The sequence below is a fragment of the Citrobacter europaeus genome (assembly GCA_020099315.1).
In the GTDB taxonomy this organism is placed as follows: domain Bacteria; phylum Pseudomonadota; class Gammaproteobacteria; order Enterobacterales; family Enterobacteriaceae; genus Citrobacter; species Citrobacter europaeus.
Genome location: CP083650.1, coordinates 519044 through 576714, shown reverse-complemented (window position 1 = coordinate 576714; position 57671 = coordinate 519044). Strand labels below are relative to the sequence as shown.

The window sequence follows — 57671 nt, the reverse complement described above, 5'->3', positions numbered from 1 at the left end:
ATGTATTGCGCTTGTCCCAGGGCGATCTTATCGTAGTCGGAATACTGCAACGCCATCTCATCGCCGCCCAAATGGGAGAAAACGTAATCACGCCCATATTCCCACGCACTGGTGGTGTTAAAGATGTTGGCGAGCTTGTTCACCAGCGTCGATTTGCCGCTCGACTCCCCGCCGAGGATCGCCACAGTACGTACGAAAAACGGCTTCACTTCGGTCGGTATATACTCCCAGTAGCGAAACGGGTTCTCACGAATTTGCCCGCCACTGATGCTCATAAACGTTCGCTTGGGATCCACCAGCACGGTTTCGATCCCCAGATGTTCCAGATACTGCGGGGCATCTGATTCTTCAGAAGTGTAGATCCAGTTTGGCTGGATCCCTTTCTCCTGCATAAACGTTTTGATCCCGTTGCTCCACACGTCCCAACCGTGCGGATACGGCTCCATGCCCTCTTCGTTGAAGGCATGAATACGGATATTTTTCTGATACTTAAAGGTTTGCAGCAGCCAGCGCAGGCGATCGGGTACCGTAGGCTGTTGCGACATGGCGCTGTCTTCAAACAGGCTGCGATCGCGCGTGTCGTCATAGCCCATGATGATATGCAGTTCATCAACCTGACTACATGCACGCTGGATAAGATAGATATGACCGGTGTGCAGCGGATAAAACTTACCGAATACCACACCAATATTTTTCTGCTGGCGTGGAAACTCCAGCCCAAGAAAGCGGTGCAATGCCTCCAGCTTTTGCGCACTGGGGCTTTTGATTTTGGCATTCAGCAGTTGGCTTAGGTATCCCTTGGTCATGCCACTGGCATCCGCCACCTGTTGCAGGGTACAGCCTTTTTGCTTTATGGCGGTTTTGAGATAGTCGAACGATGACACAAGAGCCTCCTGCTGGAAAAATCGCGTAACACTGCCTGATGGCGCTTCGCTTATCAGGCCTACAACATCAATCCGTAGGCCGGATAAGACGCATTGCGTCGCCATCCGGCAAATTATACAACATCACTGCATACAGAGGATTATAAGTCGTCAAACACGCTTAACGCATCCGCAAGCTTTTTAACGCCAAAGACCTGCATCCCTTCCGGTACTTTTTTCGGCACGTTGGCGGCGGGAACTATCGCCCGACGAAAGCCGTGCTTTGCCGCTTCCGAAATACGCTCCTGGCCGCTGGGTACCGGACGGATTTCGCCTGCCAGTCCTACTTCGCCAAAGACCACTAAGTCCTGCGGCAACGGCCTGTCGCGCAGGCTGGAAACCATTGCCAGCAGCAGCGCCAGGTCGGCGCTGGTTTCGGTGACTTTTACGCCGCCGACCACGTTGACGAACACGTCCTGATCCGCCATCTGCAAGCCGCCGTGACGATGCAGCACCGCCAGCAGAATCGCCAGGCGGTTCTGTTCCAGACCGACCGCCACGCGACGTGGGTTCGCCATCATTGAGTGATCGACCAATGCCTGAATCTCTACCAGCAGCGGACGCGTGCCTTCCCAGACCACCATCACTGAACTGCCGGAGGTGACTTCATCGCCACGGCTTAAGAAGATAGCGGAAGGGTTACTGACTTCACGCAACCCCTGTTCCGTCATGGCGAAGACGCCCAGCTCATTCACCGCGCCAAAGCGGTTTTTATGGCTACGCAGTGTACGGAAGCGGGAATCGGCATCACCGTCGAGCAGCACCGAGCAGTCGATACAGTGCTCCAGCACCTTCGGCCCGGCCAGCGATCCGTCTTTGGTGACATGACCAACCATCACAATCGCCACGCCGCGCGTTTTGGCAAAACGCGTCAGGTAGGCCGCCGTTTCGCGCACCTGCGCCACGCTGCCCGGCGAAGACTGAATATCCGCCATGTGCATCACCTGAATGGAGTCGATCACCATCAGTTTCGGTTGTTCTTCTTCGGCAATCAGGCAAATTTGTTCGATACTGGTTTCTGACAGCATGTTCAAATTCGCCGTCGGCAGGCCAAGCCGGTGCGCGCGCATCGCTACCTGTTGCAGCGACTCTTCGCCGGTGACGTACAGGGTTTTCATCTGCTCAGCAAGCTTGCACAGCGTTTGCAGCAGCAGCGTTGATTTCCCCGCGCCGGGGTTACCGCCAATCAGAATGGCGCTGCCGGGTACCACCCCGCCGCCCAGCACGCGGTCAAACTCTTTAAATCCGGTGGAAAAACGCGGCAGTTCCTCAAGGCTGATGTCAGACAGCTTCTGCACTTTTGCGACGCCCGCATTCCCGGCATAGCCACTGAGCCGCTCGTTACGCGCCACCGTCGGCGACGCGGCAAGGCGTACCTCGGTAATGGTGTTCCAGGCCTGGCAGGCGCTGCATTGCCCCTGCCAGCGCGGGTAATCGGCCCCGCATTCATTACAAACAAAGGCGCGTTTTGGAGCTTTTGCCACGTTTTACCTCGTTATTTCTGGTTCATGCTGCCGGAGAGAATGCAGAACACGCCCATCAGGTCAGCATGACGGATAGTAATTTCCGTCTTTTCATTCACTTTCGGTTTGGCATGATACGCAATACCCAATCCGGCCGTTTTGATCATCGGCAGGTCGTTGGCGCCGTCGCCGATCGCTACCGTCTGCGCGATCGGGATCTCATACTCCTGCGCCAGTCGGGTCAATGTATTGGCTTTGTACTGCGCATCGACGATATCACCGATCACATTGCCGGTGAATTTACCGTCCATGATCTCCAGCTCGTTTGCCACAGCCGCCGTCAGACGCAGTTTGTTACGCAGATAATCGGCAAAGAAGGTAAAGCCGCCGGAGGCGATTGCCACTTTCCAGCCGAGCGTTTCCAGTTTTAACACCAGTTGAGTCAGGCCAGGCATCAGCGGAAGTGTTTCGCGCACCTGGTGCAAAATATTGGCATCAGCGCCCTTCAGCGTCGCCACGCGGCTGCGCAGGCTGGCGGTAAAGTCCAGTTCGCCACGCATCGCGCGTTCGGTGACTTCGGCAACCATTTCGCCGGTTCCGGCCAGTTTAGCAATTTCATCAATACACTCGATCTGGATTGCCGTCGAGTCCATGTCCATCACCAGTAAACCCGGCGTGCGCAGATGTGGAATTTTACCCAGCGGTGCAACATCCAGTCTGGCGTCATGCGCCAGTTTTGCCGCGCGTGGCGTTAATGAGCCCGCCAGACGAATCACCTGATAATCTTCAACGCACCACGCCGCCACGATCACCATCGCTGCGCCCAGTTTACTCTGGTATTGCGTTAACCGTTGCTTATCCAGCCCACGACCGTACAGCAGCCAGCCACTACGGCCCGCGTGGTAATCCAGCGGCATCACTTCATCACCGCTTAAAGAGAGGGGCAGACCTGGCCACAGAGAGACATCTTCAGGTAGATCGCACCAGGTAATGTTAGGCATTAAAGCTCCTGTAAAATCGTTCGGGTCGGAATCATCAGGGGAAAATAACGCATGAGGCTACCCTGTAACCAGCGCTTCTGGCAACATTAAGTCTCAAATTTTCAGCAGGTGGAATATGGCTCGCACAAAACTGAAATTCCGACTTCATCGTGCAGTGATTGTATTGTCCTGCCTTGCGCTGCTCGTCGCTCTGATGCAGGGGGCTTCCTGGTTTAGTCAAAGCCACCAGCAGCAGCGTAATCCTCAGCTCGAAGAGCTGGCGCGCACGCTGGCTCGCCAGGTCGCGTTAAACGTCGCCCCATTGATGCGTACCGAAACGCCGGATGAAAAGCGCATTAAGGCGGTGCTCACGCAACTGACGGAGAGTAGCCGTATTCTGGACGCTGGCGTGTACGACGAACAGGGAGACCTGATTACGCGCACCGGTGAGAGCGTCAATGTTCGTGACCGGCTGGCGCTCGACGGCAAAAAAGCCGGGGGATATTTTAACCAGCAGATTGTCGAACCCATCCAGGGGAAAAATGGTCCGCTGGGCTATCTACGCCTGACGCTGGATACCCACACGCTCGCGACCGAAGCCAAGCAGGTGGATAACACCACCAACATCTTACGCCTGATGCTGCTTCTGTCGCTGGCAATCGGCGTGGTGCTGACCCGTACCTTATTGCAAGGTAAGCGTACCCGCTGGCAGCAATCCCCTTTCCTGCTGACCGCCAACAAACCGGTGCAGGAAGAAGAAAACGAGAAAAAAGAGTAAAAACAGTAAAATAAAGGGAAATCAACCATGACCACATTACGCCTGCTTATCTCAGACTCTTACGATCCGTGGTTTAACCTCGCGGTCGAAGAGTGCATTTTTCGCCAGATGCCCGCCACGCAGCGCGTCTTGTTCTTATGGCGTAACGCCGATACGGTGGTGATTGGCCGGGCGCAAAACCCGTGGAAAGAGTGTAATACCCGGCGTATGGAGGAAGACAACGTGCGGCTCGCCCGTCGCAGTAGCGGCGGCGGCGCGGTATTCCATGACTTAGGCAATACTTGCTTTACCTTTATGGCCGGTAAGCCAGAGTACGACAAAACCATCTCCACCGCGATTGTCCTTAATGCTCTGAACGCGCTGGGCGTAGAGGCCGACGCCTCCGGGCGTAACGATCTGGTGGTCAAAACGCCGGACGGCGATCGCAAGGTTTCCGGCTCTGCTTATCGGGAAACGAAAGATCGCGGATTCCACCACGGCACGCTGCTGTTGAACGCGGATTTAAGCCGCCTGGCAAACTATCTCAATCCCGATAAAAAGAAACTTGCCGCCAAAGGCATCACCTCGGTTCGCTCGCGGGTGGCGAATTTAACGGAGCTGTTGCCGGGCATTACCCATCAACAGGTCTGTCAGGCCATTACGGAAGCCTTTTTTACCCACTACGGCGAACGTGTCGAAGCGGAAATTATCTCGCCGGATAAAACGCCGGATCTGCCGAACTTTGCCGACACCTTTGCCCGCCAGAGCAGTTGGGAGTGGAATTTTGGTCAGGCACCTGCATTCTCGCACCTGCTTGACGAGCGTTTCACCTGGGGCGGCGTCGAGCTACATTTCGACGTCGAAAAAGGTCATATCACCCGTACGCAGGTGTTTACCGACAGCCTCAATCCCGCGCCGTTAGAAGCGCTGGCGGGTCGTCTGCAAGGATGCTTGTACCGTGCTGATATGCTGCAACAGGAGTGCGAGGCGCTGCTGGTTGATTTCCCGGAGCAAGAAAAAGAGTTACGCGAGCTGTCGGCATGGATTGCCGGAGCGGTGCGTTAAGCACTGGCCTGAAAATGCCGGATGGCGGCGACGCCTTATCCGGCCTACGAGAAGAATGGTAAGCCCGGTCAGCTCAGAGCCACCGGGCAAACAACGCTTACTCTTTATCGCCCAGCAGAACGGATTCCAGTGCGATTTTGATCATGTCGTTGAAGGTCGTCTGACGTTCAGCCGCAGTGGTTTGCTCGTGAGTACGGATATGGTCGGATACGGTGCAGATGGTCAGAGCTTTCGCACCAAACTCAGCCGCGACGCCGTAGATACCCGCCGCTTCCATTTCCACACCCAGCACGCCGTATTTTTCCATCACGTCGAACATTTCGCCGTCCGGAGAGTAGAACAGGTCAGCGGAGAACAGGTTGCCCACGCGCGCGTCTACGCCCAGCGCTTTTGCCGCATCAACCGCGTTACGCACCATGTCGAAATCAGCAATAGCGGCGAAGTCATGATCTTTAAAACGGATACGGTTAACTTTGGAGTCGGTGCAGGCACCCATACCGATAACCACGTCACGCAGTTTAACGTCCATACGCACAGCGCCGCAGGAACCTACGCGAATGATTTTCTTCACGCCGAAATCGGTGATCAACTCTTTGGTGTAGATGGAGCAGGACGGGATACCCATACCGTGACCCATTACGGAGATCTTACGGCCTTTATAAGTACCGGTGAAACCTAACATGCCGCGCACGTTATTCACTTCACGAACATCTTCGAGGAAAGTTTCAGCAATATGCTTTGCACGCAGCGGGTCGCCCGGCATCAATACGACGTCAGCGAAATCACCCATTTCTGCATTAATATGTGGAGTTGCCATTTTTTATCCTTATTTCGTTGTTATTGCCTGATGGCGACTACGCCTTATCAGGCCTACAAAACGTATCCAAATACCCTAAGGATTTCGCGTTGTAGGAAGGCGACGAATTCGTGTATCCCCGGGAGCATAGATTCACTATGTGACCGGGGTGAGCGAATGAAGTCAACGCATCTACAGCGCGAAAGACAACGGGTATTACAGCATGTTTTTACCGTAGTCCATCGGCGACGTACCAAAGTAGCTCGCCAGCGTCTGACCGATATCCGCGAAGGTTTCACGGTGACCTAAAGAGCCAGGTTTAACTTTCGGGCCGTAGACCAGTACCGGAATGTGCTCACGGGTGTGGTCAGTGCCGGTCCAGCTCGGGTCGCAGCCGTGGTCGGCGGTCAGGATCAGAATGTCATCTTCACCTACCAGCTCCATCAGCTCTGGCAGACGGCGGTCAAACAGTTCCAGACCCGCTGCGTAACCGGCGATATCGCGACGATGTCCCCATGAAGAGTCGAAATCAACGAAGTTGGTGAAGACGATGGTCTTATCACCGGCTTCTTTCATCTCTTTGATGGTGGCGTCGAACAGCGCGTCCAGACCGGTGGCTTTCACTTTTTTAGTGATGCCGCAGTTAGCGTAGATATCCGCGATTTTACCGACGGAAACCACGTGACCGTCTTTCTCGTCGACCAGTTTCTGCAGCACGGTCGGTGCTGGCGGCTCAACGGCCAGATCGTGACGGTTACCGGTACGCTGGAAGTTACCGGCTTTATCACCGATAAACGGACGTGCGATAACACGACCGATGTTGTAACCACCTTCGGTCAGTTCCTCACGGGCGATTTCGCACAGCTCGTAGAGTTTATCCAGGCCAAAAGTCTCTTCGTGGCAGGCAATCTGGAACACGGAGTCAGCGGAGGTATAGAAAATCGGCTTGCCGGTTTTCATATGCTCTTCACCCAGTTGATCCAAAATCACGGTACCGGAAGAGTGGCAGTTGCCGAGGTAGCCCGGCAAGTTGGCACGTTTTACCAGCTTATCCAGCAGTTCCTGCGGAAAGCTGTTTTCATGATCGGAGAAATAACCCCAGTCAAACAGAACCGGAACACCAGCGATTTCCCAGTGACCAGACGGTGTATCTTTCCCGGAAGAGAGTTCATGCGCCCATGCATAGGCGCCAATGACTTCCGCGTTACCGTCCATGCCAGCAGCAATTTTACCGGTAGAACCTTCGTGAGCTTTCACCAGGCCCAGACGGGTCAGGTTAGGCAGAGTCAGTGGGCCTTTGCGACCATTGTCAGCTTCACCTTTCGCACAGGCTTCTGCAATGTGTCCCATAGTGTCTGAGCCTACGTCGCCAAAGCGATCCGCATCTTCAGTCGCACCAATACCAAAGGAGTCCAGCACCATAATAAATGCACGTTTCATATTAATCTCCGTACCTTTTGCGCCGCAAAAAAGCGATCAGATCAGTATACAGTTATTCGGTTATACGACGATAGACTGTCGGTGTAATTTCTGGCGCTTTATCGTCAAGGCTGATTGCCGCTTTGACCGCTTTCGCCGCTTCCTGCCAGCTGGCTTCATCTTTCGCGTGGATCACCGCCAGCGGACGCTGTCCATCTACGCTGTCGCCCAAACGCGCCATGTCGCTAAAGCCAACGCTGTAATCAATGGTGTCCGAAGCCTGACGACGACCGCCGCCCATGGAAACGACCGCCATACCCAGCGCACGGGTATCCATCGCGCTGACAAAGCCTTCGGTATCAGCATATACCGCTTTGCTGAGCATTGCCGTCGGCAGGTACTTCGCATAATTTTCGACGAAATCGGTCGGTCCTTTCTGCGCCGCAACCATGCGACCAAAAATCTCTGCCGCTTTACCGTTATCCAACACCGCCTGCAATTTCGCACGGGCTTCGGCGTCATCTTTCGCCAGTTTGCCGGAGATCAGCATTTCCACGCACAGCGCCATGGTGACGTCTAACAGACGTGGATTGCGGTATTCACCGGTCAGGAACTGCACCGCTTCGCGGACTTCTACCGCGTTACCAGCGCTCGAGGCCAGTACCTGGTTCATATCGGTTAACAGCGCGGTGGTACGTACACCCGCCCCGTTCGCCACGCCGACAATCGCTTCGGCAAGGGCTTCAGAAAGCTCGTAGGTCGGCATAAAGGCGCCGCTGCCTACTTTCACATCCATCACCAACGCATCCAGCCCTTCCGCCAGCTTTTTCGCCAGGATGGAGCCGGTAATCAGCGGGATGGAATCCACGGTCGCGGTAATATCGCGGGTGGCATAAAAACGTTTATCCGCCGGTGCGAGCGAGCTGGTTTGCCCAATAATCGCCACACCAACGTCTTTAATAATTTCACGGAAACGCGCGTCGTCCGGGAAGATATCAAACCCAGGAATCGCTTCCAGTTTATCGAGCGTACCGCCGGTGTGCCCCAGGCCACGCCCGGAGATCATCGGAATATAGCCGCCACAGGCAGCAACCATCGGGCCTAACATCAGTGACGTTACGTCACCCACGCCGCCGGTAGAGTGTTTATCCACAATCGGGCCGTTCAGCTGCAGGCTTTTCCAGTCCAGCACGGTTCCTGAATCACGCATTGCCATGGTCAGCGAAACTCGCTCAGGCATTGTCATATCGTGGAAGAAAATGGTCATCGCCAGGGCGGCGATTTGTCCTTCAGAGATGGTGTTGTCGCGAATACCATTGATAAAGAAACGAATTTCTTCATCGCTCAGCGCATGACCATCACGTTTTTTACGAATAATTTCTTGTGCGAGAAACACGGTAACCCCCGATTAATCAGGTTAAATGCTGCGGAAAACCCACTGCAATGAATGATTACTCTTAATAATCCAAGCCGTTGTAGGCCTGGTAAGCAACGCGCACCCGGCAGTCGTACTGATGCCGGATGGCGGCTGCGCCTTATCCGGCCTACGATGGGCAATTCAAACTTAGTAGCTGCTTGCGCTCTTACCGTCGCCATGACCCAGCGCTTTCAACAGGCTCGCCAGCAGGCTGGATGCGCCAAAACGATAGTGACGAGAATCAGCCCAGTCAGCGCCAAACAGTTCGTCGGCAATCGCCAGGAACTGCTGTGCATCTTCTGCAGTACGCACGCCGCCAGCCGGTTTGAAACCTACGGTTTTAGAAACACCCATGTCGCGGATCACTTCCATCATGATGCGAGCGCTTTCAGGGGTCGCATTGACCGGCACTTTACCGGTAGAGGTTTTGATGAAATCAGCACCGGCTTTGATGGAGATTTCAGACGCTTTGCGAATCAGGGCTTCTTCTTTCAGTTCACCGGTTTCGATGATCACTTTCAGCAGCACGTTTGCCGCCGCGCACGCGTCTTTACAGGCTTTAACCAGATCAAAACCAACCTGCTCGTTACCCGCGATCAGCGCACGGTACGGGAACACCACGTCAACTTCATCTGCACCGTAGGCAATCGCCGCGCGGGTTTCAGCCAGCGCAATCTCGATGTCGTCATTACCGTGCGGGAAGTTGGTGACGGTGGCAATACGGATGTCCGGCGTGCCCTGCTCTTTCAGAGTCTTACGCGCAACAGGAATGAAACGTGGATAGATGCAAATTGCTGCCGTGTTGCCAACCGGGGTCTTCGCCTGATGACACAGCGCGATCACTTTTTCATTGGTGTCGTCATCATTCAGGGTGGTCAGGTCCATCAGTTTCAGTGCACGCAGGCTGCTTGCTGTTAAATCGGTCATAACATTCTCCAACGGCATCGCCGTATAAAATTTCACCTTGCGAGTTTGTTAGTATTCTAACATCCGCTCGCTATTACACTTCGATATACATCACAGTTAATGAAAACCACATACAGATTTGCATTACTCTAATGAGATCTACTTCAAATAAATAACCTTTCCTGAGGGGATGCGGTGGCATCAGGCGCATCCGGATCAAAGGTTGTGGTGGCGTTGCTTTCTACAATGGCGTTACACCTTCGGGATAAAAAGGAATCAACGATGCCCACTTCAAGCGAACTCGCGCTGCAACAGCGTTGCCAACAAATCGTGACCAGTCCGGTGCTCAGCCCTGAGCAGAAACGCCATTTTCTGGCGCTGGAGGCTGAAAACGCGCTGCCTTATCCGCAACTGCCTGCTGAGGCACGCCAGGCGCTGGATGACGGGGTGATCTGCGATATGTACGAAGGTCACGCCCCCTTCAAACCGCGCTATGTCTTACCCGACTACGCGCGTTTTCTGGCCAACGGTTCATCGTGGCTGGAGCTGGAAGGCGCCAGCAATCTTGATGATGCGTTGTCCTTGCTCACCATCCTGTACCACCACGTTCCGTCAGTGACCTCAATGCCGGTCTATCTCGGTCAGCTCGACGCCCTGCTGCAACCATATGTTAGAATTCTAACACAAGAAGAGATCGATATTCGAATAAAACGTTTCTGGCGTTATCTCGACAGAACCCTGCCAGACGCGTTTATGCATGCCAACATCGGCCCCGCCGATACGCCAGTCACCCGAGCAATTTTACGCGCAGATGCAGAGCTAAAGCAGGTTTCACCTAATCTGACATTTATTTATGATCCGCAAATTACCCCTGACGATCTGCTGCTCAACGTGGCGCAAAATATCTGCGAGTGCAGTAAGCCGCACATTTCCAACGGCCCTGAAAATGATAAAATTTTCACAAAAGGTCAGTATGGCGTCGTCAGCTGTTACAACTCGTTGCCGCTCGCCGGAGGCGGAAGCACGCTGGTCAGGCTTAATCTGAAAGCCATTGCAGAGCGCAGTACCTCTGTGGATGACTTCTTTACGCGCACCCTACCGCACTATTGCCAACAGCAAATCGCCATCATTGATTCACGATGTGAATTCCTTTATGAAAAATCACATTTCTTTGAGAATAGCTTCCTCGTGCAGGAAGGGTTGATTGATCCCGAACGTTTTGTGCCTATGTTCGGCATGTATGGCCTGGCGGAGGCGGTGAACCTGCTGTGCGATAAGGCGGGGGAGAACGCGCGCTACGGCAAAGATGCGTTCGCCAATCAGCTCGGCTATCGTATCAGCGCCCAACTGGCGGAGTTTGTCGAAAGCACCCCGGTGAAATATGGCTGGAATCAGCGTGCGATGCTGCATGCACAGTCAGGGATCAGTTCTGACATCGGCACCACGCCGGGCGCGCGTCTGCCCTACGGCGATGAGCCGGACCCGATCACCCATCTGCAAACCGTCGCGCCGCATCACGCGTTTTATCACGCCGGGATCAGCGACATTCTCACGCTGGATGAAACCATCAAACGTAATCCTCAGGCGCTGGTGCAACTGTGCCTCGGGGCGTTTAAAGCCGGAATGCGCGAGTTTACCGCCAACGTGAGCGGCAACGATCTGGTCCGCGTCACCGGCTATATGGTCCGCCTGTCGGATCTGGAAAAATATCGTGCCGCAGGTTCACGCACCAACACCACCTGGCTTGGCGAAGAAGCCGCGCGCAATACGCGCATTCTGGAACGACAACCTCGCGTGATTAGCCATGAACAGCAGATGCGCTTCAGTAAGTAAACTGATCCCTTTCTCCTGCGTCGACGGGCCGGGCAGTCGCCTGGCTCTGTTTCTGCAAGGATGTAATCTGCGCTGTAAAAATTGCCACAACCCGTGGACGATGGGGCGCTGCAACGACTGCGGGGAGTGTGTACTGCATTGCCCGCATGAAGCGCTGAGCCTGAGCGCGGGGAAAGTATGGTGGCAGTCCGACGTGTGTCAGCAGTGCGATACCTGCCTGCACATGTGCCCCCAGCAGGCCACGCCGATGGCGCAGAACATGAGCGTTGATGAGGTGCTGGAGCATATTCGCAAGGCAGTGCTGTTTATTGAAGGAATTACGGTCAGCGGCGGCGAAGCGACCACCCAGTTGCCGTTTATCGTGGCGCTGTTTAGCGCGATCAAAACCGATCCACAGTTGCAACACCTGACCTGCATGGTAGACAGCAACGGCATGCTAAGCGAAACCGGCTGGCAAAAATTGTTGCCGGTGTGCGACGGCGTGATGCTTGATTTAAAAGCCTGGGACAGCGAGTGTCATCGACAGCTAACTGGCCGCGATAACACGCTGATTAAACAGAGCATTACCTTTTTGTCCGGGCAGGGAAAACTGGCGGAGCTGCGCCTGCTGGTGATTCCTGGTCAGGTGGATTATCTGCAGCATATCGATGCGCTGGCGGCGTTTATCAAGCGTTCAGGTGATGTACCGGTACGGCTGAATGCCTTTCATGCGCACGGGGTGTATGGCGAAGCGAAAGACTGGCCGAGTGCAACGCCGGAGGATGTCGAGCAACTGGCGCAAGGGCTACGCGAACGCGGTGTGAATAATATGATCTTCCCAGCGCTGTACCTGTGAAATGCCGGATGGCGGCTATGCCTTATCCGGCCTACACATGAGGTCAGTCCGTAGGCCGGATAAGACGCTTTTGCGTCGCATCCGGCACGCAACAATCACACAGTAAACAACGCGGTCGTATTGCGATACAGCGCGTCAGCGATCACATCTGCAGGTTCCGGGCGCAGCTCGCATAAGACGTCAAACACTCTGACTACCTGCTCAGGGCGGTTGGGCAGTCCCTGAAAGCCGTTGAGCGGCATATCCGGCGCGTCGGTTTCCAGCAGCAGCGAGTCCAGCGGCAGTTGCGCCATTACCTCGCGGGTTTTACTGGCGCGCGGATAAGTAATGGTGCCGCCCACGCCAATTTTGTACCCCAGTTGCACAAAGCGTTCGGCCTGCTGCACGCTTCCGGAAAACCCATGCACCACGCCTGTTCGTGGCAAAGCATGGCGTTTAAGGTGCATCGCCAGCTTGTCATGAGTGCGCCGCGAATGCAGGATCACCGGCAATTCGTAACTCTTCGCCAGCTTAAGCTGCGCTTCCAGCAGCCGCTCTTGCTTGTCGAATTGCGGATCGTCCCGATACAGATCCAGCCCAATTTCGCCTACTGCCACCAGCTTTTTGGGACGCTTATCCAGCGCCTGCTGCAACTGTTCCAGGCAATCATCACCATGCTGTTCAATGACAATCGGGTGCAGCCCCAGGGCAGCAAACAATGAAGGATAATGTTCCGCTAACGCCAGTACGCGGGGAAAATTCGCCGCCTGGGTGGCCGGAACGATAATGCTTTGCACGCCGACGTCAGCCGCACGCTGAATGCTGGCAGATTCATCGCCGGTAAACGGTGGGAAATCAAAATGACAATGCGTATCGATAAAACGATAACTCACGCCAAATCCTCATTATCAAACGTCGTGTCGTTCGCCTGAGGCGCATTGGCTACCACAGGCGCGTGGGCGTCGTTGGCCACCGGCGCGGGAGGAACCACCACCGGCCCCGGCACCACAATCTTCGGCGTCTGACGAGGCAGCGGCGCATTTTTCGCCAGCAGTTTACCGACTGTCGCCAGGAAGTAACGACCACACAGGCGTCCTGTCTTGTAATCTTCCCGCAGCGCCGGAATACGGCTTCCCAACGCCATACTATGGAGCGGCTTGGGTGGATAGATCTCAAAGATGCGCAGTTTACCCGGCGGTTTCTCAATAAAACTTTGGATCGCGCGATAGCTGTCTTCATGGTGCTGGACCAGATTCAATAACGGTTGCAGACTGCTTTCGCCCAGCCAGCGTTCCATACGTTTGAACCACTGTGGCGTATAGTACATTTGCGAGGGTACTGTGCGGATAACCACCAGCGTTTTTGCTCCGTGCTTCGCCGCCTCTTGCACCGGTATGGCGTCGCTGACGCCACCATCAAGATAGTTCACGCCATCGAGCGCAACTCCTGTGCGGTAGAATCCGGGAATCGCGCTGGAAGCACGGATAAGATCGAGCCAATTTTGCCGATTCGGCGAAAAATAGCCCGGCGTGTAGTCATCGCCCCGACAGGCGCACATATAAAACGCTTTCCCAGCGGCAAACAGGCGCTCGGCGTTATCCATTGCCAGCGGCATCTGGGAGGCGGTCGAATCCACCAGCCAGTCGAGATCGATTAAGTTTCCCCCGCGCACAAAGCGCACCGGGTCAAAAAACTCACGTCGGGTAGTGTAACGCATGATGACTTTACGACCGTAACCAGGCTGGTTACAGAGATAAGCTGAAAGGTTTTGCGCGCCAGCGGATGTCCCGTAGAAGAGATCAAAGGGATTGAACTGCGCCCGCATGAATTCATCCAGTACGCCAGCGGTGAAAATGCCTCTTTGTCCCCCGCCTTCGCACACCAGCGCCATACTGCCTGGTTGAAACGGACGTAACGATAACGGCGCGATATTACCGAGCGTGACGGGTATTCTCTGCCCCACCTCTGCCTTCCTGTTGTTTTTGTAATAGGAGAACAAAGTAACGCAAAATGCCTGCCGCTAAAACCGTAAAAGCCAGTCCGCTGGACTGGCTGAGTAGCAAGATATCTTTACGGTTTACTTACTAGGGTCGTTTACGCCCGGTAAACAGGCTGACCAGAAACAGAATGATCCCCACCACAAAAACAATTTTCGCTGCGCCTGCAGCGGTACCCGCCAGTCCACCAAAACCCAGTGCAGCGGCAATTAACGCGATAACCAGAAATATGATGCCCCATCGAAACATGTGCTTCTCCTTTACCATAGTTAATGTCACCGCTTGATATGAGCACTCAGGCTGCCCATCGGCGATATTTTCAGTGTGGTGCACAACACGCCTCCCGACAAACGTCAGGAGGACGAATTAAGTCTAATTAGTGAGTTTTAAGATCGTTTTTGACGCTTTTCACGCCATCAATTGCTTTGGCGATGCTCTCAGCGCGATCGCTTTGAGCCTGTGATTCAACGGTTCCTGAAAGCTGTACCACGCCATCGGTGGTTTCAACCTTCACTTTGCGGGAAGGGACAATATCATCGGCCAGCAGTTTGGCTTTTACCTCACTGGTGATTGCCGTATCGCCCGCATAGCCTTTTACAGAAGTATCTTTGCTATCACGCACGTGTAATTTGTCGCTGACGGAGGTCACACCCTCTACGCCTTTCGCCACTTTCACCGCCTCTTCGGCTTGTGCCTGGCTTTCAACAAACCCGCTTAGCGTCACCACCTTCTGATCGGTTTTGACGGAAATATCGGTGCTCTTAATGCTATCGTGGTCCACCAGCGCGGCTTTCACTTTCGCGGTGATGGTGCTGTCATCCATGAAATTACCGACTTTGTTCATAGAGCTATCGACTTTCTGCCCCGCACTTTCGACGCCGGATTGCGCTTTATCCGTCGTGGAGTTTTCTGCAAAAGCAGAACCCGTTGCAACAGCGGAAGTCAGCATCACGGCCAGCAGCGTTTTAGAAATCTTAAGTCCTGTCATTGTCATCGATGTATTCCTGTATGTTTGCTAAAAGCTATGCTCTGCCGTTATAGGGCTTGAGCCAGCAACTAATCTTGTAAGTGGAATAAATATCAGCAATAGAAGCTGCAACAGGCAGCCTAAAAAGCATTTAACGCCGACATTTATGTCATCACATTGTTAAATATAGTTCAGGATTTCGTGATCGCAGTCCAGATTGACTAAAAAACAGGCAAACAAAAGAAAAACGAGAGGTTTTAAGAACATTCCGCAAGGGATTTAAAAGACAGAGAAAGTTGCAGGGCACGGCGGATACCGTGCCCTGGAGGGGCGATTAGTGTTCGCGCGTTTTGCGGAACTGAACGTCAGGGTAACGTTCCTGGGTGAGATTCAGGTTAACCATGGTCGGCGCAATATAGGTGAGGTTATCGCCGCCATCCAGCGCCAGCTGAATTTCGTTTTTACGCTTGAATTCTTCGAATTTCTTCACGTCAGAACACTCTACCCAGCGGGCAGTCGCCACGTTGACCGACTCATAAATCGCTTCAACGTTGTATTCGCTCTTCAGGCGTGAAACCACCACGTCGAACTGCAGCACACCGACAGCGCCCACGATCAAATCGTTATTGGCGATCGGACGGAAGACCTGCACTGCACCCTCTTCTGACAGCTGAACCAGCCCTTTCAGCAGCTGTTTCTGCTTCAGCGGATCCTTCAGGCGAATACGACGGAACAGCTCCGGCGCGAAGTTCGGAATACCGGTGAACTTCATCATTTCGCCCTGGGTGAAGGTATCACCAATCTGGATAGTGCCGTGGTTGTGCAGACCAAGAATATCGCCCGGATACGCTTCTTCCACGTGAGAACGGTCACCAGCCATAAAGGTCAGCGCATCGGAGATAACCACGTCTTTACCAATGCGCACCTGGCGCATTTTCATGCCTTTCTCGTACTTACCGGACACCACGCGCATGAACGCCACGCGGTCACGGTGTTTCGGGTCCATGTTGGCCTGAATTTTAAACACGAAGCCGGTGAACTTCTCTTCGGAAGCCTCAACGACGCGGGTGTCGGTTTTACGCGGCATCGGCGCAGGTGCCCACTCCACTAAACCGTCCAGCATATGGTCAACGCCGAAGTTACCCAGCGCGGTACCGAAGAAGACCGGGGTGATTTCGCCTGCGAGGAACAGCTCATGGTCGAATTCGTTAGACGCGCCCTGCACCAGCTCCAGTTCGTCGCGCAACTGCTGCGCCAGGTCTTCGCCCACGGCAGCATCAAGTTCCGGGTTGTTCAGACCTTTAACAATGCGGACTTCCTGAATGGTGTGGCCTTTACCCGTCTGGTACAGGTAAGTTTCGTCTTTATATAAGTGATAGACGCCTTTGAACAACTTACCGCAGCCAATCGGCCAGGTGATCGGCGCACAGCCGATTTTCAGTTCGTTCTCGACTTCATCCAGCAGCTCCATCGGATCGCGGATATCGCGGTCGAGTTTGTTCATAAAGGTCAGGATTGGCGTATCGCGCAGACGGGTAACTTCCATCAGCTTACGGGTCCTGTCCTCAACGCCTTTTGCGGCGTCAATAACCATCAGGCAGCAGTCCACCGCCGTCAGGGTACGGTAAGTATCTTCGGAGAAGTCTTCGTGCCCCGGGGTATCCAGCAGGTTGACCAGGCAGTCATGGTACGGGAACTGCATTACGGAGGTGGTAATCGAGATACCACGCTGCTTTTCCATTTCCATCCAGTCAGATTTGGCATGTTGGCTGGAGCCACGGCCTTTTACCGTACCGGCGGTCTGAATCGCCTGTCCGAATAACAGTACCTTTTCAGTAATTGTCGTTTTACCGGCATCCGGGTGAGAAATAATGGCAAAAGTGCGGCGTTTGGCCACCTCTTGCAAATAAGGAGACAACGTCATAGTCAAATCTTCTTAGGTAACCACGGCAACGGGCCGTGCAAGTTGAATACGAAAAATTGCGGCTATTTTACCCATCAACGGGGGGGAGGCAATCAGTGTTTACACAGGAGTTGCTCCAGTTCGCTTAATGACGCTACGGTCCAGGTGGGCTGAATGCCCGCTGGCTGCTCGCGGTGGTGCGTATTTAGCCAGCAGGTGGATAGCCCGGCGTTAATGCCGCCAAGAATATCGGACTCTGCGGTGTCACCCACCATCAGCACGCGGGAACGGTCAGGATTGCCCGCCTGCTCCAGCGCATGGTCAAAAATACGGGGATCGGGTTTTGCCACGCCAACCTGCTCAGAAATCACCAGCAGGTCGAAATAGTCGCGCAGCCCCGTCCGCTCAAGGCGGATTTGTTGCAACGCCGTAAAGCCGTTAGTAATGATGCCGATTTTCGCTTTACCACGAATCGCATTGAGCAGAGAAACCGCCCCTGGCAACGGCGAGCAGATTTCCGCCATCGCATTGATGAATGCGTCGTTAAGCTGGCCTGGCTCGACCTTCAGGCGTTCAGCCCAGCTCTGGAAACGGGCATGCTGCAGTTGTAATGAGGTAATCGCGCCGTTTTGATAATCCACCCACAGCGGTTTATTTACAGCCTGGTAGTCCTGAAAATCTTCAGCGGTAAAAGTAATGCTATAGTCGAGAAACATCCGCTGTAAGCCGGTAAACGAGTCAAACGTAAACAGCGTTTCGTCGGCATCAAAGAAAATCCAGTCCCACTTCTTCATCATTACACCTTGTCTTACATGCTGATTGGCAATGCCATGATAATGGCATCTTCATGACCATCGGCCGTCGGATAGTAATTGCGCCGGATCGTTGCCTCGTTAAAGCCCAGGCTTTCATATAGCGCGATAGCGGCAGCATTTGAGGCGCGCACCTCAAGCCACAGGGTCAAAATGCCACGTTTTTCCAGCTCATCGATCAGGTGCTCCAGCAGCTCACGCCCCAGGCCCCGGCGCTGAAAGTCAGGATCAACGGCGATATTGAACAGCGTAGCTTCATCCAGCACGACCTGCGTAATCGCAAAGGCGGCCATCACGTCGCCAACCCTCAACTGAAAATTGAGGTAGCGATCGCCCTGGTTGCTGGCAAATGTTTTTTCACTCCACGGAAAAGCGTGGGCGCGTTTTTCAATCTGAAATGCTGCAGGTAAATCAGTCGGCTCGAGGGAAGAAATCGTGTTCATATGCGCAGATTTGTTGCCATAACGCGGCGCGGGCCGCTGGGTTTTCCCGTAATTCATTAAACGCAGGACTCGCGACCTGAGCGCCCTCCAGCAGCAGCGGCTCATCGGTTCCCAGCCGCCAGCTATTACAGCGGCTGCCCTGCGGCAGCATGGCGACACGGTCAGGCGTCAGTTGTAAAACCTGATCCGGGCTGACGGTTAATGCGCGTAAAATATCGCTCATCAACGGTTCGGTTAGCACGGGTAACTGTGCAGCAACCATCACCAAACGGACATGCGCAGGAATTGAAATCGCGATCTCGCCCTGCAGTGCGCCAGGACGACGCAACGACCACTGCGTAATGCCCAGTTGCTGTAACTGCCAGTCTCGTCGGGATGTCATAGCGAAACACTCCTGTAATCAGGGGCGCAAATATAGCAAATTTGTCGAATCCGCGCCATCAAACAACTATAATCCCCCGCTGTACAATTTAAGGAGCACTCCATGTCTGCTTTTACCCCGGCAAGTGAAGTCTTGCTGCGCCACAGTGATGATTTCGAACAAAGCCGTATTCTGTTTGCCGGTGATTTGCAGGATGACCTGCCTGCCCATTTTGAAAGCGCCGCCAGCCGTGCGCACACTCAGCAGCTTCACCACTGGCAGGTGCTTAACCGCCAGATGGGCGACAACGTCCGCTTCAGCCTCGTCGCGCAGGCCGATGACGTCGGCGATAGCGATACGTTAATCTACTACTGGCCGAAGAATAAGCCGGAAGCCCAGTTCCAGTTGATGAACCTTCTTTCGCTGTTACCGGTTGGTACTGATATTTTTGTGGTAGGTGAGAACCGCAGCGGCGTACGTAGCGCAGAGCAGATGCTGGCCGAATACGCGCCGTTGAACAAAGTCGACAGCGCGCGTCGCTGTGGCCTGTACCATGGTCGTCTGGAAAAACAGCCGGTCTTTGATGCCGAAAAATACTGGGATGAATACCAGACCGAAAATCTGACCATCAAAACGCTGCCGGGCGTATTCAGCCGCGACGGCCTGGATGTTGGCAGCCAACTGCTGCTCTCCACGCTGACGCCACACACCAAAGGCAAAGTTCTGGATGTCGGCTGTGGCGCGGGCGTACTCTCCGTCGCGCTAGCCAGCCACTCGCCAAAAGTGCGCTTAACCCTGTGCGATGTTAGCGCCGCCGCGGTTGAAGCCAGCCGCGCAACGCTTGCCGCCAACGGGATTGAAGGTGACGTCATCGCCAGTAACGTCTTTTCTGACGTGACGGGTCGCTTTGATATGATCATCTCCAACCCACCGTTCCACGATGGGATGCAGACCAGCCTCGATGCCGCGCAAACGCTGATTCGCGGCGCAGTGCGCCACCTCAACAGCGGCGGTGAGCTGCGTATCGTGGCGAACGCCTTCCTGCCTTATCCGAAGGTACTGGATGAAGTGTTTGGCTTCCACGAAGTTATCGCGCAGACCGGGCGCTTTAAGGTCTATCGCACCGTCATGACGCGCCAGGCGAAAAAAGCCTGACCGATCCAGGCCGGATAAGGCGTTTACACCGCCATCCGACGTGACACCGAGCAACGCCGGATAGCGCTAGCGCTTATCCGGCCTGGATAAAACGCCAAACCCCGAAGAAACGCCTTTTTTTTCGGCAATCACGTTAAGTTCGATAATTAACTGTTGACGCCCTGCATAAAATCTCTAGAATTCGCCCCCGTGGTAACGATACTTTTTGAGTGTCGATGGTATGCGAAGGTGGCGGAATTGGTAGACGCGCTAGCTTCAGGTGTTAGTGTCCTTTCGGACGTGGGGGTTCAAGTCCCCCCCCTCGCACCATAATCCACGTTGATATTGCTCGCACTGGGCGAAGGTGGCGGAATTGGTAGACGCGCTAGCTTCAGGTGTTAGTGTCCTTAGGATGTGGGGGTTCGAGTCCCCCCCCTCGCACCAACGAGGCGATATCAAAAAAATAAGATAACTGTGCGAAGGTGGCGGAATTGGTAGACGCGCTAGCTTCAGGTGTTAGTGTCCTTAGGATGTGGGGGTTCGAGTCCCCCCCCTCGCACCAATTATCTTATTCCCCTCTCGGTTTTCTTCCCTGTTTTGTTCATCCCTGATTCCAGTTCATCATTATCAGAACAATGCCGCCGATCAGCGCCGCGCAAGAAGGCAACAACACAAAGTGCCGTAAACGCTTGTGGTACAACATGAGGGAAGTCAGAAGTAATCCTAATACAATCATCGCCTTCCATACGTAGACCGACAGGTCACTAAATGCCATCCCGGCAATAAGTATTCCCGGCAGCAGAACCCCCCATCCACTGCCCAGCGTACGTTGCAACATGGTATCACCTATGAAATTGATAATGATAACCAATATCATATGATAAATTTTCTCATTTGTCAGCTATGGGGCACTATCAATTATATGAGTTTTACTTAACGATTGATGACATAAATAATTTAAGGTGATAAATTGCTCGCCGGTTAGCTTTTCAACTAAAAACAATAAAAACCTCAGCGAATGTTACCCCGTTCGTTATTTGTTTTATTTACCAACACACCTTCGTACATTGCAGATAACTAACAATATTTACCTATGACAGTACAATCCTGGCGAACTCTGCGTACCAAAAAATACCAACTCTCTTTACGACTGTTTCTGCTGCTCAATGCAATCTCTGCACTGTTTACGCTTTTTTTCCCACTGTTTGCGGTGAAAGCTCTGTCTGTACCGGCACTGCTGATGCTCGTAATGAGTACATTGTTGCTGGCATGGCATGGGAAATATGCGGACAAAAGAATTAATCTCCCTTTTATTTCAATCGTTTTTGGCTTGCTATGGGCGTTACATATTTTCCTGAAATATAACGCGCTGGGTCATAATGATTATTATTTTCTATTGATCGCCCTTCTCAGCGTGCTGTTTATTGGATCTATCGCTTTTGCCAATAATATCATCGCGTTTACGCTTCACTCATTGCCATCCGTCGCCGTCTGTTTATGGCTGAACGGCAGCGAGCATGGTTTGCGAATTTTCTATTTTATGGCGCTGCCCATGGCCGGGATTGCCATCCAGCATGTAATACAAAAGCGCTACGATGGCTTCGCCCAACAGCTGATGTATAAACTGCTGGAAGAACGGGAAACCCTGAACGGACTCAGCATGCTCGACCCGCTGACCGGTTTGTACAATCGCCGGGGGCTGCAACACAGACTTGATACGCTGCTGGCCCTGAGTAATTCGAAGCACTACGTCCTGCTGCTGGATATCGACCATTTCAAAGCCTATAACGATCACTACGGGCATATGATGGGCGACCAGGCACTGATCCGGGTTTCTGCCGCGATTCGTGACTCCGTGCGTTCCCGGGACGTGGTGGCGCGCTTTGGCGGCGAAGAGTTTATGGTTCTGCTGACCGCAGTCGATCCCCAACAGGCCCAGGCAGCCGCCGAGCGCATTCGCCAGAAAGTGTACGACCTTAAAATTCCCCACATGTTTAATGAGAGCGTGGCAACTAACGTAACCGTTAGTATCGGCATTGCGCCTCTTGTTGAGCAGGATATTGAGGCCGCTATTGCCCGAGCGGATAAAGCCCTTTATGAGGCCAAGAACCTTGGGCGCAACAGCACGCTGGTCAGCGATGAACTACGGGTAAACTGCCCTTCTGCCTGAGCTATCTGTGCGGTGTCGCCCGAGATGGCGACAAAGATCTTGCCATCGCTCAACGCCAATTATAGGATTAGCAATCATTATCATTAAGATTAACATCCTTATATCGACATGGCTTATCGTTCCGCACCGATCGTTGAAGATGTCATCTGGCGTAGCCATCTCCCGGCAAAGATCCCCTCGCTGGCTGCTGCCGTACGCGCAACGATAGCCAAAACCCGTGAGCACCTGCTGGACTTCATTCGTCTGGACGAAACACCTGTGCCAGGTGCGATGACGCTGCATGAATGGACGCAACCCACGACGTTAAGTTCATTGCTGGCGGTTTATTCAGACCATATTTATCGCAATCAGCCCACGCTGACACGCGAAAATAAGCCGCTGATTTCTCTCTGGGCCCAGTGGTATATCGGCCTGATGATGCCTCCGCTCATGGTAGCTCTGCTGACGCAAAAAGAGGCTATCGATGTCTCTCCTGAACACATGCACGTAGAATTCCACGAAACGGGCCGTGCAGCCTGTTTCTGGATCGATGTGCATCAGGATCACCAGGCCACGGCCCTGTCTCCTCAACAACGTATGGAAACGCTGATTCTCACAGCGCTGACGCCGGTTGTGCAGGCGCTGGAAGCGACAGGCGAGATCAACGCGAAGCTTATCTGGAGTAATACGGGATACTTAATTCACTGGTACTTAACGGAAATGAAGCCGTTGTTAGGTGAAGAACTGTTGAACACGTTGCGCCAGACCTGCTTTTTTGAGAAACAACTCTCCTGCGGCCAGGATAACCCCCTGTGGCGTACCGTTGTTCCACGCGAGGGACTACTGGTGCGCAGAACCTGCTGCCAGCGCTATCGCCTGCCCGATGTTCAACAGTGCGGTGACTGCACGCTGAAGTAAGCGAGGAGCCGTAGCCCCCCGCCAACACTTTATGCAACCTGCTGACTTTCCTCTTCTATACGCTGCGCTTCTTCTTTTTCCTGCGCTAATAGCTGCTTTTCGTAAACCTTAAAGAATGGAAAGTAGATAACAGCAGACACCAGCGCCAGCAGAACAACCAGAATGGCCGCACGATAATCCCAGCCTAACGCCCATGCCGCGCCAACCGGTGCCGGGGCCGTCCAGGGAACGACTGAAATCACTCGCCCAATTAAATCCAGTTTCATCGCCGCCCACGCCAGTACCGCATTCACCATCGGGGCCAGCAAGAAAGGGATAAAGAACACAGGGTTCATGACTATCGGCGTACCGAAAATCACCGGTTCGTTAATGTTAAAAATGCTGGGGACCACGCTCAAACGTCCGATCGAGCGTAGATGGGCCGAGCGACTCCGCAGATAGCAAATCACCAACCCCATCGTCGCGCCGGAACCACCAACCACAATGAAGAACGTCCAGAATGCTTCCATAAAGATATGCGGTAAAGGCGCCCCCTGCGCCAGCGCCGACTGGTTCATCCCGAGATTGGTGAGCCAGAACATTTGCAGCATTCCCGACACAATTGCCGCGCCATGAATGCCGGCAAACCACAGCAGATGGCCGATCAGTACTGCCAAAAGTATCGCCGGGAGAGAATCTGCCGCCGACACCAGTGGTTTAAAGATGGCCATGATGGCCTGCGGGATCAGCATGTCAAACTGCGACTGAATCACCAGACTCAACGGGTACAGCGTCAGCACCACCACCAGCACCGGGATCAGCAGATCGAAGGAGTTTTTGATCATCGGCGGCACTTGATCGGGTAAACGAATGCCGATGTTGTGCGCCTTCAGGAAGCGCATCATTTCAACACAGTAAATGGCCACCAGGATAGCGGTGAAAATCCCCGTACCGCCCAGGCTATCAACCGGCATCGTGCCTTTGGTTTTCGGTGCAGCAATCAGTAAAAAAGCCATGATCGATAGCATCGCGCACATGAATGGATCTAACTGATGTGACTTCACATAGTGCTTGCCCAGGTTATACGCAATAGCCGCACAGATGTAGACCGACATAATCCCCATCGTCATATCAAACGGTGTAAGGATTTGGCCTTCAAACTGTTTCGCCATATCCAGCCACGCGCGGGCAAACCCCCAGGTCGTATCAGGAGAAAAAGGCGGGTAGGCAAAAACCAGCAAAAACGAGCCTACGATCATAAAGGGCATCGCCGAAATAAACCCATCGCGGATGGCCATCACATGACGTTGTGAAGAAATGCGTCCGGCAACAGGACTGACATAGTTTTCAACAAAGCGGAAAATTACATTAAACACAGCATGATTAGTAGACATAGCCGTTCTCCCGTTTCGCAAAACCCTGCAACCGTGCTGGCATTAACACCACCACGTAAAGCCCATTACTACTTTTCGCAACCGTGCCGGGAGGAACGCCAGCGCTACTGCATTTTGAGTTAAGTTTCATAGTTGGCTCTTATTATGTGATACAGAGGAAGTGACAACTTCAGTATTAATCGTCATTTCAGCATTCTGCAACCGGTTACTGTAACCGGTTTCTTTGATTGTGAAGAGGATCGAAAAACTGCCAATGTTGCCATGTTGTTACATTAAAATATTTACAGCGAGCTTGCCCCTATGACAAATTACGCCATGCGTTTTTCTGCTGTACGCAGCTGCCTGTAGGCGATTTGGAGAGAAGAATGAGTTTGCAATCAGTGCGCCAATTTTTAGCGCAACATGCACCAGATATTGAGATCATCGAATTAGATCAGAGTACCGCTACCGTCGATCTGGCAGCAAAAGCCCATAACGTCGAACCCGGTCAGATCGCGAAAACGCTTTCGTTGAAGGTCAAGAACGACATTATTCTGGTCGTCGCCAAAGGTGATGCCCGACTGGATAACAAAAAGCTAAAGAGTACGTTCGGCGCCAAGGCCCGTATGTTGAGTAGCGATGAGGTGGTGAACGCGACGGGTCATCCCGTTGGCGGCGTTTGCCCTTTCGGACTGGAAACGCCGATTGCGGTGTACTGCGACGTCTCGTTAAAGCATTACGCTGAAGTGCTTCCCGCCGCAGGCGCCATCCACAGCGCTGTTCGAATCACGCCGGAAAGGATGGCTGAGCTGACTTCCGCCACCTGGGTGGATGTGTGTCAGTGAGGCTTCATGCCCCGTGCCAGTAGCAAAACCCGGCACGGGGCGATCTGACATGACCCCTTAAGAAGCAGCCTGCAGGAAAGGCGCCGGTTCACCTGCACGCAGATACAACAGAATATCTGCCGCATCCAGCAGTCCGGCATCTGAGCTCACGCCAAGTTTCGACATCACATTAAATTTATGTGCCCGAATAGTTTTAATATTCCGCTCAAGCTGCACAGCAATCTGCGGCATTGAATAGCCATTCGACATAAAGCGCAGTATTTCGCGTTCTGTCGGACTGAGCATCCGGCTTTGATTGATATACCAATGGTTTTTCGAACCTTCGGTTCCTCGGCTGGAGCAATTCAGTGCCGTAAATAGCGCGTCCTGAAGTACCGTTAACGAGGAAGATTTACTCACAACACCATCTAGCGGCAAGGGTGACAGAGAGCCAATTAAGCGCGCCTCCGCATCATCATCGGCAATGACCACACGCTTGATGCGCGGAAAATTAATCGCCAGCTCAGTCAGATAGGCGAGTCCAGCTCTGCGATCGGTTCTGATTGCAGAGAGAGAGAAAATAACTGCCGAAAATGGCGTTTTTAACATCGCCTGACTAAAGGCTGGCTGATTAGAAAAAAGATGAAGTTTATATCGGTCATCCGGCATGGTATTAAATAAACTCTTAATACCCACACTACTCATCGCGCACTTTTCTACCAGTGCGACGTTTCTTTTGATGCTTCTGCTTTCCATTCCGTGGTCTCTCCATAAACTGAAGGTAAATTCAGTTCTCGCGATCCTTGAGAACTGTTTATCCATGCGTACATTTCTGCATTGCTGTGTATTGATAAGCGACGCATAGCGCTGTTCTTTTGGGCACTGATTGTTTTATTGCTTTTCTTCAGCAATGTCGCAATCTGATTAATTCCCCAACCTTTTCCCAGCAGTCTCAGCACTTTTCTCTCCGAGAGCGTAAGTACAATTGAGCGGGCGCTATGGTCTGCTAACTCTGGCATCACGGGCGGAGAGAGCAGCGACTTGCTAATTCTCTCAGCACGAGTATTTCCTGCGTGAATAACATTCACTAAACTTTCAATCGGCTCGGCATCAGATAACAGCGAACTGACAGGACACATCAGCAACTCAATGGCCAGAGGATAAAAAATACGGGAAACGAGAAATACCCAGTGAATATCACGGTATTGAGATAATAAAGAGTAATATTGTTCGCAGACTGAACGAGGGTGATTACAGTCTCCGGATAAATCAGCAACCACCAAATCAGCGCACCGCAGCTGCAACAATGTCAGTTCTTCAACGGAACGACAGTAGGTAAGTTCGTAATCAGCGAACTGCCCCTGCATTACACCTTTAAGTCCGGTTTGTACGATTGGTAATTTACTAATAATAATTGCGTTTTTGCGGCGTCCTGGCAACATATCTCCTCCACACTCACCAGTCCGTATTCGCACTTATTAAAAATTTCCTGATAAATTAAAAATATTAATTAACAGAAAACCTCTAAACAATAGACGAGGTGAATTGTTTATCCTTGGCTTTTATTCAAATATAAAGTAATGGCGCTACAATCCCAATAGCGTCAAACTATTGAACCATTATTACAAAATTACGCATAAATACATTCTATGTACAATTAAAAGAACTACAATAGAACATTAGCGTTGCTTACGTATTTGCCATCCTGATAAATAACACTACATTTTCATAAGCGTTGTCTTTATTGATAAGCAGGTAAGGCGTCCAGGCGCGTAAGACCTGCGTCTTTTTTCGACGCAAAGATTGATCTTAGCCAGAGCCAACAGGATCATGCTTCATGATAAAAAGAAGGCATCCTTCATGCAAAGAGATCCTTATCAGTCAGAGCGAGCCATGCAAACAGAGCAGTCGTCACAGCGAACGGTTACACGGTTATGTATTCAATGCGGTCTTTTTTTACTTCAGCATGGGGCAGAAAGCGCGCTGGTTGACGAGCTATCCACCCGCCTCGGGCTGGCGCTTGGCATGGACAGCGTAGAAAGCGCTATCTCCTCTAACGCTATCGTCCTGACCACCATTAAAGATGGGCAGTGCCTGACCTCAACGCGAAAAAATCAGGATCGCGGGATTAACATGCACGTCGTGACGGAGGTGCAGCACATCGTTATTCTGGCGGAACACAAACTGCTGGATATTAAAGGCGTTGAGAAACGCTTTAGCCAGATTAAACCGCTGCGCTATCCAAGATGGCTGGTCGCCTTGATGGTCGGCTTGTCCTGCGCCTGCTTTTGTAAACTCAATAACGGCGGATGGGATGGCGCGGTGATCACCTTTTTCGCCAGCATGGTGGCGATGTATATCCGCCAGATTCTGGCGTCCCGGCATTTGCACCCGCAAATCAACTTTTGCATCACCGCGTTTGTGGCGACCACGATTTCAGGCCTGCTACTGACGTTGCCGACGTTTAACCACACTCCAACCATCGCCATGGCCGCCAGCGTACTGCTGCTGGTTCCGGGCTTTCCGCTGATCAACTCCGTCGCGGATATGTTTAAGGGACACATTAATACCGGACTCGCCCGCTGGGCGATTGCCAGCCTGCTGACGCTGGCGACCTGCATTGGCGTCGTCATGTCGATGACCTTATGGGGGCTGCGCGGATGGGCGTGATCGATTTCATTTTGGTGCTGATACAGGACATGATCCTGTCGGCGATCCCGGCGCTCGGCTTTGCCATGGTATTTAACGTACCGCATCGGGCGCTCCCCTGGTGCGCGTTACTCGGCGCGCTTGGGCACGGTTCGCGAACGGTGATGATGAGCACAGGGTTTAATATCGAATGGTCGACCTTTATGGCGTCATTGCTGGTCGGCTGCATTGGGATCCAGTGGTCACGCTGGTATCTGGCGCATCCGAAAGTCTTTACGGTTGCGGCAGTGATCCCTATGTTCCCAGGGATCTCCGCCTACACAGCCATGATCTCGGCGGTAAAGATCGGTCATTTTGGCTACAGCGAAGCGCTGATGATCACCCTGTTGACCAATTTCCTCAAAGCCTCATCAATTGTCGGCGCGCTCTCCATCGGGCTGTCCGTTCCGGGATTATGGCTGTATCGCAAACGCCCGCGCGTGTAGCGGCACGCTTTTTTCGCACCTCGCAGAGAGGGGAATCGCCCCCTCATCTGCTGCTCTCCTTCTTCTCTGTGTTACTATAAAAGCAGTCCCCTTCTCGGTTGTTGTTCAGTATTGAGAAACATTATGCCCAGCAAAATTTTGACGCCGGACGTCACTAGCATTGACGCTTTACTACACGATCACCACGCGGTGCTGGCCAGGTCTGCAGGCGGTGCCGTAGCCGTTTTCGCCAATAACGCGCCAGCGTTTTACGCGGTGACGCCTGCGCGACTGGCCGAGTTGTTGGCGCTTGAAGAGAAGCTGTCACGCCCGGGAAGCGATGTGACGCTGGATGCACAATTTTATGAAGAGCCGCAAGCCGCCCCCGTTGCCGTACCAATGGGGAAATTTGCGATGTACGCTGACTGGCAGCCCGATGCTGACTTTCAGCGCCAGGCCGCCCTGTGGGGCGTGGCGTTAAGAGAACCGGTCACCGCTGAAGAACTGGCCTCATTTGTTGCCTACTGGCAGGCCGAAGGCAAAGTTTTTCACCATATTCAGTGGCAGCAAAAACTGGCGCGCAGTATCCAGATTGGCCGGGCCAGCAATGGCGGAATGCCGAAGCGCGATGTGAACAGCGTCAGCGAGCCTGACAACCATATACCACCGGGTTTTAGAGGATAACGATGAAAAACGTTGGCGACCTGATGAAACGTCTGCAAAAAATGATGCCGGCTAATGTCGAGCCAGCCTTTAAAACGGGCGAGGAGCTGCTGGCATGGCAAAAAGAGCAAGGTGAAATTCGTGCCGCAGCCCTGGCCCGCGAAAACCGGGCCATGAAAATGCAGCGCACTTTCAACCGTTCCGGGATCCGTCCGCTGCATCAGAACTGTTCGTTCGATAACTATCGGGTGGAGTGCGAGGGCCAGATGAACGCCCTGAGCAAAGCCCGTCAGTACGTTGAAGAGTTTGACGGCAATATCGCCAGCTTTATCTTCTCCGGCAAGCCCGGCACCGGTAAAAACCATCTGGCCGCCGCCATCTGCAACGAACTGCTGCTGCGCGGCAAGTCGGTGCTGATCATTACCGTGGCTGATATTATGTCGGCGATGAAAGAAACCTTCAGTAATCGTGAAACCAGCGAAGAACAGTTACTCAACGATCTGAGTAACGTGGATCTGCTGGTGATCGACGAGATCGGCATGCAAACCGAATCGCGCTACGAAAAAGTGATCATCAATCAGATCGTCGATCGCCGCTCGTCTTCAAAACGACCAACAGGCATGTTAACCAACAGTAATATGGATGAAATGAACAAACTGCTGGGCGAGCGGGTAATGGACCGCATGCGGCTTGGCAACAGCCTGTGGGTAATCTTTAACTGGGAAAGCTACCGTAGTCGGGTAACCGGTAAAGAGTATTAACGTATTAGGACCACTCCTAAGACTGCCAGCGCTATACTGCGCTGAAAAGGCATAACACGAGTTGCATATAATGATGAAAACACCCCAACGTCTGCTGTGCTGTGCGCTTGCCGCCAGCACGCTCATCTCCACCAGCGTTTTTGCTGCCTCCTGGCAGGATTCACTCTCCAGCGCGGCCAGCGAACTGAGCAAACAAAGCTCCGGCTCGCAGGGCAGCTCGTCGCTCTCTTCCCTGACCAGCCTGCTGAATGGCAGCAATCAGTCGCTGACTTCCAGCAGTATGAATAACGCCGCTGGGATCCTGGAATATTGCGCGAAACAGAAGCTGGCCTCGGTCACCGACACGCAAAACGTCAAAAACCAGGTGCTGGATAAACTGGGGCTCAGTGCTCCTGAGCAGAAGCAAGATACCAACTATATGGACGGTATTCAGGGCCTGCTCAACGCCAAAGATGGTCAACAACTGGACCTGAACACGATTGGCAATAGCTCGCTGGCGAAGCAGGTAAAAACCAAGGCCTGCGATCTGGTGTTAAAACAGGGTATGAACTTCATTTCCTGATGCACGACATGCCGCGTATTACCTGCGCGGCATCAATTTTTTACCCCATTACATTCACACGTCAAATAACCAGTAAATCCCCTGCAAAAAACACGCATATCTAAACCAATTCTGAATAACAACGTAATTTAATGTCACTACAATTGCAGCAATATAACATCGCTATTACATTGTGCTTTCCCCTAATGATTAGCCTGCCAGGCATGTGCCCGGTTTATTGAGGATCGACCGTTGTCAGAATTAATCTCCATCACTCTGTTTCTCGCTTCAGTGCTGATTTACGCCTGGAAAGCGGGTCGCAACACCTGGTGGTTTGCCGCCACGTTAACGGTGCTGGGGATTTTTATTGTCTTGAATATCACGCTGTACGCCAGTGACTATTTCACCGGCGACGGGATCAATGACGCGGTACTCTACACGCTGACCAACAGCCTGACCGGCGCGGGGATTGGAAAATATATTTTGCCAGGGGTCGGCATCGCGCTGGCGCTGACGACGGTTTTTGTCGCTCTCGGCTGGATCCTACGCCGCCGTCGCCATCATCCGCATCATGTGGGTTACAGTCTGCTGGCCCTGCTGCTGGCGCTGGCCTCCGTTGACGCCAGCCCGGCGTTTCACCAGATAACCGAACTGGTGAAGTCGCAGTCGCGCGATGGCGATCCGGATTTCCCAACGTATTATAAAGAGCCATCGAAAACCATTCCCAACCCCAAGCTGAACCTGGTTTATATCTACGGCGAAAGCCTCGAACGCACCTATTTTAACAATGACGCGTTCCCGGATCTGACCCCAGAACTCGGCGCGTTGAAAAATGAAGGTCTGGATTTCAGCAACACCATGCAGCTTCCGGGCACCGATTACACCATCGCTGGCATGGTCGCCTCCCAGTGCGGTATTCCGCTGTTTGCGCCATTTGAAGGCAACGCCTCGGCGTCGGTCTCAAGCTTTTTCCCCAACAATATCTGTCTGGGCGATATCCTGAAAAACTCCGGCTATCAGAACTACTTTGTGCAGGGGGCCAACCTGCGCTTTGCCGGCAAAGACGTGTTCCTGAAATCTCACGGCTTTGACCATCTGTACGGCGCAGAAGAGTTAAAAAGCGTGGTGGCAGACCCGGCCTATCGCAACGACTGGGGCTTCTACGACGATACCGTACTGGACGAAGCGTGGAAAAAATTCGAAGAGCTTTCGCGCTCGGGCCAGCGTTTTTCACTGTTTACGCTGACTGTGGATACCCATCATCCGGATGGATTTATCTCACGTAGCTGCAACCGTAAACGTTATGACATCGACGGGAAGGCCAACCAGTCGTTCAGCGCGGTCAGCTGCAGTCAGGAAAATATTGCCGAATTTATCAATAAAATCAAAGCATCGCCATGGTTTAAAGATACCGTAATCGTGGTTTCTTCCGATCATCTGGCGATGAACAACACCGCATGGAAGTATCTGAACAAGCAGGATCGCAACAACCTGTTCTTCGTGCTGCGCGGCGACCAGCCGCAGCAGGACACGCTGGCGGTGAAGCGTAACACGATGGATAACGGCGCAACGGTACTGGATATTCTCGGCGGCGATAACTTTATCGGCCTTGGCCGCAGCAGTTTGTCGAGCGAATCCGTGTCGGAAGTGTTCCTGAACATCAAAGAAAAAATGCTGGCGTGGAAGCCCGATATTATCCGTCTGTGGAATTTCCCGAAAGAGATGAAAGAGTTCACCGTCGACCAGGACAAAAACATGATCTCTTTCTCTGGTAGCCATTTCCGCCTGCCGCTGCTGCTGCGCGTGTCGGATAAACGCGTCGAGCCGCTGCCGGAAAGCGAATACTCGGCCCCGCTGCGCTTCCAGTTGGCGGATTTCGCCCCACGCGATAACTTCGTCTGGGTCGATCGCTGCTACAAAATGGCGCAGCTATGGGCGCCGGAGCTGGCGCTCTCTACCGACTGGTGCGTATCGCAGGGTCAGTTAGGTGGGCAGCAAATCGTGCAGCACGTTGACAAAGCCAAATGGAAAAGCAAAACCGTCTTTAAAGACACGGTGATCGACATGGAGCGCTACAAAGGTAACGTCGATACGCTGAAAATTGTCGATAACGACATTCGCTACAAAGCCGATAGCTTCGTCTTCAACGTGGCGGGCGCACCTGAAGAGGTCAAACAGTTTAGCGGCATATCACGCCCCGAATCCTGGGGACGCTGGTCCAATGCGCAGCTCAGTGAAGAGGTAAAAATCGAATACAAAGCGCCATTGCCGAAAAAATTCGATCTGGTCATCACCGCCAAAGCCTATGGTGATAACGCCAATCGTCCGATCCCCGTGCGCGTTGGCAACGAGGAACAGACGCTGGTGTTAGGCCATGACGTCAGCACCACCACCTTGCATTTTGATAACCCGGCGGATGCCAATACGCTGGTAATTGTCCCACCCGATCCGGTCGCCACCAACGAGGGCAATATTCTCGGCCACTCGCCGCGTAAGCTGGGGATCGGGATGGTTGAAATCAAAGTAGTAGCTCAGGGCTCTTAACATGATAGGCCTGATAGCGCTTCGCTTATCAGGCCTATCGTTAACCCCATTTATTGCCTGAAAAAAAACAGCGCCCAACACCACACCGGGCGCTGCATGGCAACCTTATTCCAGACCGTTCACCGCCTGGCGCATACCCTGCACCAGAATCATCTCGAGGTTAGCCGTCACCTGTCCGGCAAGCCCTGGCAGCAACGTTAAATCTTCACCCCAGTGCGCCGTATCGCCGAGCACGGCATCCACCAGTTCACCCAGCGTTAAATCATTGCCTACTCGCGGCCACAGGCTGGCATACAGGCTTACCCACTGTTCATCATCCTGTATCGGATAGCGTTCCCCGTCGCGCTCTGCACGATAAAACGCCAGCAGCGCAGCGAGGGCAAACGTTAACCGCACGGGCCAGCGCCCATTTCGCTGACCCGCCAGCAGCTGCGGCAAAATTCGGGTACGGAATTTAGTCATGCCGTTTAGCGCAATGGAAAGCAACTGGTGACGAATGTAAGGGTTCTGAAAACGCCCGCTTACCGCGTCGGCAAATTCTCGCAGTTCATCCGCCGGAAGATCCAATACCGGTATAATTTCCTCGCCAATCGCCCGCTCGACAAAGCGGTGCACATCGGCATCCTGCATCGCCTCACCGACGGTCTCCAGTCCGCACAGCCACGCCACCGGCACCAGCGCCGTATGCGCGCCATTGAGAATGGCGACCTTGCGCTCTTTGTACGGTTTGATATCGCTCACCACCCGGATGTTCAGCGGACACTGCACCAGCTTCAGCTCCTCTGCCAGCCACTGCGGCCCCTGGATCACAAACAGGTAAAAATGCTCCGCGGTATCGAGAAACGCATCGTGATAGCCAAGCGTCGCTTCCAGCGCGGCAGCTTCTTCACGCGGGTAGCCAGTAACAATGCGGTCGACCAGCGTCGAACAGAAGGTGTTCGCCGTTTCCACCCAATCAGCAAACGACGGAGGAAGCTGCCACTCCTGCGCATATCGCAGCACCAGCGTTTTGAGCGCCTCACCGTTATAGTCGATCAGTTCGCAGGGGATAATCACCCAGCCCTTATCCACCGCCCCCGCAAAATGGTTAAAGCGCTCCAGCAGCAGTCGCGTCAGTTTGGCCGGAAAACTCACCGGCGGGGCATCATTCACGCAGTCTGCCGCGTGATAGCTAATTCCGGCTTCAGTGGTATTCGAAAACACAAATCGGATGTCCGCATTGTGCGCCAGCGCCAGATACGCCGCGAAATCCTGGTACGGATTGATTTCGTTATTCACCGAACGGATAAGCCGCGCTTCGCTCACCGCTTCGCCCTGCTCGTTAAGCCCGCGTATCAGCGTGGTATACAGCCCGTCCTGGGTATTCAGCGACGGCGGAAAATCAGTATTGATCGGGCGAACGATGGTCACGCCAGCATTCAGAGTGGTGTGCTCGTTGAGGATATCCAGTTGCCAGTCGATAAACGCCCGCAGGAAGTTTCCTTCACCAAACTGGATCACGCGCGTTGGGTAGCTGGCCCCCGGAAAATCACGTCGATTCAATGTGTTCATCGCAATTACCCTCTCAGAACGTGATCACGCCTTTAATCAGCTCACGGTTGTTAATAACATCCCGCTCGTAGATTTCTGCCAGTGTGGCAAACGCGTAACGGTGCGTGAGCATCATGTCGGCGGTCAGTTTGCCTTCCGACATCAGACGGCCCACTTTGGCGAAATCTTCCGGCGTGGCGTTGCGACTGCCCATCATGGTGGTCTCTTTCTTGTGGAACTCAGGGTCAGAGAACTGCAAATCACCTTTGAACAGCCCAACAAAAACGATGCTGCCGCCATGGCGAATCAAATTCACCGTGTTGTTCATCGCATGCTGGTTTCCCGTGGCATCAATGACCTTTTGCGCCAGCGAACCGCCAAACTGAGCGCGCAGCTGCGCATCAAAATCTTCAGCGGATGGGTCGATAACCGGGAGTCCCAACCGGGAAGACACGTGCTCCCGACGCGCGGGACTGGTATCGGCGACCACCACCTGTGCGCCATCGGCTTTGGCAATCGCCGCTGCGCCCAGACCAATCGGACCAGCACCGACCACCAGCACCTGCTCACCTGGCGCCACCGCCGCCCGACGTACCGCATGCGCGCTGATGGCGTAAGGCTCAATCAGCGCCGCCGCCTGCGGGTCAATCCCCTGCGCGTCCAGTAAGTTGGTCACCGGAACGGACAGATATTCACTGAAACCACCATCCTGATGTACGCCAATCACCGAAATCTTCTCGCAGCAGTTGGTACGTCCGCTCAGGCATGCCGGACACTGCTGGCAGGCCACGTAAGGAATAACCGCCACCTGCTGACCATTTTTCAGATTCTGTATATTTTTTCCCAGCCCGACAATTTCCCCACATATTTCATGACCTAATACACGTGGGTAGCTGAAAAAAGGCTGATTGCCGCCCCAGGCATGAATATCGGTACCACAAATCCCTACCGATTTAATTTTTATTAATGCTTCGCCCTCACCCGGAATAGGTATTTCGCGTTCTTTCCAGACTAATTTTTTAGGTTCCTGGCAAATCAACGTATTCATCGTAGACATGATTCTGCTCTCCTGTTTTTTTGTTGCCTCAGATATCAACGAAAATAAAAAAGCCGGAGAAAGCAGAAACACAATCTGTGAATTCCAACGCATAAAAATGTTTTAAATCGGGTTTTAATAGGCAAAAAGGAGAAACCATGAGCCGTTCGCAGAACTTACGTCACAATGTGATTAACCAGATTATCGATGATATGGCGCGTGGTCATATCCCTTCCCCTCTCCCATCGCAAAGCGCATTGGCGGAGATGTACAACATCAGCCGCACCACAGTGCGCCATATGCTGAGCCACTTAGGCGAGTGCGGCGTGCTGACCCAGGTCGGCAGCCACTATGTCATCGTGCGTAAACCCGACCATGACGACGGTTTTGCCTGCACCACCGCCTCCATGACCGAGCAAAACCGGATTTTTGAGCAGGCGTTTTTCACCATGATCAACCAGCGCCAGCTGCGTGCAGGCGAGAGCTTCTCCGAACTGCAGCTTGCCAGAGCCGCGGGCGTCAGTCCGGTAGTCGTACGGGAATATCTTTTAAAATTCGAACGTTACAACCTGATCAAAAACGAAAAACGCGGTCAGTGGAGCATGAAGCAGTTCGATCAGGCCTATGCGGAGCAGCTGTTTGAACTCAGAGAAATGTTGGAAACCCATTCCCTGCAGCATTTCCTCAATCTGCCCGATGATGACCCGCGCTGGCTGCAGGCTAAAACGCTGCTGGAACGCCACCGGATCCTGCGCGACAGCATCGGCAGCAGCTTTCGTATGTTCTCGCAGTTAGACCGTGAGTTTCATGCCTTGCTGCTCTCTGCTGCCGATAATATATTTTTCAATCAATCACTTGAAATCATCTCCGTGATTTTCCACTTCCACTATCAGTGGGATGAGAGCGACCTCAAACAACGCAACATCATTGCCATCGATGAACATATGACCATCCTCAGCGCGCTGATCTGTCGCAGCGACCTGGATGCCACCCTGGCGCTCTGTAACCATTTGAATTCAGCCAAACAATCGATGATTCGCTCCATCAACCAGAGTCATAGCGCCGCCCATTAAGTACCGATAAAAAACAGCAAACCATTACCGGGAGCACGATTTTATAAAAATAAAAACGCCTGAAAAATACCTCTTGCCTATGCTCACGCTAAGTCGACTGCATTAAAAACTTTTGTGAGCGGTGATGAGCGAATTGATTCATCACTGGTATTTTTTTCAATACTGCACAGCCCCGGCTGTGTGAAAAATAAATTATTGAGGTTCAGGAGTCCGGCGTGGAAAAAAATAATATTACCCTCGACCCGAGTTCTTCGTTTGGCACGTCGTCATCTGCGGATATTAATGTTCCGCCTGAGGGCATGGTGCAACGCAGTAGCCGAATAAAACGTATTCAGACCACAGCAATGATTTTATTATTTTTTGCTGCGGTGATTAATTACCTAGACCGCAGTTCATTATCGGTCGCCAACTTAACAATTCGGGAAGAACTGGGGCTGAGCGCCACGCAAATCGGCGTCCTGCTGTCGGTCTTCTCTCTCGCTTACGGTATTGCGCAACTGCCCTGCGGCCCGCTGCTGGATCGTAAAGGTCCGCGCATTATGTTAGGACTCGGGATGTTCTTCTGGTCGCTGTTTCAGGCGATGTCCGGCATGGTGCACAGCTTCACACAGTTTGTGCTGGTGCGTATCGGGATGGGGATTGGCGAAGCGCCGATGAACCCATGCGGCGTAAAGGTGATCAACGACTGGTTTAACATCAAAGAGCGTGGTCGCCCGATGGGGTTGTTTAACGCCGCCTCGACCATCGGGGTTGCCATTAGCCCGCCGATTCTGGCCGCCATGATGCTGGTAATGGGCTGGCGCTGGATGTTTATTACCATCGGCGTGCTGGGTATTTTCCTCGCCATCGGCTGGTACATGCTGTATCGCAACCGCGAGCAAATTGAGTTGAGCGCCACGGAACAAGCGTACCTGAACGCCGGCAGCGTCAATGCCCGCCGCGATCCGCTGAGCTTTGCCGAATGGCGCAGCCTGTTTCGCAACCGTACTATGTGGGGCATGATGCTGGGCTTTAGCGGCATCAACTATACCGCATGGCTATACCTGGCCTGGCTGCCGGGCTACCTACAGACCTCCTACAACCTGGATTTAAAAAGCACCGGCTTAATGGCGGCGATCCCGTTCTTGTTTGGCGCAGCCGGCATGCTGATTAACGGTTTTGTCACCGACTGGCTGGTAAAAGGCGGTATGGCGCCGATTAAGAGCCGTAAGATTTGTATTATCGCCGGGATGTTCTGCTCAGCAGCCTTCACCTTCGTCGTGCCGCAGGCCACAACGTCGATGGCCGCCGTGTTACTGATCGGTATGGCGCTGTTCTGTATCCACTTCGCCGGCACCTCGTGCTGGGGCCTGATCCACGTCGCCGTCGCCTCACGCATGACTGCTTCCGTGGGCAGTATCCAGAACTTTGCCAGTTTTATCTGCGCGTCGTTTGCGCCGATCGTCACCGGATTTATTGTTGATACCACCAACTCTTTCCGTCTGGCGCTGATCATCTGCGGCTGCGTCACCATGGTGGGCGCCCTCGCCTACATCTTCCTGGTTCGCCAACCCATCAGCGATCCGCGTAAAGATTAATCCTTCAGATGCCCGATAACACCACGCTTATCGGGCATGTTATGCTCCTCGTATGAACATCACCTTGCGCACGACTACTCTGGCAGACACTGCCGCTCTTCCCGCCATCGAACGATCTGCGGGGCAACGTTTTTTACTTATCCCCGAACTGGCGTGGATTGCTGACGACCAGATTATATCGGCTGCTCAACATCGGGCATTTGCCGCCGCAGGCATGAGCTGGCTGGCGCTGGTCGATGCGCGTCCGGTCGGTTTTTTGGTTGCCGAAGCGCTGGGGTCATCGCTGTTTATTGCTGAACTTTCACTGCATCTGGAGTGGCAGGGAAAAGGAATTGGCCGCAGATTGCTTGACTATGTTGCCAAACAGGCGCGTGAGAAAGGTTATACGTCGCTCACGCTGACCACCTTCCGCGGTGTGCCGTGGAATGCGCCATTGTACGCGCGACTGGGATTTGAAATGCTGGCTGACGAGACGCTTTCGCCGGAATTGCGCGAAAAAAGAGCTGAAGAAGCGGCGCACGGGCAGACGTACGAACTACGCTGCGCCATGCGCCTGATGTTGCGTTGATTGCCCGATGGCAACTACGTAACATTCCCCCAGGCCGGATAAGCGAAAGCGCCATCCGGCATCACAGGTTTAGAACGTTTCCCAGTTATCCCCGGCATCCGTTACCGCAGCTTTACGCGGCTGGGCCGTTGAAACCGGTTTTGCGGCGGCAACGTCACGCGCGCGCTGTTGGTCATGCTGAATACGGAACACGGCAACGGCCTGAGTCAGACGGCTGGCCTGCTCTTCCAGCGCCGCAGCGGCGGCGGCGGATTCTTCCACCAACGAGGCGTTCTGCTGCGTCACGCGATCCATCTCAGCGACAGCCAGACCGACCTGGTCGATACCGCGGCTCTGTTCATCAGAAGCAGAGGCGATTTCACCCATGATATCGGTCACGCGGGTTACCGCATTGACGATCTCATCCATGGTTTCACCGGCGCTTTCAACCAGCGTTGAACCCACATCCACACGGCTGACCGAGTCTTCAATCAGGCTCTTAATCTCGCGCGCGGCCTGCGCACTACGCTGGGCCAGGTTACGAACTTCACCCGCAACCACCGCAAATCCACGGCCCTGCTCGCCCGCCCGTGCGGCTTCTACCGCGGCGTTGAGTGCCAGAATATTAGTCTGGAAGGCAATGCCGTCGATAACGCTGATAATGTCGGCGATTTTCTGCGAACTGGAAGTGATGTCGCGCATGGTTTGCACAACATTATCCACCACTTTGCCGCCTTTCTGCGCGGTTTCAGAAGCGCTCAGCGCCAGATGGCTGGCCTGACGCGCGTTTTCGGCGTTCTGCTTCACGGTCGCCGTCAGTTGTTCCATGCTGGCCGCAGTTTCTTCCAGAGATGCGGCCTGCTGTTCGGTACGCGAAGAGAGATCGTTATTCCCCATCGCAATCTCGCTGGCCCCGCTGTAAATCGCGTTGGCGCCGTTACGTACGTCACCCACGGTATTCATCAGCTCACCCTGCATGTGACGCAGGCTTTCCGCCAACTGTCCAATCTCGTTGGAACCTTCCACCTCAATACGTTTCACCAAATCGCCGCTGGCGATATGACGAATGCTGTCGATCAGACGGTTCATTGGGGAGATAAGGGTCAGTTTGATACCAAACCACACCGCAATAATCGCCGCCAGTACGGTAATCAGCACGCAGATCAGCACCCACATCGCCTGGCTGTAAGAACTGTTGTTATCTTCCACCGCGATGTCATACAGGCGATCGTTCTGCTGCATGTAACTCATATACTGCTTCTCAAAGCCATCCTGATAGCTCTGCGTCGGTTGATCAAAGAACGCGTTGATCTTCCCGTCACCCAATAACTGGATCAGCTCCGCCAGCGCGCCGTGGTAGATGTCATAGGTGCGATTGATCTCCTGGAACGCGGCTTCGCTTTGGCGCGGATCGCGCGGGAGCGACTCGTAAATCGCCCAGTTTTTTTCCGTCAGCTTCAGCGCCGTGCTGGCTACCTGCATCAGTTCGGCAACGGTCGCGCCGCTGCCGATATTGCTCTGATCCATCATGTAGCGAATGCCCGCCCGGTTCAGGGTATTACGCGTTTGCAGCAGCTCAACCCAGGTGGCGTTCAGCGCAGACTGTTGCTGGCGAATGGTTTGCAGAACGGTAAAGTTCTCTTTGTCATTCTTAAGTGAGTTAAAAAACAAGCCGCCCGAGGCGAGCTGTAAAAGGCCAAACAGCGCCAATACCAGCAGTAAGCTGGTAACAATCTTCATTCGTTTTAACATGTTTTCTCTTTCCGCTAGACAGATGTCAGAATTTTCGGCCTGGAAAGGGAAAACTTTATGAAATTCGTGCTAGTTGAATCGATCTCAGCATCGACGATTCGTCGATGCCCACCGCCAGCCAAAGATCTAAATAGGTTTATTAGTGATCTCAATCACATAAATTTCCCCGCTCATCCCCACTACTTACCGCTCACTGACATTTGGGACCGCTTAAGCTGACATACAACCGTTCACTTATTTACCTTACTTTACGCGCGTAATTCTCTGGCAAGATCCCCCCAACATAGCAGTCAAATAACCTCCTCAAACACAAGATCAAACCCACGCGGCTTCGGCCAATTATTAATAGGTACCCTAGATAATTCGAGTTGTAAGAAGGCGGCAAATGAGGGAATCCTCAGGAGCTTACAAAAGTAAGTGACTGGGGTGAGCGAATGAAGCCAACGCACATACAACTTGAAGTATGACGGGTAAAAAACCAGGTTTTACTATGGATACGAAAAAGATATTCAAGCACATACCCTGGGTGATTCTCGGAATCATCGGTGCATTCTGCCTCTCGGTAGTGGCATTACGTCGGGGTGAACACATCAGCGCCCTGTGGATCGTGGTCGCCTCAGTTTCTGTTTATCTGGTGGCCTATCGTTACTACAGCCTTTATATCGCCCAAAAGGTGATGAAACTTGACCCGACGCGTGCCACGCCGGCGGTCATCAACAATGACGGCCTGAACTACGTTCCAACCAACCGTAACGTATTGTTTGGTCACCACTTTGCCGCTATCGCAGGTGCGGGTCCGCTGGTTGGGCCGGTACTGGCCGCGCAGATGGGCTACCTGCCCGGTACGCTGTGGCTGCTGGCAGGCGTCGTGCTGGCCGGTGCGGTACAGGACTTCATGGTGCTGTTTATCTCCTCCCGCCGTAACGGCGCATCTCTGGGTGAGATGATCAAAGAAGAGATGGGCCCGATCCCAGGAACCATTGCGCTGTTTGGCTGCTTCTTAATCATGATCATCATCCTCGCGGTACTGGCGCTGATCGTGGTAAAAGCGCTGGCGGAAAGCCCGTGGGGTGTGTTCACCGTCTGCTCAACCGTACCTATCGCACTGTTCATGGGGATCTACATGCGATTCCTGCGTCCGGGGCGTGTGGGTGAAGTGTCGGTGATTGGTATTGTGCTGTTGGTAGCCTCAATCTACTTCGGCGGCGTGATTGCGCACGACCCGTACTGGGGCCCGGCGCTGACCTTTAAAGACACCACCATTACCTTTACCCTGATCGGTTACGCGTTTATCTCTGCGCTGCTACCGGTATGGCTGATCCTCGCCCCGCGCGACTATCTGGCGACCTTCCTGAAAATCGGCGTTATCGTCGGTCTGGCGGTGGGGATTGTTATCCTCAACCCGGAACTGAAAATGCCGGCGATGACGCAGTACGTTGATGGTACTGGCCCGCTGTGGAAAGGCGCTCTGTTCCCGTTCCTGTTTATTACCATCGCCTGTGGTGCGGTATCTGGCTTCCACGCGCTGATTGCTTCCGGTACCACGCCGAAGCTGCTGGCCTGTGAAACCGATGCGCGCTTTATCGGTTATGGTGCGATGCTGATGGAATCCTTTGTGGCGATTATGGCGCTGGTTGCTGCGTCTATCATCGAACCGGGTCTGTACTTCGCGATGAACACCCCGCCTGCGGGCCTTGGCATCACCATGCCGAACCTGCATGAAATGAGCGGCGAAAACGCACCGCTGATTATGGCGCAGCTGAAAGATGTCACCGCACATGCGGCAGCGACCGTCAGCTCCTGGGGCTTCGTGATTTCGCCTGAGCAGATCCTGCAGACCGCGAAAGACATCGGTGAACCGTCCGTTCTGAACCGCGCAGGTGGCGCACCGACGCTGGCCGTGGGTATCGCTCACGTGTTCCACAAAGTGCTGCCGATGGCTGATATGGGCTTCTGGTATCACTTCGGTATTCTGTTTGAAGCACTGTTCATCCTGACCGCACTGGATGCCGGTACCCGTTCTGGCCGCTTTATGCTGCAGGATTTACTGGGTAACTTCGTGCCGTTCCTGAAGAAAACCGACTCTCTGGTTGCGGGCATTATCGGTACTGCGGGCTGCGTCGGCCTGTGGGGTTATCTGCTGTATCAAGGCGTTGTTGACCCGCTGGGCGGCGTTAAGAGCCTGTGGCCGCTGTTCGGCATCTCTAACCAGATGCTGGCTGCCGTGGCGCTGGTTCTCGGCACCGTGGTGCTGGTTAAAATGCAGCGCACCAAATACATCTGGGTTACCGTGGTTCCGGCAGTATGGCTGCTTATCTGCACCACCTGGGCGCTGGGTCTGAAACTGTTCAGCACCAACCCGCAGATGGAAGGCTTCTTCTTCATGGCGAGTCAGTACAAAGAGAAGATTGCTAACGGCGGCGAACTGACCGCACAGCAGATTGCCAACATGAACCACATCGTCATCAACAACTACACCAACGCAGGTCTGAGTATTCTGTTCCTGGTGGTGGTGTACAGCATCATTTTCTACGGGTTCCGTACCTGGCAGAAAGCCCGCGCCATCAACGGTCGCTCTGATAAAGAGACACCGTATGTACCGGTGCCGGAAGGCGGCGTGAAGACCTCTTCACACCACTAACCTGAAGCCGGGTGGCGAGCGCTTACCCGGCCAGGATCACTTAGTGCCGCAGTTAACGTAGGCCGGATCAGGCGCAAGCCGCCATCCGGCTTTATTCATTAACAGGACGATAGAATGTTTGGTACTTTAGGTCAGGCAAAAAAGTATCTCGGTCAGGCGGCGAAGATGCTGATTGGTATTCCGGACTACGACAACTACGTCGAGCACATGAAGACCAACCATCCCGATAAGCCGTACATGACCTACGAAGAATTCTTCCGCGAGCGCCAGGAAGCCCGCTACGGTAGCGGCGGAAGCAGTTGCTGTTAGAAGGAGAAGTGAATGACCCCGATTGCAGTTACCCTACTCACCGGTTTTCTTGGCGCGGGTAAAACCACCCTGCTGCGCCATATTCTCAACGAGCAGCACGGTTACAAGATTGCCGTTATCGAAAACGAATTCGGCGAAGTCTCGGTGGACGATCAGCTGATTGGCGATCGCGCCACGCAGATCAAAACCCTGACCAACGGCTGCATTTGCTGTACCCGTTCCAGTGAGCTGGAAGACGCACTGTTAGATCTGCTCGACAACCTCGACAAAGGCACCATCAATTTCGACCGTCTGGTGATCGAGTGCACCGGCATGGCCGACCCCGGCCCGATTATTCAGACCTTTTTCTCCCATGAAGTGATTTGCGAACGCTACCTGCTGGACGGCGTAATTGCGCTGGTTGACGCGGTACATGCTGATGAACAGATGAACCAGTTCACCATCGCCCAGTCGCAGGTCGGCTATGCTGACCGCATCCTGCTGACCAAAACCGACGTCGCAGGTGTTAGCGAGAAACTGCGTGAGCGCCTGGCGCGCATCAACGCCCGTGCGCCGATTTACACCGTGACGCATGGTGACATCGACCTCTCCCTGCTGTTCGACACCAACGGTTTTATGCTGGAAGAGAACGTGGTCAGCGCCAAACCGCGCTTCCACTTTATTGCCGACAAGCAAAACGATATCTCCTCGATCGTCGTCGAGCTGGATTACCCGGTCAACATCAGCGACGTGTCGCGAGTGATGGAAAACCTGCTGCTGGAATCCGCCGAGAAGCTACTGCGCTACAAAGGCATGCTGTGGATTGAAGGCGAGCCGAACCGACTGCTGTTCCAGGGCGTCCAGCGCCTGTACAGCGCCGACTGGGACCGCCCGTGGGGCGACGAAACGCCGCACAGCCTGCTGGTGTTTATCGGTATTAATCTGCCGGAAGACGAGATCAGAGCCGCGTTTGCGGGATTGAAGAAGTAATCCCCTGCTGAATTGCCCGGTGGCGCTACGCTTACCGGGCCTGGAAATGGCACTTTCCCGTAGGCCGGATCAGGCGCAGCCGCCATCCGGCATGGGTTTAGCGCTGATACGCAGCCACAAAAGTCACTTGATTTCTGGGCCAGAAGAAACACGGATGCCCACAACGTGCTCCATCACCATTACCCGCAATCAGGTTCCAGTGTTACCACTACTCAAAGTAATCCATATCTAGCTTTGGCAACTTGAGTAAACGTGAGGATACGCCAATATCATTATCAATCATCAGATGTACCAGCCTGTCTCCATCCACCAGCACCAGACCTTCAACTTTTTTAGCATAGTCTCTGGCATGCGCCGTAAAGCCAGAGGTGGTAATAAAGACACCACGTTTCACTTTTTGCTCAGGCAATGCACCATAAAAGCCCCTGACTTCAGCGCTCCCAACAGCACCTTTCCAGCGTTTGGCCTGAACGTAGACTTTTTCCAGCCCGAGCTTATCGAGAGAGATAATACCGTCAATGCCGCCATCGCCGGTTCCCCCTACGCGCTGCAAATCACCGCGATGACCGCCATATCCCAGACGGTGCAGCACATCTAACACAATCACTTCAAAACGCGCGGGCGAAACCTGAAGCAGATTCTCCAGCAGTTCTTCGGCAACAGATTCACGAATCTCATTGAGCGCTTGCTCCAGGCGATCGTCCGGGCTGCTTCGGGCAAGCTCACCCTCCTCAATCGATTCTGGCTGTGGATCTAACGCCACCGCATCCGCCTGCTTACTGAGCTTCACACCGTTATAATCAAAAGCAAAATGACTCACTTCTTGCTCGGTCATCGACTGCGGATGCGAGGCAACCCAGCTCATTCCCGCGGGTGTTAAACACCATTTCCCCCGGGATAGACTCTGCGATAACCCGGCACGTTTGAGGCGATCGTGCGCCCAGCCGGTGCGGTTCTGGTACGTCAATTGCCCACTGGTAATCGTCTCAGCACGCTGCTGCTCATCTAGCCCAAGCATTTTGGCTGCGGCTTCACGCACCTCTCTGACCAAAGCGCCCTCGGGTCGAGTTGCCAGGAAACGCAACACTGGTTCAATAAATTTGTCATATGTTGGAACAGCCATAAATCCATCCCTGTATTGATACAAATCAGATAACCTTCTCAGGAACTATATTCCTCAATAACACATTAAGAAAGAATCGGTTACTCTCTTATCGTTCATTGATTGAACGGAACATGAAGGCTACCATGAAGCCTGATAGCTCCCATTACGATTTGGGGTAATAGATTCATCCCCCGCTCAGGATCTGGATAGAAAACAATGGAAAAATCTAACTTCGTTTTTCTGAAAGGCGTTAACGACTTCATTTATGCCATTGCCTGCGCGGCGGAAAATAACTACCCCGACGACCCCAACACCACCCTCATTAAAATGCGCATGTTTGGCGAAGCCACCGCCAAACATCTCGGCCAGTGGCTGGAAGCCGCCGGTTTTACCACCGGCTGCAAATTCGATGTCAGAGTGATGCCCGGCTGCATTCTGCTGACGACAAAGCTGCCGGAGCCGGAAGAACCGGCGTTATTACAGTCGCTGCGTCGGGTGTGCAAGCTGTCCGCGCGTAAGCAACAGCAGGTGCAGGAGTTTATCAACGTGATTTCAGCGAAGTCGCGCAAGCAGGGATAACTTCTAAGATGCCAGACGGCGCTTAGGAGTATAAGCGCCGTGTATTGATTGCATTACGGCTCAGGGTGACATCATTTTATTCAGAGTCATTTACTCAAGACCCTATGCGATAATCCCAATCATCAGAGTGGACTATATTCCCATCATGATAGTGCCAGGTAATCTTCTTGTAGCGGAACTGAGCAAGTTCAAGATGGGTCTGTTTTTCGTAATAAGGATCTTTAACATCGTGCATCAGTGAAAAAATCGTAACGACTTTCACATCTTCCAGGGTTATCGTGAAATAGACCTCTTCCTGACCAGCATCATTTATTCGATAGAGATCAATAGCCGCTTTCCTTAATGTTTCTCCGGTACTTAATGCTTTATACAAAAGCACACTAGAAGCATCAATTTCCTTTTCAATTAAAAATGGACGATGTTGACGTTTACTCAATACCCTTCCATTATGCAAGTCAGAGTTGTAACTCACATTATGATACAAACCTAAAACCTCGATCTGATTTTCACGGTCTTTTACCATCACACTACCTTTGATAACATTACCAGCATCATCGATTAGTGACATATATCCAGGGATAGCCATTTATAAATCCTTATTAAAGGGAACAGAATTTTCGACAGTATTTATCATGACCGCAATACACCGTTTCCCTTCTGCCGTTTTGATCTTATACATTTCCCTGATGGAGTTAACAAATAGCTTATTCATTTCGTCTTCTGACTCAGGGAAAGAGGAAAATGCACATATCTGCTCAATAGTCAGCAATGATCTCTTATCGTTGAGAATAGCCAGAACACCGGCTGGATTATGTGGAATGGCTTCAGATACCGCCCCCTGCAAATCTTCCGCAGTACTGGCATCAACTCCGGGTTCCAAAGCACTTGCCACCGTTAACCAGCCATTATTACCTTTGCTAATTTCAGGAATAATATGGTTCCACCATTCTGATTCATTGTCATTATAAAGTGTGTGTACAACAGCATTTGCTCCTTTTTCATTTATCATCTGCAGAAGCTGAGGTGCAGTATGCTCTGCAGCGCAGGAGGCACCCGAAAGCATAAATAGAAAGAAGATAATAATAAATTTCATTATCTTACCACCAAAATTGTATCACCCGAATCGTAAATGGTTTGGCGCTTATCTTGTCCATTCATAATGATACACCCTGCAGATGCCGTTCCCGGTGGCTGCCCTTTTTTATCGCCATGAATTTCGAAATGATCTCTGCCAAAAGTATTGGTCCCTACAATAGGTTCAAGGATGATAGCGGAGGGGCTTTTGTGATTATTCCATCCTGCAATAAAATAAATACCTCGAGGAATGGGACCCTTGTTACGTATGTGTTCACAGTTCGGTTTATCCTTTGATTCACCGGCACCACTGTAGCAATAAGCAATTAACTCACCGTTATGGCTCAGTATACCTGTCGATACTTTATATTCCCATGTCATTTGATTTTACACCCTTTAAAATATAATAATCACACTTATCATATTTAATCGTAAAATTAAGTTTGTTCATAAGGTCACAATTATTAAAATTCAGAATATTTATAATTTATATTTTTTCATTCCTCGAACAAATAAACCATATTCTGAATAATTAGATAAAGGTGAAGCAGCAGGCAATCCGAAAAACGCCCGGTGGCGTTACCGCTTACCGGGCCTGGAAATTCTGCTTTCCGTAGGCCGGATCAGGCGCAGCCGCCATCCGGCACTTCCCCCCCAACTCACTCGATAATCACAAACCGCGTCGCGGCAAAGCAGTTCAACACCCGATGCACCAGAAATACCATGGTCAGCGTTGCCACCAGTGCGACGGTGACGGAGGTGATGCGGTACAGATCGCTGAACACCAGGTCCTGATCCGGGTGCAGGTTCTGGCCAAACATAATGCCGATGGTGGTGATACTGGCAAACCCCACGCCCGCGCCGACTTTTTCCATTACGTGCAGGCGGGCGCTGAATGCCAGCCCAAGGCCAATCAGCGGCATCATCAGCACCATATGATTGCTGAAATCATAGATAAGCAACTGCACCAGCAGAATATACAGACAGGCCAGCACCACGCCGACCACACGCCAGATCGAGCTGATCACCGCCCCTCGATAGTGCATCGGAAACAGGATCAAAATGCCTGCCATCAGCGCCGACAGCGAATCACTCAAATCGCAGATCTGGAAGACCACAAAAATCATCGTCGCCACCGTGCCGGAAAGCAGCGATTCATGGCGCACCCGGGCGGCATCTTTCTCAATGCGCGGCGGCGGCTGGCGGGGTTCCACGTCCGGAATCAGATAATGCAGCAGCGCGCTCAGCGCCACCGCCATGACGCAGGCTTCCATATTGGAGAACATCAGCGTATGCCAGTTGGTGGTGGGATAGCTCATAAAGTTGAGCATCGTACTCTGGCATACCACGCCCATCGAACCGAGCAGAAACAGCGGGCCTTTGCTCATAAAACGAAAGCGCATCACGTACAGGCCGAATACCACCAGCGTCATGATCAGCGGCCACTGCGACAGATAACCGACAATCAGCACCATTTCAACGCAGTTTACCGCTGCGCTGAACACGAACTGTGTTGCCACATGGCGGTTGAATACCGGCACCAGCGACAGCAGCATCAGCGGATAAACCACAAAAAATACGCCGTACTGCACGTTGTAGAATGTCGAGATACTCAGTGCGATTGTCCCGGCCACGGAGATACGCAGGGTCTGGCGAAAATCATTGGCGGTATAGACAATATTCCCGTGCGGCGTAAAGACGTGGGCCAGCGTGTTAATAGACATAATGCAGCCAACTGACGAGGTGGATCTGCGCCCCGGCAAAGGTGCGGGCGAACATCCCCTCGCTGTTATACAGCTGTACCGTGGCGCGCGCCCCGGTCGGTAACGGCGTGTCGAGCGGTTCGTTCAGCGCGACGTGAATGCGCATACGCTGGGCATCGCGCACCCAGCGGGTAGACTGTTCCGGTTGCGACAACTGGCCATTAACCTGCTCCTGGCCCGCCAGAATACCGGCATCGCTGCTGGTAACGCGGGCAGAGAAAACCTTGCCCGGCATGGCGTCGAACACCACGGCGGCATCGGTATTTACCCGAGTGTGGCGCAGGCTTTTCTCGCGAAAGTCGGCCACGATATCGGTCTGGTGGCTGACCAGCGCCAGTAGCGGCGTGGCGGCGGTGGCGTAAAGTCCGGGGCTAAGCTGGAGATTGCTCACCGTACCGTCTGTCTGGGCATACACTTTGCTCCAGCCGAGGTTCAACTGCGCCTCTTCCAGCGCGTTACGGTATTTTTGCAGCGTCACGTTACGCTTGTCATCGCGCTCGCCGCGCTGGATCAGCAGGTTCTGAATACTGGCATTGAGCGCCGCCACCGACTGCTCGCTGGTCTGCCAGGCGGTACGCACCTTGTCGAGATCGGATTGCGACACGTTCTGCATGGCACCCAGGCGCTGATAGCGATCAAGGGTGGTCTTATCGTTATGGGCGTTGAATTGCGCGGTGCGCAGGTTGGCGCGCGCGGAAGCTATCTGCGCATCCAGCTGTTGGTTGCTCAGCTTCGCCTGCTCAAGGGCGATTTGCGCAGCCTCGACCTTATTGATAAACGGCGTCGGATCCAGTTCGTACAGCAAATCGCCCTTCTTCACCTGGCTATTATTGTGTACATGCACCTGCGAGACGTAGCCGGAAACGCGTGAGGAAACAGGCGTTACCACGCGCATCACCGTGGAGTCCGGCGTCAGCGGGATCCAGATATCGGCAACGATAAACCAGGCGAATATTACCAGGAAAGCGGCAATACTCACCCTTACCCAACGGGCAAATTTTTGTTCTGGGGTCATCATAGTTTTTTAGTGTTGATTGTCTTCTTCGCGGATTGTCCGCAAATTGCAGGCGAGTTGATTTAAGGTTGCGCTGAAGGAGGCAAGCTCCGCTTCAGGAATGGTGCAGGTGACGCGATGTTGGTATGTCTCAATCACCCGGTTAAGTTCTTCAAGCCTTAAGCGGCCTTGCGCGGTCAGCGTTAGCAGGCGGATGCGTTTGTCATAAGGCGATGTGGAACGCAGCAGATACCCCTGCTTTTCCAGCTGTGAGAGGGTGCGCATCAGCGGAGGCAATTCAATGCCCTGCATTTGTGCCAGTTCGCTGACCGAGACGTTGTCTCCCAGTTGATACAGCTGCATCAGTACCGTCCAGCTGGACTGCGTCAGGCCAGTATCGGTGATGGCAGCATCAATAATGGCCCGCCACTGGCGCACCACCATTGCCATGCGCATACCCATTGGTCGGCGGGCAAACAGTTCATCTTCAGTCATCTTACTTTCCCCTCATCGCTGAAAAGAAAATAATACTTATCAGGGTAAGTATCAAGAAACAGACTATCCAGAAGCATGAATTGATAAATACGGTGAATATAAAAAGGCCGGGAGATAACCCCCAGCCTCTGTCGATAAAAGAAAATCACTCCACCTGATCGCGTCGTAGCCCGACGTCCCGCAGCCGCTCATCACTCATCTGTTGCAATACGCGCCGCGTTTGCGCCCGTAGCCGCCATGCCTTGTATGCCCGCCAGATCAGTACAAACCCAATAAACGGCTGTTTTGCTTTATTCTCGTGAAATTCCATACCTTGCCTCCCCGCCTTGTCAGAGGCTTTATCTTCACGGATTTAGCCCAAAACAATACAGACTCACAAAGTACTTTTATTTAACATACAGATTGGTTAAAAAGAGTTCTGCATCGCTTTTTTCACGCCATTCTGTACTGGTTTTTTAATCTGTATGGTACCCATGAGGGATACAGCATGACGCGTTACCAACATCTGGCCAATTTGCTGGCCGAACGCATTGAGCAGGGGCTGTATCGCCATGGCGAAAAACTGCCCTCGGTTCGCAGCCTGAGCCAGGAGCACGGGGTGAGCATCAGCACCGTCCAGCAGGCGTATCAGACGCTGGAACAGCGCCAGCTGATCACACCGCAGCCGCGTTCCGGTTATTTTGTCGCGCCACAAAAAGCGCAGCCGCCCGTGCCGCCGATGTCGCGCCCGGTGCAGCGTCCGGTCGAAATAACGCAATGGGATCAGGTGCTGGATATGCTAAAGGGCAACGCGGACAAATCGATAATCCCGTTTAGCAGCGGCGTGCCCGACATTGATCAACCCAGCCTGAAGCCGCTGTGGCGTGAACTCAGCCGCGTGGCGCAGCACAACCTGCGCGCGATACTTGGCTACGATGAAATCTCCGGATGCCGTGAACTACGTCAGCAGATTGCGCGACTGATGCTGGATGGCGGTTCGGTGGTCAATGCAGATGATATTGTGATCACCAGCGGCAGTCAGAGCGGAATGTCGCTGGCGCTGCTGACGGTCTGCCAGCCCGGAGACATTGTCGCCGTTGAATCGCCTGCCTATTACGGCACGATGCAGCTGCTGCGTGGCCTTGGGATCAAGGTGATTGAGATCCCAACCGATCCGGATACCGGGATCAGCATTGAAGCGCTGGAGCTGGCGCTGGATCAGTGGCCGATCAAAGGTGTGCTGCTGGTTCCCAACTGCAACAACCCTCTCGGATTCATTATGCCGGATGCGCGTAAGCGGGCAGTGCTCGCCCTCGCCCAGCGTCACGACATCGTGATTTTTGAAGACGATGTGTATGGCGAGCTGGCAACGGAGTACCCACGCCCGCGCACGATCCACTCCTGGGACAGCGACGGTCGGGTAATACTCTGCAGTTCGTTTACCAAATCCGTCGCCCCCGGACTGCGCGTGGGTTGGGTGGTGCCCGGTCGCTATTACAACAAGCTGCTGCACATGAAGTACGCCGTCATTGGCACTAACGTTCCCGCTACGCAACTGGCAGCGGCTTCCTTTGTGCGCGAAGGTCATTATCATCGGCATATCCGGCGTATGCGCCAGATTTATCAGCGCAATATGGAAATCTATACCTGCTGGGTACGGGAATACTTCCCCTGCGGGATCTGCGTCACCCGCCCGAAAGGCGGCTTTATGCTGTGGGTCGAACTGCCGCTCCAGGTCGATATGGTCTGCGTCGCAAAGCAGCTTTGTCGCCTGAAAATCCAGGTCGCGCCGGGTTCGCTGTTCTCCGCATCCGGAAAGTATCGCAACTGCGTGCGCATCAATTGTGCATTGCCGCCAAACGAGAAGCATCGGGAAGTGATGCAAAAGCTCGGCGAGGCGGTAAAAACGGCGATAGAGTAAACCGAAGCGCCCGGTGCTTCCGGGCAGGCGATTAGGCGGTTTAAGTCATATCTAATGGCTTAAGCCCTGAATATCTTCAGCGGATAGCCGGGTAATTTTTTGTACCGTGCTGATATCAATGCCATCTGCCAGCATGGTGCGGGCAATACGCAGCGCCTCATCATGTCGCCCCTTTATCAGCCCTTCTTGTTTGCCTTCCTGTTTACCTTCCTGCTTGCCTTCAAGCCATCCTTTTTGAAATCCGGCCTCATGCAATCTGTCCGCAATCGTCATCAAATGCTCCTTATGTTGCGGTGAACGTTCGGCAACCCCACGAATAAACTCACTGAATCGAGGTGCATCGCCAGTTCGTAAAATATAATTAAACAGCGTCTTTATCTGGCTGTCATTAGTCAGTCCAGTAAGTAGCAGGGAAACAATTTGCTCCACCAGCCCCATAAGATCGCGCTGACGGATGTGTTTTTGGATTAACTCCAGCAGCGCCATACGTCGATGCTGCACAATTTCGTCATCCGGTATGACCGTAATATCCACCAGCGGAAACGCCGCAGCATACAGCTGACGAGCCAGCTTCGGGTTGGCAAATTCATCCAGCCAGCACAGCGAATAAGGGTACGGGCTTTTAGCGCCGTGATAGAACAGCATCGGCACCACCAGCGGCAACTGCTTGTGCCCGGCGTCTAAATGTTTCTGCATAGCCGCTATCGCATAGCGCATCAGTCTGAATGCCATATGCGCATCCGGTGTGCTTTGGTGTTCAATCACTACATAAATATATCCATCCCCATCCGTGGTTTTCACCGACCACAGCACATCGGAATAGTACGCGCGTAAATTCTCTTCAATGAAACTATCTGACTCGATTTTCAGCGTCTGAAGATCGCAAAGTTCGCGTAGCGAAGCGGGAAGATGTATTTGCAGAAAATCCCGGGCGGTCTCAGGGTGACGTAAAAACGTTTTAAAGACCGCATCGTGCGGAGTGGAAGTGGGAGCTTTGTTCATGGCGATCCATCACCTGGAAATAAGATGCCGTGACTGTAGCGCCGTAAAACTGTCCCCTCATCTGCAACTTTATCTCTTTGCGAGGCGATTTCCGGGATAAATACGTCCTTATGTAACGTCTGCATTTGTCTGGAACACATCACGCAGAATCGCTATCTCAATGCACATTCCCACTTTTTCACCACTCTGCCTGTGCTATAACAAATCATCACTTTCATGGAGGACTCGATGTGACGCATACCCGGGATATTCCACAATCGTTCTGGCGTGATGAGCAGTTGCCGTGGCTGGAGCTGCGCAGCACCTGGCAAAGCCAGCAGGCCTATAAGCGTCATCACCACTCTCAGCTCTCGATTGGGGCAATTCTCGAGGGGGAAACGTGCTGTCTGTGCGATGGCGAAGAATACCATCTGCAGGTGGGCGATCTGATTGTGATCCCGCCGCTGGTGCCTCACAGCTGTAATCCCGTCAACGGGCAGTTTCGCAGCTACCACATGCTTTACCTTGATGCCCGGTGGTGTCTGGCTAATCTGGCTGTGCAGAACAACAATCAACTGCTTTGCACGCGTGCTCCCGTTATCCGCGATGCGCAAATATTCCAGCGTTATATGCACCTTGTGGCACTCGTGCCGCAACGGCAAACGACGCTAATAACAGATGCTGCACGAAAATTGCTGCACTCGCTGCCATTGCAGTCGGTAACACCAGAAAACCTAAGCGCCACCAGCCAGTATCTGCGCGAGCGCTTGCAGTCCAGCCTGCTCGCTCCGCCCTCACTCGATGAGCTGGCACATGAGTGTCACATACGTAAAGAGACGCTGATCCGTACTTTTAAGCAGGACACCGGGCTGACGCCGGGAAGTTATCTGAACATTCTGCGGATTGACTATGCCCGCCAGCGTCTGCGGGCTGGAGACGAGATTGCCGATGTCGGCTACCAGAGCGGGTTTGCCGACCAGAGCCATTTCCATCGCACTTTTGTTCGCTACACCGCAGCCACACCGCGCCAGTACGCGTTGGGACGATCAATATCAGACAATAATTAGCGCTGCGCCAGACGTACGGTGATCTCAGATTCATTCTCTGAGGTCGCTATGTCGTTGCTTACTGAACTTTTTCCTTCTGCTTTCCCCGCGCTGGCGCTGGCGCATTTTGTCGCATTGCTCAGCCCCGGACCGGACTTCTTTTTACTGGTCGGTTATGCCGTACGTTACCGGATGCGCGGCAGCGCCGGGCTGTGCGTGGGGATCGCTTTCGGCAACGGGCTGTATATCCTGCTGGCGATTATCGGTTGGGGGATCCTGCGCCAGCTTCCCCTGTTGTTTACGGTTATTGAACTGCTGGGTGCGCTCTATTTGTTGTGGATTGGCAGCCTGCTGATACGCAGCCGCCCGCAAACGCTGACCGGAGCGGACGCCCGGTCTACCTGTCCGGGATTTGGCAAACAGCTGCTGCTGGGATTGGGTTCATCATTGCTCAATCCCAAAAATGCACTGTTTTATCTGGCGCTGATGACCGCCCTGCTCGGCCCGTCGGTGACGCTGCTGCAACAAACCATGAGCGGGATCTGGATGACCAGCGTGGTCCTGTTTTGGGATCTGCTGATCGTGATGTTCATCGGTTTGCCGCAGATCCAGCGATGGTTAACCAGAGGGATATTGTGGGTAGAGCGTATCGCTGGGGGGGTATTGATTATCTTCGGTTGTGCCATCGCGCTGCGGTTTTTGCAGAGCATCGTAGTCTGATTTGCGCGGCGATTTTCTGCAAATAAACCGGATAAACTCGTTTAATTAATATCCAATCCGCATTACACTGCGGATGGTTATTACCCGTTCAACTTACTCTTCCTGAGGTGCGATGTGCTGATTGTTACCTGTAATCGTTACGTTTTCTGACCCCGCGTCAGTGAACGTATCTTCTGTTTGCGCTTCGCGCAGGCAGCGTTTTTGATTACATGAAATTCAGTACATTTGCAGTCTGCTTTATTCTGTCATCGGTCTGACGTCTCAAAGACGGTATTGAATTTCGCTATTCCCGTTGAGGGTTTTCTCCCGACAAGGAGCTGTTTTATGCAACGGATTCTCGCGTTTTTCTCCCAACGCGCCACAACGCTATTTTTTCCTGTCGCGTTGATTTTATATGACTTCGCCGCCTATCTGTCCACGGACCTGATCCAGCCCGGCATCATCAATGTGGTGCGTGATTTCAACGCCGACGTCAGCCTGGCGCCCGCTGCAGTGAGCCTTTATCTGGCGGGCGGCATGGCGCTGCAATGGCTGCTGGGGCCGCTTTCCGACCGGATTGGCCGTCGACCGGTGCTGATTGCGGGGGCTTTAATCTTTACGCTCGCCTGCACTGCCACACTGTTCACCACCTCAATGACGCAATTTCTGGTCGCCCGATTTGTGCAGGGCACCAGCATCTGCTTTATCGCGACTGTTGGCTACGTCACGGTACAGGAGGCGTTTGGGCAAACAAAGGCCATTAAGTTGATGGCGATAATCACTTCCATAGTGCTGGTGGCGCCGGTTATTGGCCCGCTCTCCGGGGCTGCGCTGATGCACTTTGTACACTGGAAGATCCTGTTTGCCATTATTGCCGCCATGGGGCTTATCGCCTTGATTGGATTAGCGTTAGCCATGCCGGAAACCGTCCAGCGCGGCGCAGTGCCGTTCAGTGCACGCGGCGTACTGCGTGATTTCCGTGACGTTTTCCGTAATCGGGTGTTCCTGTCTGGCGCAGCCACGCTGTCGTTAAGCTATATCCCGATGATGAGCTGGGTGGCGGTCTCGCCGGTTATTCTGATCGACGCAGGCTGTATGAGCACAACGGAGTTTGCCTGGGCCCAGGCGCCGGTATTTGGCGCGGTGATCGTCGCCAATATGGTGGTTGTTCGTTTTGTGAAGGATCCGACCCGGCCGCACTTTATCTGGCGAGCGGTCCCCATTCAACTGAGCGGGCTGGCGGTGCTGATTGCCGGCAATTTACTGTGGCCGCACGTCTGGCTGTGGTCGGTGCTGGGAACCAGCCTGTATGCCTTTGGCATTGGAATGATTTTCCCCACGTTGTTCCGCTTTACGCTGTTTTCCAACAACTTACCGAAGGGTACGGTTTCGGCGTCGTTGAATATGGTGATCCTGACAGTCATGGCGGTTTCTGTCGAAATCGGACGCTGGCTGTGGTTTAACGGCGGCAGGATTTCATTTCATCTGCTGGCGGTTGTGGCGGGGATTGCTGTCGTGTTCACGCTGGCAGGTTTGCTCAAACGGGTACGCCAGCATGAGGTAACCACGTTAGCCACTGAAAACTAACCTGCCCGCTTATCCGGCCTGCAGAGTTGTAGTAGGCCGGATAAGGCGCTTGCGCCGCATCCGGCTACGATCACGTCACCTTACGCAATGCGGGCAAATCCCGCGTCCAGATCGGCAATCAGGTCGTCGATATCCTCGAGGCCAATATGCACCCTGACCAGCGTACCGCTGAAATCCACCTCTCCTGCCGGTCGAATGCTGTTTAGCTCTTCCGGCTGATTAGCCAGAATGAGCGACTCAAATCCGCCCCACGAATAGGCCATATGGAACAGCGAGAAGTTATCGAGGAAATTCGCCATCTGTTCGTCGGTCAGTCTCTTTTTCAGCACAAACGAGAACAGGCCTGAGCTTCCGGTAAAGTCGCGCTGAAAATACTCATGGCCCGGACATTCCGGTAATGCCGGATGATTCACCCGCGCCACTTCCGGCCTTGCCGACAGCCAGCGGGCAATATGGATGCTGCTCTCCTGATGCTGCTTAAGACGTACCGCCAGGGTGCGCAATCCGCGGCTGCCGTTGTAGGCCGTATCGGCGTCCAGCGTTTGCCCCATCAAATAGGAGTTTTCGCGCAGGCGATCCCAACACCGGGCGTTCGACACCGCCGTGCCCAGCATGCCGTCCGAATGACCGATGGTGTACTTCGTTCCCGCCTGAATGGAAATATCCACGCCATAATCCAGTGCTTTAAACAGCACGCCTGCCGCCCAGGTGTTATCGATCATAATGACAATCTCTGGATTCACCGCGCGGATAGCCTTCACCATTCCCGGCACATCCTGAACTTCCATAGTGACCGAACTCGGCGACTCGAGGAATACAACCTTCGTTTCCGGACGCAGAAGATCGACAATCCCAGCGCCAATCAGCGGATCGTAATACGTGGTTTCCACGTTGAATTTACTCAGAATCTTATTGCAAAAATCCTGAGTTGGCTCGTAGGCCGCGCCCGTCATCAGAATATGATCGCCACCCTGAACAAACGCCAGAATCGCGTTGGTCACCGCCGCAGCGCCGCACGGGTACAGCGCGCAGCCAACGCCGCCTTCCAGCTCGCTCATTGCCTTCTGAAAGGCAAAGTGGGTGTAGGTTCCGCGACGACCGTAAAACAGCTCGCCGTTCGCGCGATTGGCGGTGGCAAATTTCTTGTCCTTCACGGTAT

57 protein-coding genes and 3 tRNA genes (2 of these 60 running past the window's edge) are annotated in these 57671 nt (G+C 53.3%); 28 read left to right on the top strand and 32 right to left on the bottom strand.

From position 1 onward, the window contains the following. From nadR to serB, 3 genes are all read right to left on the bottom strand, one after another. On the bottom strand, positions 1-884 hold the 5' portion of the coding sequence (gene nadR, locus LA337_02765) for a multifunctional transcriptional regulator/nicotinamide-nucleotide adenylyltransferase/ribosylnicotinamide kinase NadR (GenBank protein UBI16632.1). Its footprint begins 349 nt before the window's first position; the window shows 884 of its 1233 coding nt (coding positions 1-884); it begins with the start codon at positions 882-884; the stop codon falls past the left edge of the window. Positions 885-1024: 140 nt separating this feature from the next. Beyond that, a complete protein-coding gene (gene radA / locus LA337_02760) occupies positions 1025-2407 on the bottom strand; it encodes a DNA repair protein RadA (protein ID UBI16631.1) in 1383 nt (460 codons plus the stop codon). 11 nt (positions 2408-2418) lie between these two features. Then, on the bottom strand, positions 2419-3387 hold the full coding sequence (gene serB / locus LA337_02755; protein UBI16630.1) for a phosphoserine phosphatase: 969 nt from the start codon (positions 3385-3387) through the stop codon (positions 2419-2421). A 115-nt stretch (positions 3388-3502) separates the two neighbouring features. Here serB and LA337_02750 point away from each other — a divergent pair, with 115 nt between their 5' ends. Both LA337_02750 and lplA read left to right on the top strand, forming a co-directional pair. Further along, positions 3503-4144, top strand: coding sequence for a YtjB family periplasmic protein (locus LA337_02750; protein UBI16629.1), 642 nt, complete (start codon positions 3503-3505; stop codon positions 4142-4144). 27 nt (positions 4145-4171) lie between these two features. Continuing rightward, a complete protein-coding gene (gene lplA, locus LA337_02745; GenBank protein ID UBI16628.1) occupies positions 4172-5188 on the top strand; it encodes a lipoate--protein ligase LplA in 1017 nt (338 codons plus the stop codon). A gap of 97 nt (positions 5189-5285) precedes the next feature. On the opposite strand, the gene deoD is transcribed toward lplA, so the two are convergent. The 4 genes from deoD to deoC form a co-directional block, all read right to left on the bottom strand. Beyond that, positions 5286-6005 (bottom strand): purine-nucleoside phosphorylase, encoded by a 720-nt coding sequence (deoD, locus tag LA337_02740; GenBank protein UBI16627.1) that lies wholly within the window; start codon positions 6003-6005, stop codon positions 5286-5288. A gap of 195 nt (positions 6006-6200) precedes the next feature. Next, positions 6201-7424, bottom strand: coding sequence for a phosphopentomutase (gene deoB / locus LA337_02735; protein UBI16626.1), 1224 nt, complete (start codon positions 7422-7424; stop codon positions 6201-6203). Between the two features lie 52 nt (positions 7425-7476). Beyond that, positions 7477-8799, bottom strand: a complete 1323-nt coding sequence (gene deoA / locus LA337_02730) for a thymidine phosphorylase (protein ID UBI16625.1) — start codon at positions 8797-8799, stop codon at positions 7477-7479. A gap of 168 nt (positions 8800-8967) precedes the next feature. Continuing rightward, positions 8968-9747, bottom strand: a complete 780-nt coding sequence (gene deoC, locus LA337_02725) for a deoxyribose-phosphate aldolase (protein UBI16624.1) — start codon at positions 9745-9747, stop codon at positions 8968-8970. A gap of 261 nt (positions 9748-10008) precedes the next feature. On the opposite strand from deoC, the gene LA337_02720 reads away from it, so the two are divergent. Then, positions 10009-11559, top strand: a complete 1551-nt coding sequence (locus tag LA337_02720; protein UBI16623.1) for a YjjI family glycine radical enzyme — start codon at positions 10009-10011, stop codon at positions 11557-11559. Next, entirely contained in the window at positions 11531-12394 is an 864-nt protein-coding gene (locus LA337_02715; protein ID UBI16622.1) for a YjjW family glycine radical enzyme activase, read from the top strand. The genes LA337_02720 and LA337_02715 overlap by 29 nt, the downstream gene beginning before the upstream one ends. Before the next feature lie 95 nt (positions 12395-12489). Here the strand turns inward: LA337_02715 and LA337_02710 are convergent, their stop codons facing one another. From LA337_02710 to holD, 8 genes are all read right to left on the bottom strand, one after another. Continuing rightward, positions 12490-13266: a metal-dependent hydrolase gene (locus tag LA337_02710; protein UBI16621.1), complete on the bottom strand. Its 777-nt coding sequence runs from the start codon at positions 13264-13266 to the stop codon at positions 12490-12492. Next, complete coding sequence (locus LA337_02705; GenBank protein UBI16620.1) at positions 13263-14336, bottom strand: patatin family protein; 1074 nt, start codon at positions 14334-14336, stop codon at positions 13263-13265. The genes LA337_02710 and LA337_02705 overlap by 4 nt, the downstream gene beginning before the upstream one ends. A gap of 121 nt (positions 14337-14457) precedes the next feature. Beyond that, positions 14458-14619 (bottom strand): DUF1328 domain-containing protein, encoded by a 162-nt coding sequence (locus LA337_02700; GenBank protein UBI16619.1) that lies wholly within the window; start codon positions 14617-14619, stop codon positions 14458-14460. 127 nt (positions 14620-14746) lie between these two features. After that, positions 14747-15364, bottom strand: coding sequence for a molecular chaperone OsmY (gene osmY / locus LA337_02695; protein ID UBI16618.1), 618 nt, complete (start codon positions 15362-15364; stop codon positions 14747-14749). Between the two features lie 307 nt (positions 15365-15671). Then, positions 15672-17261: a peptide chain release factor 3 gene (gene prfC, locus LA337_02690; protein ID UBI16617.1), complete on the bottom strand. Its 1590-nt coding sequence runs from the start codon at positions 17259-17261 to the stop codon at positions 15672-15674. Positions 17262-17353: 92 nt separating this feature from the next. After that, positions 17354-18034, bottom strand: a complete 681-nt coding sequence (yjjG, locus tag LA337_02685) for a pyrimidine 5'-nucleotidase (protein UBI18391.1) — start codon at positions 18032-18034, stop codon at positions 17354-17356. 14 nt (positions 18035-18048) lie between these two features. Beyond that, on the bottom strand, positions 18049-18495 hold the full coding sequence (gene rimI / locus LA337_02680; protein ID UBI16616.1) for a ribosomal protein S18-alanine N-acetyltransferase: 447 nt from the start codon (positions 18493-18495) through the stop codon (positions 18049-18051). Beyond that, complete coding sequence (gene holD, locus LA337_02675; GenBank protein UBI16615.1) at positions 18464-18877, bottom strand: DNA polymerase III subunit psi; 414 nt, start codon at positions 18875-18877, stop codon at positions 18464-18466. Before holD ends, rimI begins: the two co-directional genes overlap by 32 nt. Before the next feature lie 102 nt (positions 18878-18979). On the opposite strand from holD, the gene rsmC reads away from it, so the two are divergent. From rsmC to LA337_02655, 4 genes are all read left to right on the top strand, one after another. Next, the gene (gene rsmC / locus LA337_02670) at positions 18980-20011 is read left to right on the top strand and encodes a 16S rRNA (guanine(1207)-N(2))-methyltransferase RsmC (protein ID UBI16614.1); all 1032 of its coding nucleotides are present in this window, start codon (positions 18980-18982) and stop codon (positions 20009-20011) included. Positions 20012-20233: 222 nt separating this feature from the next. Next, a tRNA-Leu gene (locus LA337_02665) sits at positions 20234-20320 on the top strand. A gap of 28 nt (positions 20321-20348) precedes the next feature. After that, positions 20349-20434 (top strand) — tRNA-Leu (locus LA337_02660). Between the two features lie 32 nt (positions 20435-20466). Continuing rightward, positions 20467-20552, top strand: a tRNA-Leu gene (locus LA337_02655). Between the two features lie 39 nt (positions 20553-20591). Here the strand turns inward: LA337_02655 and LA337_02650 are convergent. After that, positions 20592-20867, bottom strand: coding sequence for a DUF1435 domain-containing protein (locus LA337_02650; protein UBI16613.1), 276 nt, complete (start codon positions 20865-20867; stop codon positions 20592-20594). A gap of 216 nt (positions 20868-21083) precedes the next feature. Here LA337_02650 and LA337_02645 point away from each other — a divergent pair, with 216 nt between their 5' ends. Continuing rightward, complete coding sequence (locus tag LA337_02645; GenBank protein UBI16612.1) at positions 21084-22160, top strand: GGDEF domain-containing protein; 1077 nt, start codon at positions 21084-21086, stop codon at positions 22158-22160. A 108-nt stretch (positions 22161-22268) separates the two neighbouring features. After that, entirely contained in the window at positions 22269-23057 is a 789-nt protein-coding gene (gene fhuF, locus LA337_02640; GenBank protein UBI16611.1) for a siderophore-iron reductase FhuF, read from the top strand. A gap of 29 nt (positions 23058-23086) precedes the next feature. On the opposite strand, the gene LA337_02635 is transcribed toward fhuF, so the two are convergent. Continuing rightward, positions 23087-24430, bottom strand: coding sequence for a PTS sugar transporter subunit IIC (locus tag LA337_02635; GenBank protein ID UBI16610.1), 1344 nt, complete (start codon positions 24428-24430; stop codon positions 23087-23089). 365 nt (positions 24431-24795) lie between these two features. Here LA337_02635 and LA337_02630 point away from each other — a divergent pair, with 365 nt between their 5' ends. Continuing rightward, complete coding sequence (locus LA337_02630; GenBank protein ID UBI16609.1) at positions 24796-25254, top strand: YbaK/EbsC family protein; 459 nt, start codon at positions 24796-24798, stop codon at positions 25252-25254. A gap of 57 nt (positions 25255-25311) precedes the next feature. Here the strand turns inward: LA337_02630 and bglJ are convergent, their stop codons facing one another. Together bglJ and LA337_02620 are read right to left on the bottom strand one after the other, a co-directional pair. Next, complete coding sequence (bglJ, locus tag LA337_02625) at positions 25312-25989, bottom strand: DNA-binding transcriptional activator BglJ (GenBank protein ID UBI18390.1); 678 nt, start codon at positions 25987-25989, stop codon at positions 25312-25314. Beyond that, positions 25950-26675, bottom strand: a complete 726-nt coding sequence (locus LA337_02620; GenBank protein ID UBI16608.1) for a response regulator transcription factor — start codon at positions 26673-26675, stop codon at positions 25950-25952. The genes bglJ and LA337_02620 overlap by 40 nt, the downstream gene beginning before the upstream one ends. A gap of 451 nt (positions 26676-27126) precedes the next feature. Between LA337_02620 and LA337_02615 the strand changes: the two genes are divergently transcribed. From LA337_02615 to opgB, 6 genes are all read left to right on the top strand, one after another. After that, positions 27127-27903 carry a threonine/serine exporter ThrE family protein gene (locus tag LA337_02615; GenBank protein ID UBI18389.1) on the top strand — a complete coding sequence of 259 codons (777 nt, stop codon included), beginning with the start codon at positions 27127-27129 and terminating at the stop codon, positions 27901-27903. Then, positions 27894-28367 (top strand): threonine/serine exporter, encoded by a 474-nt coding sequence (locus tag LA337_02610; GenBank protein UBI16607.1) that lies wholly within the window; start codon positions 27894-27896, stop codon positions 28365-28367. The genes LA337_02615 and LA337_02610 overlap by 10 nt, the downstream gene beginning before the upstream one ends. A gap of 123 nt (positions 28368-28490) precedes the next feature. Beyond that, entirely contained in the window at positions 28491-29030 is a 540-nt protein-coding gene (dnaT, locus tag LA337_02605; GenBank protein UBI16606.1) for a primosomal protein DnaT, read from the top strand. Between the two features lie 2 nt (positions 29031-29032). Beyond that, positions 29033-29770 carry a DNA replication protein DnaC gene (gene dnaC / locus LA337_02600; GenBank protein ID UBI16605.1) on the top strand — a complete coding sequence of 246 codons (738 nt, stop codon included), beginning with the start codon at positions 29033-29035 and terminating at the stop codon, positions 29768-29770. Positions 29771-29840: 70 nt separating this feature from the next. After that, positions 29841-30332, top strand: coding sequence for a DUF2501 domain-containing protein (locus LA337_02595; protein UBI16604.1), 492 nt, complete (start codon positions 29841-29843; stop codon positions 30330-30332). A 231-nt stretch (positions 30333-30563) separates the two neighbouring features. Further along, a complete protein-coding gene (gene opgB, locus LA337_02590; GenBank protein ID UBI16603.1) occupies positions 30564-32855 on the top strand; it encodes a phosphatidylglycerol--membrane-oligosaccharide glycerophosphotransferase in 2292 nt (763 codons plus the stop codon). A 105-nt stretch (positions 32856-32960) separates the two neighbouring features. On the opposite strand, the gene LA337_02585 is transcribed toward opgB, so the two are convergent. Further along, positions 32961-34406 carry a tagaturonate reductase gene (locus LA337_02585; GenBank protein ID UBI16602.1) on the bottom strand — a complete coding sequence of 482 codons (1446 nt, stop codon included), beginning with the start codon at positions 34404-34406 and terminating at the stop codon, positions 32961-32963. Positions 34407-34419: 13 nt separating this feature from the next. Beyond that, positions 34420-35442: a zinc-binding alcohol dehydrogenase family protein gene (locus LA337_02580; protein UBI16601.1), complete on the bottom strand. Its 1023-nt coding sequence runs from the start codon at positions 35440-35442 to the stop codon at positions 34420-34422. A 137-nt stretch (positions 35443-35579) separates the two neighbouring features. On the opposite strand from LA337_02580, the gene LA337_02575 reads away from it, so the two are divergent. From LA337_02575 to LA337_02565, 3 genes are all read left to right on the top strand, one after another. Beyond that, entirely contained in the window at positions 35580-36494 is a 915-nt protein-coding gene (locus LA337_02575) for a GntR family transcriptional regulator (GenBank protein ID UBI16600.1), read from the top strand. Between the two features lie 215 nt (positions 36495-36709). Beyond that, the gene (locus tag LA337_02570) at positions 36710-38071 is read left to right on the top strand and encodes an MFS transporter (GenBank protein ID UBI16599.1); all 1362 of its coding nucleotides are present in this window, start codon (positions 36710-36712) and stop codon (positions 38069-38071) included. A 52-nt stretch (positions 38072-38123) separates the two neighbouring features. Then, a complete protein-coding gene (locus tag LA337_02565; protein ID UBI16598.1) occupies positions 38124-38639 on the top strand; it encodes a GNAT family N-acetyltransferase in 516 nt (171 codons plus the stop codon). 69 nt (positions 38640-38708) lie between these two features. On the opposite strand, the gene tsr is transcribed toward LA337_02565, so the two are convergent. Continuing rightward, the gene (gene tsr / locus LA337_02560) at positions 38709-40370 is read right to left on the bottom strand and encodes a methyl-accepting chemotaxis protein (GenBank protein UBI16597.1); all 1662 of its coding nucleotides are present in this window, start codon (positions 40368-40370) and stop codon (positions 38709-38711) included. A 490-nt stretch (positions 40371-40860) separates the two neighbouring features. On the opposite strand from tsr, the gene btsT reads away from it, so the two are divergent. From btsT to yjiA, 3 genes are all read left to right on the top strand, one after another. Then, positions 40861-43011 (top strand): pyruvate/proton symporter BtsT, encoded by a 2151-nt coding sequence (btsT, locus tag LA337_02555; protein UBI16596.1) that lies wholly within the window; start codon positions 40861-40863, stop codon positions 43009-43011. A gap of 114 nt (positions 43012-43125) precedes the next feature. After that, positions 43126-43320 carry a YbdD/YjiX family protein gene (locus LA337_02550; protein UBI16595.1) on the top strand — a complete coding sequence of 65 codons (195 nt, stop codon included), beginning with the start codon at positions 43126-43128 and terminating at the stop codon, positions 43318-43320. A 12-nt stretch (positions 43321-43332) separates the two neighbouring features. Further along, entirely contained in the window at positions 43333-44289 is a 957-nt protein-coding gene (yjiA, locus tag LA337_02545) for a GTPase (protein ID UBI16594.1), read from the top strand. Between the two features lie 208 nt (positions 44290-44497). On the opposite strand, the gene LA337_02540 is transcribed toward yjiA, so the two are convergent. Beyond that, on the bottom strand, positions 44498-45412 hold the full coding sequence (locus tag LA337_02540) for a restriction endonuclease (GenBank protein ID UBI16593.1): 915 nt from the start codon (positions 45410-45412) through the stop codon (positions 44498-44500). 198 nt (positions 45413-45610) lie between these two features. Here LA337_02540 and LA337_02535 point away from each other — a divergent pair, with 198 nt between their 5' ends. Beyond that, positions 45611-45973 (top strand): SymE family type I addiction module toxin, encoded by a 363-nt coding sequence (locus LA337_02535; protein UBI16592.1) that lies wholly within the window; start codon positions 45611-45613, stop codon positions 45971-45973. Between the two features lie 94 nt (positions 45974-46067). Here LA337_02535 and hcp read toward each other — a convergent pair whose 3' ends face one another. The 7 genes from hcp to LA337_02500 form a co-directional block, all read right to left on the bottom strand. Further along, complete coding sequence (gene hcp, locus LA337_02530; GenBank protein ID UBI16591.1) at positions 46068-46559, bottom strand: type VI secretion system tube protein Hcp; 492 nt, start codon at positions 46557-46559, stop codon at positions 46068-46070. Then, positions 46560-47066 (bottom strand): hypothetical protein, encoded by a 507-nt coding sequence (locus tag LA337_02525; GenBank protein UBI16590.1) that lies wholly within the window; start codon positions 47064-47066, stop codon positions 46560-46562. It abuts the gene before it with no gap. Beyond that, entirely contained in the window at positions 47066-47428 is a 363-nt protein-coding gene (locus tag LA337_02520; protein ID UBI16589.1) for a DUF2778 domain-containing protein, read from the bottom strand. Before LA337_02520 ends, LA337_02525 begins: the two co-directional genes overlap by 1 nt. A 278-nt stretch (positions 47429-47706) precedes the next feature. After that, on the bottom strand, positions 47707-48771 hold the full coding sequence (locus LA337_02515; protein ID UBI16588.1) for a DUF2955 domain-containing protein: 1065 nt from the start codon (positions 48769-48771) through the stop codon (positions 47707-47709). Beyond that, on the bottom strand, positions 48761-49828 hold the full coding sequence (locus tag LA337_02510) for an HlyD family secretion protein (protein ID UBI16587.1): 1068 nt from the start codon (positions 49826-49828) through the stop codon (positions 48761-48763). Before LA337_02510 ends, LA337_02515 begins: the two co-directional genes overlap by 11 nt. A gap of 6 nt (positions 49829-49834) precedes the next feature. Then, on the bottom strand, positions 49835-50299 hold the full coding sequence (locus LA337_02505; protein UBI16586.1) for a MarR family transcriptional regulator: 465 nt from the start codon (positions 50297-50299) through the stop codon (positions 49835-49837). Positions 50300-50444: 145 nt separating this feature from the next. Then, positions 50445-50609 (bottom strand): DUF1127 domain-containing protein, encoded by a 165-nt coding sequence (locus LA337_02500; GenBank protein UBI16585.1) that lies wholly within the window; start codon positions 50607-50609, stop codon positions 50445-50447. Positions 50610-50786: 177 nt separating this feature from the next. Here LA337_02500 and LA337_02495 point away from each other — a divergent pair, with 177 nt between their 5' ends. Further along, positions 50787-52199: a PLP-dependent aminotransferase family protein gene (locus tag LA337_02495; protein UBI16584.1), complete on the top strand. Its 1413-nt coding sequence runs from the start codon at positions 50787-50789 to the stop codon at positions 52197-52199. A gap of 51 nt (positions 52200-52250) precedes the next feature. On the opposite strand, the gene LA337_02490 is transcribed toward LA337_02495, so the two are convergent. Then, positions 52251-53201 (bottom strand): Rpn family recombination-promoting nuclease/putative transposase, encoded by a 951-nt coding sequence (locus tag LA337_02490; protein UBI16583.1) that lies wholly within the window; start codon positions 53199-53201, stop codon positions 52251-52253. A 230-nt stretch (positions 53202-53431) separates the two neighbouring features. Between LA337_02490 and LA337_02485 the strand changes: the two genes are divergently transcribed. The 3 genes from LA337_02485 (at position 53432) to mdtM (ending at position 56512) form a co-directional block, all read left to right on the top strand. Next, on the top strand, positions 53432-54247 hold the full coding sequence (locus LA337_02485) for an AraC family transcriptional regulator (protein ID UBI16582.1): 816 nt from the start codon (positions 53432-53434) through the stop codon (positions 54245-54247). A gap of 48 nt (positions 54248-54295) precedes the next feature. After that, entirely contained in the window at positions 54296-54946 is a 651-nt protein-coding gene (locus tag LA337_02480; GenBank protein ID UBI16581.1) for a LysE family translocator, read from the top strand. 324 nt (positions 54947-55270) lie between these two features. Beyond that, a complete protein-coding gene (gene mdtM / locus LA337_02475) occupies positions 55271-56512 on the top strand; it encodes a multidrug efflux MFS transporter MdtM (protein ID UBI16580.1) in 1242 nt (413 codons plus the stop codon). Between the two features lie 80 nt (positions 56513-56592). On the opposite strand, the gene metC is transcribed toward mdtM, so the two are convergent. Continuing rightward, positions 56593-57671 carry the 3' portion of a cystathionine beta-lyase gene (metC, locus tag LA337_02470; protein ID UBI16579.1) on the bottom strand. Its footprint extends 112 nt past the window's final position, so 1079 of the gene's 1191 nt are visible here — the last part of the coding sequence; its start codon lies beyond the right edge, outside the window; it ends in the stop codon at positions 56593-56595.

Coding starts and splice junctions, on each gene's coding strand:
- mdtM (UBI16580.1), top strand. CDS start 55,271: ATGCAACGGATTCTCGCGTTTTTCTCCCAACGCGCCACAACGCTATTT.
- LA337_02525 (UBI16590.1), bottom strand. CDS start 47,066: ATGAAATTTATTATTATCTTCTTTCTATTTATGCTTTCGGGTGCCTCC.
- LA337_02635 (UBI16610.1), bottom strand. CDS start 24,430: ATGTCTACTAATCATGCTGTGTTTAATGTAATTTTCCGCTTTGTTGAA.
- btsT (UBI16596.1), top strand. CDS start 40,861: ATGGATACGAAAAAGATATTCAAGCACATACCCTGGGTGATTCTCGGA.
- LA337_02515 (UBI16588.1), bottom strand. CDS start 48,771: ATGTCTATTAACACGCTGGCCCACGTCTTTACGCCGCACGGGAATATT.
- serB (UBI16630.1), bottom strand. CDS start 3,387: ATGCCTAACATTACCTGGTGCGATCTACCTGAAGATGTCTCTCTGTGG.
- LA337_02500 (UBI16585.1), bottom strand. CDS start 50,609: ATGGAATTTCACGAGAATAAAGCAAAACAGCCGTTTATTGGGTTTGTA.
- LA337_02595 (UBI16604.1), top strand. CDS start 29,841: ATGATGAAAACACCCCAACGTCTGCTGTGCTGTGCGCTTGCCGCCAGC.
- LA337_02520 (UBI16589.1), bottom strand. CDS start 47,428: ATGACATGGGAATATAAAGTATCGACAGGTATACTGAGCCATAACGGT.
- LA337_02505 (UBI16586.1), bottom strand. CDS start 50,299: ATGACTGAAGATGAACTGTTTGCCCGCCGACCAATGGGTATGCGCATG.
- LA337_02750 (UBI16629.1), top strand. CDS start 3,503: ATGGCTCGCACAAAACTGAAATTCCGACTTCATCGTGCAGTGATTGTA.
- dnaT (UBI16606.1), top strand. CDS start 28,491: ATGCCCAGCAAAATTTTGACGCCGGACGTCACTAGCATTGACGCTTTA.
- tsr (UBI16597.1), bottom strand. CDS start 40,370: ATGTTAAAACGAATGAAGATTGTTACCAGCTTACTGCTGGTATTGGCG.
- LA337_02550 (UBI16595.1), top strand. CDS start 43,126: ATGTTTGGTACTTTAGGTCAGGCAAAAAAGTATCTCGGTCAGGCGGCG.
- LA337_02620 (UBI16608.1), bottom strand. CDS start 26,675: ATGTTGCCAGGACGCCGCAAAAACGCAATTATTATTAGTAAATTACCA.
- bglJ (UBI18390.1), bottom strand. CDS start 25,989: ATGGAAAGCAGAAGCATCAAAAGAAACGTCGCACTGGTAGAAAAGTGC.
- LA337_02540 (UBI16593.1), bottom strand. CDS start 45,412: ATGGCTGTTCCAACATATGACAAATTTATTGAACCAGTGTTGCGTTTC.
- deoC (UBI16624.1), bottom strand. CDS start 9,747: ATGACCGATTTAACAGCAAGCAGCCTGCGTGCACTGAAACTGATGGAC.
- LA337_02720 (UBI16623.1), top strand. CDS start 10,009: ATGCCCACTTCAAGCGAACTCGCGCTGCAACAGCGTTGCCAACAAATC.
- deoD (UBI16627.1), bottom strand. CDS start 6,005: ATGGCAACTCCACATATTAATGCAGAAATGGGTGATTTCGCTGACGTC.
- LA337_02715 (UBI16622.1), top strand. CDS start 11,531: ATGAACAGCAGATGCGCTTCAGTAAGTAAACTGATCCCTTTCTCCTGC.
- rsmC (UBI16614.1), top strand. CDS start 18,980: ATGTCTGCTTTTACCCCGGCAAGTGAAGTCTTGCTGCGCCACAGTGAT.
- yjiA (UBI16594.1), top strand. CDS start 43,333: ATGACCCCGATTGCAGTTACCCTACTCACCGGTTTTCTTGGCGCGGGT.
- lplA (UBI16628.1), top strand. CDS start 4,172: ATGACCACATTACGCCTGCTTATCTCAGACTCTTACGATCCGTGGTTT.
- LA337_02480 (UBI16581.1), top strand. CDS start 54,296: ATGTCGTTGCTTACTGAACTTTTTCCTTCTGCTTTCCCCGCGCTGGCG.
- LA337_02510 (UBI16587.1), bottom strand. CDS start 49,828: ATGATGACCCCAGAACAAAAATTTGCCCGTTGGGTAAGGGTGAGTATT.
- dnaC (UBI16605.1), top strand. CDS start 29,033: ATGAAAAACGTTGGCGACCTGATGAAACGTCTGCAAAAAATGATGCCG.
- prfC (UBI16617.1), bottom strand. CDS start 17,261: ATGACGTTGTCTCCTTATTTGCAAGAGGTGGCCAAACGCCGCACTTTT.
- LA337_02645 (UBI16612.1), top strand. CDS start 21,084: ATGACAGTACAATCCTGGCGAACTCTGCGTACCAAAAAATACCAACTC.
- LA337_02615 (UBI18389.1), top strand. CDS start 27,127: ATGCAAACAGAGCAGTCGTCACAGCGAACGGTTACACGGTTATGTATT.
- rimI (UBI16616.1), bottom strand. CDS start 18,495: ATGAACACGATTTCTTCCCTCGAGCCGACTGATTTACCTGCAGCATTT.
- yjjG (UBI18391.1), bottom strand. CDS start 18,034: ATGAAGAAGTGGGACTGGATTTTCTTTGATGCCGACGAAACGCTGTTT.
- hcp (UBI16591.1), bottom strand. CDS start 46,559: ATGGCTATCCCTGGATATATGTCACTAATCGATGATGCTGGTAATGTT.
- LA337_02535 (UBI16592.1), top strand. CDS start 45,611: ATGGAAAAATCTAACTTCGTTTTTCTGAAAGGCGTTAACGACTTCATT.
- holD (UBI16615.1), bottom strand. CDS start 18,877: ATGACATCCCGACGAGACTGGCAGTTACAGCAACTGGGCATTACGCAG.
- LA337_02565 (UBI16598.1), top strand. CDS start 38,124: ATGAACATCACCTTGCGCACGACTACTCTGGCAGACACTGCCGCTCTT.
- LA337_02700 (UBI16619.1), bottom strand. CDS start 14,619: ATGTTTCGATGGGGCATCATATTTCTGGTTATCGCGTTAATTGCCGCT.
- LA337_02650 (UBI16613.1), bottom strand. CDS start 20,867: ATGATATTGGTTATCATTATCAATTTCATAGGTGATACCATGTTGCAA.
- osmY (UBI16618.1), bottom strand. CDS start 15,364: ATGACAATGACAGGACTTAAGATTTCTAAAACGCTGCTGGCCGTGATG.
- LA337_02585 (UBI16602.1), bottom strand. CDS start 34,406: ATGAACACATTGAATCGACGTGATTTTCCGGGGGCCAGCTACCCAACG.
- fhuF (UBI16611.1), top strand. CDS start 22,269: ATGGCTTATCGTTCCGCACCGATCGTTGAAGATGTCATCTGGCGTAGC.
- LA337_02580 (UBI16601.1), bottom strand. CDS start 35,442: ATGTCTACGATGAATACGTTGATTTGCCAGGAACCTAAAAAATTAGTC.
- LA337_02490 (UBI16583.1), bottom strand. CDS start 53,201: ATGAACAAAGCTCCCACTTCCACTCCGCACGATGCGGTCTTTAAAACG.
- LA337_02630 (UBI16609.1), top strand. CDS start 24,796: ATGAGTTTGCAATCAGTGCGCCAATTTTTAGCGCAACATGCACCAGAT.
- LA337_02610 (UBI16607.1), top strand. CDS start 27,894: ATGGGCGTGATCGATTTCATTTTGGTGCTGATACAGGACATGATCCTG.
- LA337_02575 (UBI16600.1), top strand. CDS start 35,580: ATGAGCCGTTCGCAGAACTTACGTCACAATGTGATTAACCAGATTATC.
- deoB (UBI16626.1), bottom strand. CDS start 7,424: ATGAAACGTGCATTTATTATGGTGCTGGACTCCTTTGGTATTGGTGCG.
- LA337_02495 (UBI16584.1), top strand. CDS start 50,787: ATGACGCGTTACCAACATCTGGCCAATTTGCTGGCCGAACGCATTGAG.